The sequence below is a fragment of the Streptomyces sp. CNZ301 genome (genome assembly GCF_004217425.1).
Genome location: NZ_SHLG01000002.1, coordinates 56,299 through 113,969 on the forward strand (window position 1 = coordinate 56,299; position 57,671 = coordinate 113,969).

General features: G+C 71.0%; 47 protein-coding genes and 1 pseudogene (1 of these 48 running past the window's edge). 24 read left to right on the forward strand and 24 right to left on the reverse strand.

Annotated features, from left to right (window positions below; translation table 11 throughout):
- Window positions 1-127: 127 nt before the first annotated feature.
- On the forward strand, window positions 128-1,126 hold the full coding sequence (locus tag EV375_RS24450) for an aldo-keto reductase family protein (protein ID WP_486588786.1): 999 nt from the start codon (window positions 128-130) through the stop codon (window positions 1,124-1,126).
- 105 nt (window positions 1,127-1,231) lie between these two features.
- Here EV375_RS24450 and EV375_RS24455 read toward each other — a convergent pair whose 3' ends face one another.
- Together EV375_RS24455 and EV375_RS24460 are read right to left on the reverse strand one after the other, a co-directional pair.
- Window positions 1,232-2,017 (reverse strand): aldo/keto reductase, encoded by a 786-nt coding sequence (locus EV375_RS24455; protein WP_165434866.1) that lies wholly within the window; start codon window positions 2,015-2,017, stop codon window positions 1,232-1,234.
- 158 nt (window positions 2,018-2,175) lie between these two features.
- The gene (locus EV375_RS24460) at window positions 2,176-3,078 is read right to left on the reverse strand and encodes an LLM class F420-dependent oxidoreductase (protein ID WP_130302129.1); all 903 of its coding nucleotides are present in this window, start codon (window positions 3,076-3,078) and stop codon (window positions 2,176-2,178) included.
- Window positions 3,079-3,385: 307 nt separating this feature from the next.
- Between EV375_RS24460 and EV375_RS24465 the strand changes: the two genes are divergently transcribed.
- The gene (locus tag EV375_RS24465; RefSeq protein WP_130302130.1) at window positions 3,386-3,964 is read left to right on the forward strand and encodes a TetR/AcrR family transcriptional regulator; all 579 of its coding nucleotides are present in this window, start codon (window positions 3,386-3,388) and stop codon (window positions 3,962-3,964) included.
- A 322-nt stretch (window positions 3,965-4,286) separates the two neighbouring features.
- Window positions 4,287-6,176 (forward strand): propionyl-CoA synthetase, encoded by a 1,890-nt coding sequence (locus EV375_RS24470; RefSeq protein ID WP_130302131.1) that lies wholly within the window; start codon window positions 4,287-4,289, stop codon window positions 6,174-6,176.
- A 157-nt stretch (window positions 6,177-6,333) separates the two neighbouring features.
- Here the strand turns inward: EV375_RS24470 and EV375_RS24475 are convergent, their stop codons facing one another.
- Both EV375_RS24475 and EV375_RS24480 read right to left on the reverse strand, forming a co-directional pair.
- Window positions 6,334-7,167, reverse strand: a complete 834-nt coding sequence (locus tag EV375_RS24475) for an endonuclease/exonuclease/phosphatase family protein (protein ID WP_130302132.1) — start codon at window positions 7,165-7,167, stop codon at window positions 6,334-6,336.
- A 79-nt stretch (window positions 7,168-7,246) separates the two neighbouring features.
- On the reverse strand, window positions 7,247-9,163 hold the full coding sequence (locus tag EV375_RS24480) for an ABC transporter ATP-binding protein (protein WP_130302133.1): 1,917 nt from the start codon (window positions 9,161-9,163) through the stop codon (window positions 7,247-7,249).
- A 261-nt stretch (window positions 9,164-9,424) separates the two neighbouring features.
- On the opposite strand from EV375_RS24480, the gene EV375_RS24485 reads away from it, so the two are divergent.
- A complete protein-coding gene (locus tag EV375_RS24485; RefSeq protein ID WP_130302134.1) occupies window positions 9,425-12,388 on the forward strand; it encodes an FAD-binding and (Fe-S)-binding domain-containing protein in 2,964 nt (987 codons plus the stop codon).
- Between the two features lie 90 nt (window positions 12,389-12,478).
- Here the strand turns inward: EV375_RS24485 and EV375_RS24490 are convergent, their stop codons facing one another.
- The 3 genes from EV375_RS24490 to EV375_RS24505 all read right to left on the reverse strand — a co-directional run bounded on the left by EV375_RS24490 (window position 12,479) and on the right by EV375_RS24505 (window position 15,991).
- Window positions 12,479-13,447, reverse strand: coding sequence for an IS481 family transposase (locus EV375_RS24490; protein WP_130301119.1), 969 nt, complete (start codon window positions 13,445-13,447; stop codon window positions 12,479-12,481).
- A 103-nt stretch (window positions 13,448-13,550) separates the two neighbouring features.
- Window positions 13,551-14,918, reverse strand: a complete 1,368-nt coding sequence (locus EV375_RS24500; RefSeq protein WP_130302135.1) for an alpha-amylase — start codon at window positions 14,916-14,918, stop codon at window positions 13,551-13,553.
- Window positions 14,919-15,205: 287 nt separating this feature from the next.
- A complete protein-coding gene (locus EV375_RS24505) occupies window positions 15,206-15,991 on the reverse strand; it encodes a L,D-transpeptidase family protein (protein WP_486588787.1) in 786 nt (261 codons plus the stop codon).
- Between the two features lie 234 nt (window positions 15,992-16,225).
- Between EV375_RS24505 and EV375_RS24510 the strand changes: the two genes are divergently transcribed.
- Both EV375_RS24510 and EV375_RS24515 read left to right on the forward strand, forming a co-directional pair.
- Complete coding sequence (locus tag EV375_RS24510) at window positions 16,226-18,145, forward strand: ABC transporter ATP-binding protein (protein WP_130302136.1); 1,920 nt, start codon at window positions 16,226-16,228, stop codon at window positions 18,143-18,145.
- Window positions 18,142-19,995 carry an ABC transporter ATP-binding protein gene (locus tag EV375_RS24515; protein ID WP_130302137.1) on the forward strand — a complete coding sequence of 618 codons (1,854 nt, stop codon included), beginning with the start codon at window positions 18,142-18,144 and terminating at the stop codon, window positions 19,993-19,995. The genes EV375_RS24510 and EV375_RS24515 overlap by 4 nt, the downstream gene beginning before the upstream one ends.
- A gap of 71 nt (window positions 19,996-20,066) precedes the next feature.
- Here the strand turns inward: EV375_RS24515 and EV375_RS24520 are convergent, their stop codons facing one another.
- Window positions 20,067-20,861: a metal-dependent hydrolase gene (locus EV375_RS24520; protein ID WP_130302138.1), complete on the reverse strand. Its 795-nt coding sequence runs from the start codon at window positions 20,859-20,861 to the stop codon at window positions 20,067-20,069.
- A 181-nt stretch (window positions 20,862-21,042) separates the two neighbouring features.
- On the opposite strand from EV375_RS24520, the gene EV375_RS24525 reads away from it, so the two are divergent.
- Window positions 21,043-23,571: a DEAD/DEAH box helicase gene (locus EV375_RS24525; RefSeq protein WP_130302139.1), complete on the forward strand. Its 2,529-nt coding sequence runs from the start codon at window positions 21,043-21,045 to the stop codon at window positions 23,569-23,571.
- Between the two features lie 37 nt (window positions 23,572-23,608).
- On the forward strand, window positions 23,609-24,475 hold the full coding sequence (locus tag EV375_RS24530; RefSeq protein WP_130302140.1) for an acyl-CoA thioesterase: 867 nt from the start codon (window positions 23,609-23,611) through the stop codon (window positions 24,473-24,475).
- Between the two features lie 369 nt (window positions 24,476-24,844).
- Here the strand turns inward: EV375_RS24530 and EV375_RS29930 are convergent.
- Window positions 24,845-25,552, reverse strand: a pseudogene (locus EV375_RS29930) (DUF6397 family protein); the annotation flags it as partial.
- Window positions 25,553-25,724: 172 nt separating this feature from the next.
- Window positions 25,725-26,117 (reverse strand): roadblock/LC7 domain-containing protein, encoded by a 393-nt coding sequence (locus tag EV375_RS24535; RefSeq protein WP_055488642.1) that lies wholly within the window; start codon window positions 26,115-26,117, stop codon window positions 25,725-25,727.
- 128 nt (window positions 26,118-26,245) lie between these two features.
- On the opposite strand from EV375_RS24535, the gene EV375_RS24540 reads away from it, so the two are divergent.
- Both EV375_RS24540 and EV375_RS24545 read left to right on the forward strand, forming a co-directional pair.
- Window positions 26,246-26,674: a PPOX class F420-dependent oxidoreductase gene (locus tag EV375_RS24540; protein WP_130302141.1), complete on the forward strand. Its 429-nt coding sequence runs from the start codon at window positions 26,246-26,248 to the stop codon at window positions 26,672-26,674.
- 111 nt (window positions 26,675-26,785) lie between these two features.
- Window positions 26,786-27,394 (forward strand): class I SAM-dependent methyltransferase, encoded by a 609-nt coding sequence (locus tag EV375_RS24545; RefSeq protein ID WP_130302142.1) that lies wholly within the window; start codon window positions 26,786-26,788, stop codon window positions 27,392-27,394.
- 54 nt (window positions 27,395-27,448) lie between these two features.
- Here the strand turns inward: EV375_RS24545 and EV375_RS24550 are convergent, their stop codons facing one another.
- Window positions 27,449-28,351 (reverse strand): oxygenase MpaB family protein, encoded by a 903-nt coding sequence (locus EV375_RS24550; RefSeq protein WP_130302143.1) that lies wholly within the window; start codon window positions 28,349-28,351, stop codon window positions 27,449-27,451.
- Between the two features lie 90 nt (window positions 28,352-28,441).
- Between EV375_RS24550 and EV375_RS24555 the strand changes: the two genes are divergently transcribed.
- Window positions 28,442-29,227, forward strand: coding sequence for a hypothetical protein (locus tag EV375_RS24555; protein WP_130302144.1), 786 nt, complete (start codon window positions 28,442-28,444; stop codon window positions 29,225-29,227).
- 301 nt (window positions 29,228-29,528) lie between these two features.
- Here the strand turns inward: EV375_RS24555 and EV375_RS24560 are convergent, their stop codons facing one another.
- From EV375_RS24560 to EV375_RS24580, 5 genes are all read right to left on the reverse strand, one after another.
- Window positions 29,529-29,711 carry a hypothetical protein gene (locus EV375_RS24560; protein ID WP_028434468.1) on the reverse strand — a complete coding sequence of 61 codons (183 nt, stop codon included), beginning with the start codon at window positions 29,709-29,711 and terminating at the stop codon, window positions 29,529-29,531.
- A 258-nt stretch (window positions 29,712-29,969) separates the two neighbouring features.
- Window positions 29,970-30,770, reverse strand: a complete 801-nt coding sequence (locus EV375_RS24565) for an SGNH/GDSL hydrolase family protein (RefSeq protein WP_130302145.1) — start codon at window positions 30,768-30,770, stop codon at window positions 29,970-29,972.
- Window positions 30,771-31,267: 497 nt separating this feature from the next.
- Window positions 31,268-32,095: an SAM-dependent methyltransferase gene (locus tag EV375_RS24570; RefSeq protein ID WP_130302146.1), complete on the reverse strand. Its 828-nt coding sequence runs from the start codon at window positions 32,093-32,095 to the stop codon at window positions 31,268-31,270.
- 14 nt (window positions 32,096-32,109) lie between these two features.
- On the reverse strand, window positions 32,110-32,346 hold the full coding sequence (locus EV375_RS24575; RefSeq protein ID WP_037975153.1) for a DUF397 domain-containing protein: 237 nt from the start codon (window positions 32,344-32,346) through the stop codon (window positions 32,110-32,112).
- A gap of 3 nt (window positions 32,347-32,349) precedes the next feature.
- A complete protein-coding gene (locus EV375_RS24580) occupies window positions 32,350-33,219 on the reverse strand; it encodes a Scr1 family TA system antitoxin-like transcriptional regulator (protein WP_130302147.1) in 870 nt (289 codons plus the stop codon).
- Window positions 33,220-33,357: 138 nt separating this feature from the next.
- On the opposite strand from EV375_RS24580, the gene EV375_RS24585 reads away from it, so the two are divergent.
- On the forward strand, window positions 33,358-33,843 hold the full coding sequence (locus tag EV375_RS24585) for an ATP-binding protein (RefSeq protein WP_130302148.1): 486 nt from the start codon (window positions 33,358-33,360) through the stop codon (window positions 33,841-33,843).
- Between the two features lie 381 nt (window positions 33,844-34,224).
- Window positions 34,225-35,280, forward strand: coding sequence for an EamA family transporter (locus EV375_RS24590; RefSeq protein WP_130302149.1), 1,056 nt, complete (start codon window positions 34,225-34,227; stop codon window positions 35,278-35,280).
- A gap of 81 nt (window positions 35,281-35,361) precedes the next feature.
- On the opposite strand, the gene EV375_RS24595 is transcribed toward EV375_RS24590, so the two are convergent.
- On the reverse strand, window positions 35,362-36,852 hold the full coding sequence (locus EV375_RS24595) for an amino acid permease (RefSeq protein WP_130302150.1): 1,491 nt from the start codon (window positions 36,850-36,852) through the stop codon (window positions 35,362-35,364).
- A 353-nt stretch (window positions 36,853-37,205) separates the two neighbouring features.
- Here EV375_RS24595 and EV375_RS24600 point away from each other — a divergent pair, with 353 nt between their 5' ends.
- Both EV375_RS24600 and EV375_RS24605 read left to right on the forward strand, forming a co-directional pair.
- Window positions 37,206-37,472 carry an SGM_3592 family protein gene (locus tag EV375_RS24600; protein WP_130302151.1) on the forward strand — a complete coding sequence of 89 codons (267 nt, stop codon included), beginning with the start codon at window positions 37,206-37,208 and terminating at the stop codon, window positions 37,470-37,472.
- A 348-nt stretch (window positions 37,473-37,820) separates the two neighbouring features.
- Complete coding sequence (locus EV375_RS24605; RefSeq protein WP_130302152.1) at window positions 37,821-38,858, forward strand: sigma-70 family RNA polymerase sigma factor; 1,038 nt, start codon at window positions 37,821-37,823, stop codon at window positions 38,856-38,858.
- 48 nt (window positions 38,859-38,906) lie between these two features.
- On the opposite strand, the gene xylA is transcribed toward EV375_RS24605, so the two are convergent.
- Window positions 38,907-40,073 carry a xylose isomerase gene (gene xylA, locus EV375_RS24610; protein WP_130302153.1) on the reverse strand — a complete coding sequence of 389 codons (1,167 nt, stop codon included), beginning with the start codon at window positions 40,071-40,073 and terminating at the stop codon, window positions 38,907-38,909.
- A gap of 127 nt (window positions 40,074-40,200) precedes the next feature.
- Between xylA and xylB the strand changes: the two genes are divergently transcribed.
- The 5 genes from xylB (at window position 40,201) to EV375_RS24635 (ending at window position 46,294) form a co-directional block, all read left to right on the forward strand.
- Complete coding sequence (xylB, locus tag EV375_RS24615; protein WP_130302154.1) at window positions 40,201-41,640, forward strand: xylulokinase; 1,440 nt, start codon at window positions 40,201-40,203, stop codon at window positions 41,638-41,640.
- An 85-nt stretch (window positions 41,641-41,725) separates the two neighbouring features.
- On the forward strand, window positions 41,726-42,949 hold the full coding sequence (locus EV375_RS24620) for an ROK family protein (RefSeq protein WP_130302155.1): 1,224 nt from the start codon (window positions 41,726-41,728) through the stop codon (window positions 42,947-42,949).
- 182 nt (window positions 42,950-43,131) lie between these two features.
- On the forward strand, window positions 43,132-43,902 hold the full coding sequence (locus EV375_RS24625) for a hypothetical protein (protein ID WP_130302156.1): 771 nt from the start codon (window positions 43,132-43,134) through the stop codon (window positions 43,900-43,902).
- 78 nt (window positions 43,903-43,980) lie between these two features.
- Window positions 43,981-44,757, forward strand: coding sequence for a bestrophin-like domain (locus EV375_RS24630; protein ID WP_130302157.1), 777 nt, complete (start codon window positions 43,981-43,983; stop codon window positions 44,755-44,757).
- A 43-nt stretch (window positions 44,758-44,800) separates the two neighbouring features.
- Window positions 44,801-46,294, forward strand: a complete 1,494-nt coding sequence (locus EV375_RS24635) for an acyl-CoA synthetase (protein ID WP_165434840.1) — start codon at window positions 44,801-44,803, stop codon at window positions 46,292-46,294.
- 111 nt (window positions 46,295-46,405) lie between these two features.
- Here EV375_RS24635 and EV375_RS24640 read toward each other — a convergent pair whose 3' ends face one another.
- Window positions 46,406-47,410 (reverse strand): acetylxylan esterase, encoded by a 1,005-nt coding sequence (locus tag EV375_RS24640; RefSeq protein ID WP_130302159.1) that lies wholly within the window; start codon window positions 47,408-47,410, stop codon window positions 46,406-46,408.
- 137 nt (window positions 47,411-47,547) lie between these two features.
- On the opposite strand from EV375_RS24640, the gene EV375_RS24645 reads away from it, so the two are divergent.
- Both EV375_RS24645 and EV375_RS24650 read left to right on the forward strand, forming a co-directional pair.
- Entirely contained in the window at window positions 47,548-48,975 is a 1,428-nt protein-coding gene (locus EV375_RS24645; protein ID WP_130302160.1) for a lipase maturation factor family protein, read from the forward strand.
- Window positions 48,976-49,794: 819 nt separating this feature from the next.
- Window positions 49,795-51,282, forward strand: a complete 1,488-nt coding sequence (locus EV375_RS24650; protein ID WP_130302161.1) for a hypothetical protein — start codon at window positions 49,795-49,797, stop codon at window positions 51,280-51,282.
- Here the strand turns inward: EV375_RS24650 and EV375_RS24655 are convergent.
- The 3 genes from EV375_RS24655 to EV375_RS24665 all read right to left on the reverse strand — a co-directional run bounded on the left by EV375_RS24655 (window position 51,269) and on the right by EV375_RS24665 (window position 53,468).
- A complete protein-coding gene (locus EV375_RS24655) occupies window positions 51,269-51,988 on the reverse strand; it encodes a methyltransferase domain-containing protein (RefSeq protein WP_130302162.1) in 720 nt (239 codons plus the stop codon). The genes EV375_RS24650 and EV375_RS24655 overlap by 14 nt on opposite strands.
- Entirely contained in the window at window positions 51,985-52,599 is a 615-nt protein-coding gene (locus tag EV375_RS24660) for a TIGR04282 family arsenosugar biosynthesis glycosyltransferase (RefSeq protein WP_486588867.1), read from the reverse strand. Before EV375_RS24660 ends, EV375_RS24655 begins: the two co-directional genes overlap by 4 nt.
- Window positions 52,600-52,793: 194 nt before the next feature.
- Complete coding sequence (locus EV375_RS24665) at window positions 52,794-53,468, reverse strand: glycosyltransferase family 2 protein (protein ID WP_130302164.1); 675 nt, start codon at window positions 53,466-53,468, stop codon at window positions 52,794-52,796.
- A 124-nt stretch (window positions 53,469-53,592) separates the two neighbouring features.
- Between EV375_RS24665 and EV375_RS24670 the strand changes: the two genes are divergently transcribed.
- Window positions 53,593-54,372 carry a response regulator transcription factor gene (locus EV375_RS24670; protein ID WP_130302165.1) on the forward strand — a complete coding sequence of 260 codons (780 nt, stop codon included), beginning with the start codon at window positions 53,593-53,595 and terminating at the stop codon, window positions 54,370-54,372.
- Window positions 54,365-55,633 carry a sensor histidine kinase gene (locus EV375_RS29935; RefSeq protein WP_486588788.1) on the forward strand — a complete coding sequence of 423 codons (1,269 nt, stop codon included), beginning with the start codon at window positions 54,365-54,367 and terminating at the stop codon, window positions 55,631-55,633. Before EV375_RS24670 ends, EV375_RS29935 begins: the two co-directional genes overlap by 8 nt.
- Window positions 55,634-55,867: 234 nt before the next feature.
- On the opposite strand, the gene EV375_RS24680 is transcribed toward EV375_RS29935, so the two are convergent.
- Window positions 55,868-56,890, reverse strand: a complete 1,023-nt coding sequence (locus tag EV375_RS24680) for an NAD-dependent epimerase/dehydratase family protein (RefSeq protein ID WP_130302166.1) — start codon at window positions 56,888-56,890, stop codon at window positions 55,868-55,870.
- Between the two features lie 328 nt (window positions 56,891-57,218).
- Window positions 57,219-57,671, reverse strand: partial view of a glycosyltransferase family 2 protein gene (locus EV375_RS24685; RefSeq protein ID WP_130302167.1) — the 3' end only. The gene runs 615 nt beyond the window's last position; the window shows 453 of its 1,068 coding nt (coding positions 616-1,068); its start codon lies beyond the right edge, outside the window; it ends in the stop codon at window positions 57,219-57,221.

The window sequence follows — 57,671 nt, forward strand, 5'->3', positions numbered from 1 at the left end:
AGCCCGTGGCGGGCGAGGCTGGAGCGGTCCACCAAAGCGCGGCCCGTCCCGTCCCGTCCCGCCCCATCCCTTCCGGTCCGGTCCGGTCCCCTCCGACAACGCCACGCATCACCCGAGGAGAGACTCCGTGTACGCAGCCGACGACGGCCGTTACGAGACGATGCCCTACCGCCGCAGCGGCCGCAGCGGCCTTCGCCTCCCGGCGATATCGCTGGGCCTGTGGCACAACTTCGGCACCGACCGGCCGCTGGAGCGCCAGCAGGCCATCGTCCGCCGTGCCTTCGACCTGGGCGTCACCCACTTCGACCTGGCGAACAACTACGGCCCGCCGCCCGGTGCGGCGGAAACCGCCTTCGGCCGCATCTTCCACCAGGACCTGCGCCCCTACCGGGACGAGATCCTCGTCTCCACAAAGGCGGGGCACCTCATGTGGCCCGGTCCGTACGGGGAATGGGGTTCCCGCAAGAGCCTGCTGGCCTCCCTCGACCAGAGCCTCGGCCGGATGGGCCTGGAGTACGTCGACATCTTCTACTCGCACCGGCCCGACCCGGACACGCCGCTGGAGGAGACGATGGGGGCACTGCACAGCGCGGTGCGCCAGGGCAAGGCCCTCTATGCCGGGATCTCCAACTACTCCCCGGAGCAGACGCGCGAAGCCGCCCGCATCCTGCGGGAGTTGGGCACGCCCCTGCTGATACACCAGCCGCGCTACTCGATGCTCGACCGGGGGCCGGAGCAGGGCCTGCTGGAGACCCTGACGGACATCGGAGCCGGCTGCATCGTCTTCTCGCCGCTTGCGCAGGGCCTGCTCTCCAGCCGCTACCTCGAGGGGGTGCCGGAGGGGTCGCGTGCGGCCGGGGCGAGCCCCTTCCTCAGCGGTGAGCAGATCACCGCTGAGACGGTCGCGATGCTGCGCGGCCTGAACGAACTGGCCCGTGAGCGCGGGCAGTCGCTGGCGCAGATGGCGCTGGCATGGGTGCTGCGCGACAGCGTCACGTCGGCCCTCGTGGGCGCGAGCAGCCCGGAACAGCTCGCGGACAGCGTCGCGGCGAGCGAGAGCCTCGGCTTCGGGGAAGACGAACTGGCCCGCATCGAGGAGCTGTTGGCGCAGGGCCCGTCGCTCTGACGGAACTCCGACGGAACCGGGCGGCGGAACGCGCCGCCCGCACCTCGGACGGGCTTGCCTCGCGGACGCGATCCCGCCCCGGCGGCAAGCCCGTCCGGCGACCGGTCAGTTGAAGGTGTCGGGGTCCGGCCCGACGCGCGCGCCGGTCTCGAGGGTCTCCACGGCGGCGAGGTCCTCGTCGTCCAGTTCGAAGCCGAAGACGTCGATGTTCTCCCGGATACGCGCCGGCGTCGCCGACTTGGGGATGACGACGTTCCCCAGCTGGATGTGCCAGCGCAGCACCACCTGCGCCGGGCTCCTGCCGTGCTTTTCCGCGATTCCGGTCACCACCGGGTCCTCGAGCACGCCGTTGCCCCGGCCCAGCGGCGACCAGGCCTCGGTGGCGATGCCGAGGCCGGCGTCGAAGTCGCGCAACTCCCGCTGCTGGAGGCGCGGATGGAGCTCGATCTGGTTGACGGCGGGGACGATGTCGCTCTCCTCCGTGAGCCGGCGCAGGTGAGCGGGCTGGAAGTTGGAGACGCCGATCGCCTTGGCCCGCCCCTCGGCATGAATCTTCTCCAGGGCCCGCCACGTCTCGACGTACAGATCGCGCGCCGGGAGCGGCCAGTGGATGAGGTAGAGGTCGACGTGGTCCAGGCCCAGCTTCTCCAGCGACGTGTCGAAGGCCTTCAGGGCGGCGTCGTGGCCCTGGTCGGTGTTCCACAGCTTGGTGGTCACGAAGAGCTCTTCGCGCGGGATTCCCGACTCGGCGAGGGCGCGGCCGGTGCCGGCCTCGTTCCGGTAGAGGGCGGCGGTGTCGATGCTGCGGTAGCCCGCTTCCAGCGCGGAGGCCACCACGCTGTGCGTCTCGTCCTCCGGAACCTGGTAGACGCCGAAGCCCAGCTGCGGCATGCGGATTCCGTTGTTCAGGGTGACTTCGGGGATCGTGCTCACGTGGCGTACCTCGGCTCCTCGGTTCCGTGTGTCAGCGGATGTCGCGGACCCTTGCCCGAACCACTCTACGGAATGCCCCGTTCCGCTCAGCTGTCGTGCAGGCCACCGTGCCGGGCTCAGCTACGGAGGTGGCCGAGTACGTCTTCGGCGACGGTTTCCAGCAGCTCCTCGTCCTCCTTCTGCGGCCGCATCGAAGCCGGTTCACCACGGTAGGTGTCGAAGAGGACGTGCGTGGCGCCCAGCTCGGCGAGCCCGTCCAGGTCGCTCCTGACCTGACTCAGGGTGCCCTGCCCGGCCAGGCGCGTCTCCTCCGGCAGCTGCGAGTCCGTCAGCCTCAGGGGCAGCCGCGGCGCGAACTGCGGTACGGGCCTGCCTTCCTCCTCGGCGATGCGGCGCAACGCGGGGAGCCCCGCGTCCCGGTAGAAGCGCATGCTCTGGTTGAGCGGATGCCATGCGTCCCCGTGGCGGACGGCGCGGCGCATGGCGGCCCTGGTGCCGCCTCCCACCCACACCGGCGGTATGCGCACCGGCAGCGGGCCCGTGGCGACGTCGTCGAAGGAGACGAACTCACCGTGGTGGGAGATCTTCTCGTGCCGCCAGGCCTTGGCGAGGACCTCCAGATACTCGTCGGTGATCGCTCCGCGCCGGCGGTAATCCACCCCGAGCGAGCGGTACTCGCTCTCGCTCCAGCTCACCCCGACACCGAGGATGAGGCGTCCGCCGCTGAACCTGTCGATGTTCGCAGCCGCGCGGGCGGTCAGCAGGGGATGCCGGAAGGGCAGCACGGTCACCGTGGTGCCCAGTTCGATGCGCTCGGTCTGCCCGGCGAGCCAGGCCAGAGTCGTGAACGGGTCGTAGAACGGAGCCTCGTACTGCTCGGCGACCTCGGGCGTGACCGCCACGTGGTCCGAGATCATCGCGAAGTGGAAGCCTCGTTCCTCGGCGTACCGGGCCCAGCGGAGCAGGGTGTCCGGGCCCGTGCCCGTGCCGAAGTTGAGGATGTTGACGCCGTATCGCACCGCACTCTTCCTTCCGCCGGGCCCTGCCTGCGCGGCGAACGCACCGCAGCGCGCCCGCAGTCGGCCTGGCAAACAGCCCGCGCACCGCTCCGCGCGCCCCCTCCATGCCCCGCATGGTGCGGGAGAGCGCGGAGCGGTGCACCCCCCGCCTGCCGAGGGTGAGCCGTCCGTCCAGGCGGCCCCCCAAGCAGCCGACCGGACATTCGACCGGTGCGGCCCGCCTGGCCGAACAGCTAGAGAACGACCGTTCTCGCCCGCGCAGAGTACAGTGCGCGAGGATGGTTCTTCAAGTGTCGAAGAGGCGGCCATGGATACCGAAGTCCCAACAAGCACAAGGGTGTTGGATGCTGCGGACGCCCTCTTCTACGCGCACGGCGTGCAGGCCGTCGGCATCGACCGCATACGCGACTCCTCCGGGGTCTCCCTCAAGCGCCTGTACCAGTGCTTCCCGTCCAAGGGCGCCATCGTGGAGGCCTATCTGCGACGCCGCGACAAGATCGCACGAGGCGCCATCGAGGAGCACATCGCCGGGTACGACACCCCCCGGGAGCAGCTTCTCGCCCTGTTCGAGTGGCTTCATGCCTGGTTCCAGCAACCCGGTTTCCGTGGCTGCGCGTTCAACAACGCCTTCGGTGAACTCGGCGGCGGCTCCGAGTCCGTCACCCGGGTCGTCAGGGAGCACAAGGCGGCCCTGCGCGCCATCTTCCGCCGCCTGGTCGACGGAACCGGAGTCCCCGACCCCGAGCGCGTGACAAGCCAGATCATCGTGCTGTTCGACGGAGCGATCACCGTGGGAACCGTCAGCGGATCGCCCGAGGCTGCGCTGGAGGCCCGTGACGCAGTGAGCGTCCTTCTCGACACCTGGATTCCCGCCTCCGGCAACTGACCGGCGGGCCGAGTCACAGGCCGGCCACAGCACGGGAGCGAGCCCCAGCCGTCCGCCGCGCACCGGCAGACGCCCGGCCCGTCCCCTCCCTCGGGCCCGGCTCGCCCCTGCCGACACGGCAACCGAACAGGACACAGGCGTCGGCGAGGCTGACCGCCGCACCCCGCGGCCGTATCGTCCCCGTATCCGCGAGCGGTGAGCGGCGGCCGCACACCCCCGGCTGCGGCAGCGGCCATGGTTCCGTCCCGGCGGGGCACGCTCACCGTCGGACGACAACGCGCAAGCGGGCGGCGCCGCAGGACCGCCCGGAAGGAGGGCCACGGTGGGCGACTACGAGGAGATCTTCCGTGCGAGCGTCGCGGACCGGGAGAGGTTCTGGCTGGATGCGGCCGGCGCGCTGGACTGGGACAGGGCGCCGTCGCGGGCGCTGGACGACTCAACGCCGCCCTTCTACCGCTGGTTCCCCGACGGGGAGTTGAACGTCTGCCACAACGCTCTCGACCGCCACTGCGAGGCCGGTCACGGAGGCCGGGCGGCGCTGATCCACGACTCGCCCGTCACGGGCACGAAGACCACCTACACCTACGAACGGCTCCGCGACGAGGTCGCCGTCTTCGCGGGCGTACTGCGGGATGCCGGCGTCTCCGCGGGCGACCGGGTCGTGATCTACATGCCGATGGTCCCCGAGGCCGCCATCGCGATGCTGGCCTGCGCACGTCTGGGCGCGGTGCACTCCGTCGTCTTCGGCGGGTTCGCCGCGAAGGAACTCGCGGTGCGGATCGACGACGCCTCCCCCACCGTCGTGGTCTCGGCGTCCTGCGGCATCGAGGGGTCCCGCGTCATCGAGTACAAGCCCCTGCTGGACCAGGCGATCGAGATGGCCTCGCACAGGCCGGCGCGCCAGGTGATCCTGCAACGCCCCCAGGCCGAGGCCGTGTTGGGCGCGACGGACGTGGACTGGGTGCAGGCCTGCGCGGCGGCCTCGCCGGCGGACCCGGTGACCGTACGCTCCACCGACCCGCTCTACGTCCTCTACACCTCCGGGACCACAGGCAGGCCCAAGGGCGTCGTGCGCGACAGCGGCGGATACGCCACGGCACTGGCCTGGAGCATGACCAACGTCTACGACGTGGGGCCGGGGCAGACACTGTTCACCGCCTCCGACGTCGGCTGGGTCGTCGGGCACTCCTACATCGTCTACGCGCCGCTGCTGGCGGGAGCGACGACGGTGCTCTACGAGGGCAAGCCGGTCGGCACCCCGGACGCGGGCCAGTTCTGGCGCGTGGCCTCCGAGTACGGCGTGCGCTCGATGTTCACCGCGCCGACGGCCTTCCGGGCGCTGAAGAAGGAGGACCCGGACGGCGAACTGGCCCGCCGGTACGACCTGTCGTGGCTGAAGTACCTGTTCCTTGCGGGTGAACGGCTCGACCCGGAGACCTACCGCTGGGCCTCGGAGCTGCTGGACATCCCCGTGATCGACCACTGGTGGCAGACGGAGACGGGCTGGCCGATCGTCGCCAACCCCGCAGGGATCGAACTGCTGCCGGTCAAACCGGGATCGCCGACGAAGCCGCTGCCCGGATGGGACATCCAGGTGCTCGACGGGGAGGGCAAGCAGGTTCCGCCGGGCACCAACGGTGCCATCGTCGCGAAGCTGCCCATGCCGCCGGGCGCGCTGCCGACGCTGTGGAACGACGACGAACGGTTCGTGCAGTCCTACATGTCGGCCTTCGACGGGTACTACCTCACGGGCGACGGCGGATACCTCGACGAGGACGGCTATCTGTTCGTGATGGGACGCACGGACGACGTCATCAACGTTGCCGGCCACCGCCTGTCCGCCGGCGGCATGGAAGAGGCACTCGCCGGCCATCCGGACGTCGCGGAGTGCGCCGTCATCGGAGTCGCCGACGAGATGAAGGGGCAGGTGCCGCGCGGTTTCGTGGTGCTCAAGTCCGGTGTCGACGCCACCGGCGAGGGCTACGAGGAACAACTCCGCCACGAGCTGGTGCAGTTGGTGCGGGACCAGGTCGGGGCCGTGGCCTCGCTCAAGGACGTCGCCGTGGTGCCCGCCCTGCCGAAGACCAGGTCTGGGAAGATCCTGCGCAAGTCCATGCGGAGCATCGCCGACGGGACCGACGAGCCCGTGCCCAGCACGATCGACGACCCGGATGTGCTCGAAGCGCTGCGGCCGACGCTGCGCAAGCAGTGACCTGACGGCTCCCGGCCCCCGGAGTGGGATCCGGAGGCCGGGAACCGCATTGCCGGATTCCCGGACACGCCTTCGCGCATGCCGCCGACGGGCCCTTGCGTGGACCGTCCGCATGTGGCACTCGGGCCGTGTTCCCCGACGCGGACGAAGGCCTCCCTCAGGCGCCGCCGAGGTCGAGCGTCGCCACGACCGGGAAGTGGTCGCTGGGGTACCGGCCCTCGTGGGTGAAGGTGCTGATCCGGGCGGAGGCCGTGCGGACACCGGGTGTGGTGAGGATCCAGTCGATGCGCGATCCGCTCGCCGACATGCCCGAGTAGTCGTGCCACGTGTGGTGGTCCTCGCCGCGCCGCCCGGACGGCGCGGCGGTGAAGGAGTCGGTCAACCCGCCGTCCTTCACGAGGACTTCATGGACACCCCCGTCGCCAAGCACGGGAGGAACGTTGAAGTCGCCCGTCACGACGCACGGCAGGCCGGGCTCGAACGGCGGCAGCGGGGCCGCCGGGCCGCGCATCTGCTGGAGCAGCAGCCGGGCACCCGCGAGCCGGGCCTCCTCGCTCACGTTGTCCAGGTGAGTGTTGAGGGCGTAGAACTCCCCGCCGCCCTCCCGGTCGCGGAACCGCACCCAGGTGACCATGCGCGGCGAGCCGGCACCGGGCCACTTGTGCCCGACCGCGTACGGGTCCGGGGCGATCCAGAAGTGCTCGTACTCCACGGGGTACAAGCGGCCGGCGTCGTAGAAGACCGCCATGAACTCGCCCCGGCTGCCGCCCTCCCGGCCCAGGCCGATCCAGTCGTAGCTCCTGCCGGAATGCTGCAAGTCCTCGTGGATGTCCCGCAGTTGACGGTGCAGTCCCTCCTGGGTGCCGACGAGGTGGGGTGCCTCCTCCCGCAACAGCGCCGCCACCGCGGGGCGGCGCAGCTGCCAGGAATGCGGGGCGGCCGGGTCGTAGTCGGCGAAGCGCAGGTTGAACGTCATCACGCGAAGCTCCATGCGACATGCGTACCACCGCCTCCCACCGGGCCTGTATCCGGCAGGCGCCCGGCCCCGCCGCACTCCTGACCGGCGGCGTTCAGTGCACGGGCGCGTCGGCCGGGGAGCCGTCCTGCGCGGGCTCCGGCGCGGAACCGGACGGCGGCCCGGACCGGGTGGTGTGAGCCGGACCGGCCCGGCCGGGTGCCGCCGCGGCGACGCGGGCGTCCCGCCGCACCAGGGCCGCGTACCGCCCGTCGGCGGCGAGCAGTTCGGCGTGAGTGCCGCGCTCGGCGATGCGTCCCGCCTCTAGCACGACGATCTGGTCGGCGTCCCTGACGGTGGAGAGCCGGTGGGCGATGGTGAGGGTGGTGCGGCCCGCGGAAAGGGCGTCGACGGCCTGCTGCACGGCGCGCTCGGTGCGGGTGTCCAGTGCGCTCGTCGCCTCGTCCAGGATGAGCACGGGCGGGTCGCGCAGGATCGTGCGGGCCAGTGCGAGGCGCTGTTTCTCACCGCCGGAGAAGCGGTGGCCCCGCTCGCCGACGAGGGTGTCGTAGCCGTCGGGCAGCGCCTCGATGTGGTCGTGGATCTGGGCGGCCCGGGCAGCGGCGTGCAGCTCCTCCGGGGTCGCATCCGGCTTGGCGAAGCGCAGGTTGTCGGCGACGGAGGCGTGGAAGAGGTAGGTCTCCTGGGAGACGACGCCGACAGCCCGGGCGAGGGTGTCGAAATCGAGGTCGCGTACGTCGACGCCGTCGAGCGTGACGCGGCCACCTGTGACGTCGTACAGGCGCGGCACGAGATGGCCGAGCGTGGTCTTGCCCGAACCGGTGACGCCGACGAGGGCGACGGAGGTGCCCTCGGGCACGGCGAGGTCGATGCCGTGCAGGGTGGCGGGAGCGCCCTTCCCTCCGTACGCGAAGTCGACCTCCTCGAAACGGACTTCGCCCCGCACGCGCTCCAGCCTGACGGGCGAGGCGGGCTCCTCGATGTCGACGTGCAGATCGAGGTATTCGAAGATGCGCTGGAAGAGAGCGAGCGAGGTCTGCATCTCGACGCCCGTCGACAGCAGGGAGACGGTCGGGCGCAGCAGCCCCTGCTGGAGGGTGACGAAGGCGACGAGTGTGCCGATGGACAGGCCGGGCCCGCCGAAGTGGACGAGCAGCCCGGCCGTCCAGTACAGCAGCGCCGGGATGGCTCCCATGACGATGCCGATGACCGACATCCGCCAGCGGCCCGCCATGTGGGAGCGGACCTCCAGTCCGAGCAGCCGCTCCGACTCGCCGGCGAAGTGACGGGTGAGGGAGTCCGCGCGGCCCATCGTCCGCCCGAGCAGAATGCCGCTGACGGACAGCGACTCCGTGACGAGGGCGGACATCGCGGCCATCTGTGCCTGCCGCTGCGTGGTGATGCGCTTGCGCTCCCGGCCGACGCGGCGGCTGATCCACACGAAGAACGGCAGGAGCACCAGTGAGGCGGCCGTCAGCCGCCAGTCCAGGGCGAGCATGGCGGCGACGGTGGCGACGACGCCGGTGAGGTTGGAGACGAGGGAGGTCGCGGTGGAGGTGACGGTCGCCTGCATGCCGCCGATGTCGTTGGCGATGCGGGACTGCACCTCGCCGGTGCGGGTGCGGGTGAAGAACGCCAGCGGCATCCGCTGGAGCTTGGCGTAGACGTCGGTGCGCAGGTCGTGCATGACGCGCTGCCCGACGGTGGTCGACAGATACGTCTGCAGCACGTTGAAGACGCTGCCGACGACCGCGATGAGGATCAGTCCGAGCGCGAGCAGGCTGAGCAGTCCGGTGCGCCGGCCGGGGATGGCGACGTCGAGGATCTCCCGGAGCAGGAACGGGGAGGCCACGGAGACCAGCGAGGAGGCCCCGACCAGTAGTCCGACGACGGCCAGCCGCCCCCTGTAGGGGCGGAAGAGGCGCAGGATGCGCCTCAGTTGCCGGGGCTGCTGCCCGGCGGCGTCGCCGTCCTTCTGCGGTGGGGTCCACCCGGTGGTGTCGTGGTGCAACGGGCTCCTCGGAGTTCGCGTTTCGGGGCTGCGGCCGATGCGGACGGCCGGATTCGGGGCCGCCGACCGGAGTTCCCGGTCCCCGTCGGGTGTTTCCGTCCGCGGCTTCCAGGACGAGGCCGGAGGCCGGATCTGCAACGGTCATTCGAGACTACGCGCCCTCAGCGGAGCCGCCGAACGCGGAATCCGGCCGGAACAGGCCCCGGTGTCTGCCCCTAGCATGGGCCGCACACCCGTCCGTGCGCCCTCCCAGGAGAGATCATGCCGCTGCTCGACCCAGGACACGGCGCCCTGCGGCCCCGTACGGGCGCAGGCCACGTGCCCGCACACGACCGGGTCCCGGAGGGTCTTGCGGGCGGCACGCCGCAGCCGCTCCGTGACGACCTGGTCCGGCTGCTGGGCGCGCAGAAGGTGCTGTGGAAGGTCTCCGACCTGGTGCGGTACGCCTCGGACGCCAGCCCGTACCGCTTCGTGCCGCAGGTCGTCGTGGTCGCCGAGGACACCGAGGACGTCTCGGCCGTGCTCTCCTACGCCCGGGAGAACGGACGTCAGGTGGTCTTCCGCGCCGCCGGCACGTCCCTGAACGGGCAGGCGCAGGGCGAGGACATCCTGGTCGACGTGCGCCGTCACTGGGTGGGGGTCGAGGTCCTCGACGAGGACGGTGCCCGTGCCCGCATCGGCCCCGGCACGACCGTGGTGCGGGCCAACGCCTCGCTGATGCCCTACGGCCGGCGGCTGGGCCCGGACCCGGCGAGTGCGATCGCCTGCACCGTCGGCGGCGTCGTCGCCAACAACGCCTCGGGCATGACCGCCGGCACGGACGGCAACTCCTACCGCACCCTCGCCTCGCTCACCTTCGTCCTGCCATCCGGCACGGTCGTCGACACCGCCGCGCCGGACGCCGACGAAGCCCTCGCGCTGGCCGAGCCCGCCCTGTGTGAGGGCCTCATGGCGCTCAAGGCCGACATCGAGGCCGACGCGGAGCTCACCTCCCGCATCCGCGCCAAGTACGAGCTGAAGAACACCAACGGCTACCGTCTCGACGCCTTCCTCGACGGCGAGACACCCGTGAGCATCCTGCGCGGTCTCGCGGTGGGCTCCGAGGGCACGCTCGGTTTCATCTCCGAGGTCGTCTTCGACACGCTGCCGCTGAACCGGCACACCTCGACGGGTCTGCTGTTCTTCCCCTCGCTGGCCGCGGCCGCCGCCGCGGTGCCCCGCTTCAACGAGGCGGGTGCCATGGCCGTGGAGCTGATGGACGGCAACACCCTGCGCGCTTCGGTCAGCGTGGCGGGCGTGCCGGCCGACTGGGCCGGCCTGCCGAAGGGGACGGCCGCGCTGCTCGTTGAGTTCCGGGAACCGGACGAGGCGGCGCAGCGGGAGCGCGAGCGTGAGGCGTCCGCGGTGATGGCGGACCTCGAACTGGTCGCGCCCGTACCGTCGGTGACCAACACCTTCACCCGTGACGCGAAGACCATCGGCTTCTACTGGAAGGCGCGCAAGGCCTTCGTCTCGGCGGTCGGCGGTTCCCGACCGTCCGGCACGACGCTGATCACTGAGGACTTCGCCGTGCCGCCCTCGCGCCTCGCCGAGGCGTGCGAGGCGCTGCTGGCCCTGCAGGAGCGGCACGGCTTCGACGCCGCCGTCGCCGGGCACGCCGCTCACGGCAACCTGCACTTCCTGCTCGCGTTCGACGCCGCCGACGAGGACGACGTGGCGCGCTACGCGGCGTTCATGGACGAGTTCTGCCGGCTGACGGTCGAGCGCTTCGACGGCTCGCTCAAGGCCGAGCACGCCACCGGGCGCAACATCGCGCCCTTCCTCCAACTGGAGTGGGGCGAGCGGGCCACCGAGCTGATGTGGCGCATCAAGCGGACCGTCGACCCGGCGGGCGTGCTCGCGCCGCGAGTGCTGCTGGACCGCGACCCGAAGGCTCATCTTCGGGGGCTGAAGTCGATCCCGAAGGTCGAGGCCGTGGGCGACCCGTGCATCGAGTGCGGCTTCTGCGAACCGGCCTGCCCCAGCGGGGATTTGACGACGACGCCCCGTCAACGCATCGTGCTGCGCCGGGAGATGCTGCGCCAGCCAGCAGGGTCCGCCGTGAACGAGAGCCTTCTGGAGAGCTACGGCTACGACGCGGTCGACACCTGCGCGGGGGATTCGACGTGTGCCCTCGCCTGTCCGGTCGGCATCGACACCGGCGCGATGATGAAGGACTTCCGGCGCCTGCGGCACTCGCCACGCGCGGAGCGCAACGCGGAGCGGGCCGCCCGGCGCTTCCGAGTCGTGGAGAGGTCGGCCCGGCTGGCGGTGGCCGCGGCGGACACGCTGCGCCGCAGGGTGCTGCCGCGTCGGGGCGACCGGCTCCTCGCATCGCTGACGGGTGCCGCCCGCAAGGCCGGAGGCCCCGACCTCGTCCCCGAGTGGCTGCCGCAGATCCCCTCGGCGGCGGCCAGGCGGCTGCCCGCCACGGACCGCAACGGCGCCGCGGCCGTCTACTACCCGGCGTGCGTCAACCGCATCTTCGGCGAACCGGACGGGTACGAAGGCCCGTCGCTTCCGCAGTCCGTGGTGATCGTCTCCGCGCGGGCCGGGCGGCCCGTATGGATTCCCGAGGACGTGGTGGGCACCTGCTGCGCGACGATCTGGCACTCCAAGGGCTACGCGGCGGGGAACGCGCTGATGGCGAACCGGATCGTGGAGGCCGCCTGGCGCTGGACGGGCGGCGGTCAGCTCCCGCTGGTGGTCGACGCCTCGTCCTGCACGCTGGGCATCGGGGAGGAGGTCGTGCCCTATCTGAGCCCCGCCAACCGCAAGCTGCACGAGCGTCTGACGGTGATCGACTCCGTGGCGTGGGCGGCGCAGGAGCTGCTGCCGCGGCTCACCGTGGAGCGGCGGCAGGGGTCCGCGGTGCTCCATCCGGCCTGTTCCACGCAACACCTCGGCGGGACCGAGCAGTTGCGCACGGTCGCGGAGGCGTGCGCCGAGGAGGTCGTCGTCCCCGTGGACGCGCGCTGCTGCGGTTTCGCGGGCGACCGGGGCATGCTGCACAAGGAACTCACCGCTTCCGCGACGGCGCGCGAGGCAGCCGAGGTGACGGCCCGGGACTTCGACGCGCACCTGTCGTCGAACCGGATGTGCGAGGTGGGCATGGACCATGCGACGGGCGGCCGCGGCTACCGTTCGGTGCTGCTGGAGCTGGAGCGGGCCACCCGGCCCGACTGAACTCCAGGACCGCGCCCGGCGGGGGCCCGGGAGCGGCCCTGGAAGGTCAGATCAGCGTGCGGCCCATCGGGGCGATCGGCAGTGTGCGCGCTAGGTGTATTGACCTGATGCGTTGTTCACACGGCTGATCGGTGGCTTGCCTTCGAGTGCGGTGTGGCAGCGATGGTGGTTGTAGCTGTGGAGGAAGTCTGTCAGCGCTGTGGCGCGTTGGTCGTTGGTGGCGTAGGGCCGCAGGTAGGCCCATTCATCGAGCAAGGTGCGGTTGAAGCGCTCCACTTTCCCGTTGGTCTGCGGCCGGTAGATGCGGGTGCGCTTGCCGACCGCGCCGAGATCGGTCAGGGCTTGCTTCCACAGGTCGCTCTTGCGGTAGGACCAGGCGTTGTCGGTCAGCACCCGTTCGATGCGGTCGATGCCCAGCGTGGCGAAGTGGGCTGCCGCCCTGCGCAGGAAGGCAGCGCACGTGGTGGCCTTCTCATCGGGATGGATCTCGCTGTAGGCGAGGCGGGTGTGGTCATCGACGGCGGAGTGAATGTAGTCGTAGCCGGTGCGGCGACGGCTTTGCGGCCGGGCCGCCCGGGCCGCCTCCCGGCCGTGGATGCGCCAGCCACCGCCGTCGGGGATGCGCCCGAGCTTCTTCACATCGACGTGGACAAGTTCGCCGGGCCGGCTGCGTTCGTAGCGGCGGATGAGCCGGCCGGTGGGCCGGTCCAGCCAGGACAGACGGTGCAGGCCATGGCGGGTCAGGACCCGGTGGACGGTGGAGGGCGGCATACCCAGGATCGGGCCGATGCGAGCAGGCCCGAGTTTGCGCTCGGCCCGCAAGGCGCAGATGCGGGCCTCAACGCCCGGCGGTGTGCGGTTCGGCAGGTGGTGCGGGCGGCTGGAGCGGTCGGCCAGGCCGGTATCGCCCTCTGCAGCGAACCGGCGTATCCACTTGTGCGCGGTGGTGCGCGAGACGCCCATCTGGGCAGCCACATGCGCTACCGGAAACCCCGAGCGGACACGTTCGACCAGCAACCGCCTGCCGTGCACGGTCAGCCGGGCATTACGGTGGGACACGAAGACCTCCGTTGTGCGGTGAAGCCTAGACACCTCCACCACACCGGAGGTCTTCGCCATGATCAAGACCTGCGGGCGTCAACAACGCTCATGATCAATACAGCTAGGACTTGGCGCCTGCGTGCAGTGCCAGCACGCCCTTCGCCGGGACGGAGGTCTCCGCCTTCCCGTCGTCGCCGACGGTGACGGTGTTTCCGCCGCAGTCGTCAGGTGAGGCCTTCGCGACGTTGCAGTAGGTGCCGGCAGGCAGCGGTGTCTGGAACGTCCGCTTGAGTTCCGCGTCGCCCGCGTTGAGGGCGACGAAGCCCTTTCCGGCACGTCCGAAGGACAGGGCGGCGCCCTCCGACCACCAGTCGGTCAGTTCCGCTTCGCCGACGGCGTTGCGGAAGCCGACCATGCCGGTGATCTCCCGCTGCGCGTGCATGTCCGTCCAGCCTCCGTCGCCGCTGGGCGGGCCCGCGTCCTTCTCGGACCACTCGTAGCCGGAGAAGACGTTCGGCGCGCCGTAGGGGTGGGCCAGCATGAAGGCGTTGGCGAGTTTGTGGAGGTCGCCGTCCTTGTAGGTGAGCGTCGAACCGTTGCGCTCGGTGTCCCAGTTGTCGACGAACGTACGGGCCTTGTCGGCGGTCAGCTTGCCCTCGGCGATGTTCTTCAGGCCGCCGACGTCGCCGCCCTGGAAGGCGCTCTTGAGGTGCGTGCCGTAGCGGAACTCGTCCACGTCGCCCAGGCCGGTGTACTCCTCGGGCTGAACGGCCTCTCCGTCCCCGTGGATCACCTCGGAGACCCAGAAGCCGGGATCGGACATCTTGCCCTTGATGGCCTCGACGTCCTCCGCGGACATGTGCTTCGCGGCGTCGATGCGGAACCCGTCGACGCCCATGTCCCTCAGCCCGTCGAGGTAACCGGCGATCGTGGAGCGCACTTTGTCGCTGCCGGTGTCGAGGTCGGACAGGCTGACGAGTTCGCAGGTCTGCACGTCCTCCCGGTTCTTGTAGTCGGAGATGTCCTTGCGGCAGCCGTGGAAGTCGGAGTCGCCGTAGGTGCCGGGGTAGTCGTACTTGCTGTACTGCGTGCCGCCGGTGCCGGTGCCCGAGCCGGCGGCCATGTGGTTGATGACCGCGTCGGCGATCACCTTCACTCCCGCCTCGTGGCATGCCGCCACCATGCCCTTGAACGCGTCGGCGTCACCGAGCCGCCCGGCGATCTTGTAGCTGACGGGCTGGTACGACGTCCACCACTGGTCGCCCTTGATGTGTTCACTCGCGGGCGAGACCTCGACATAGCCGTAGCCGGCCGGACCGAGGATTTCCTTGCACTCCTTGCCCACGTCGGCGAACGGCTTCTCGAACAGCGTTGCCGTGACGGTCTTTTCACCGGGTGGTGCAGCCTGGGACGGCCACGCGTTGAGCGCCGTGACACCGCCCGCTGCCAGGACCGCGGCCGTGCTCGCGCAGATCAGACGCTTTCTCATCGTGTGCGGCTCCTTCGTCGTCGGACACACAGGTGCCGAGGAAGGCAGCCACGCGCCAGGCCGCCGTGGGGGGTTCGGGAGGGAGCCTGCCGTCGCCCGCGTGAGCACGTCAAGATGTGGAGCAAGTCTTTCCAGTCACTTTCTGAAAATTCTTGCTTCCAGTAGGTGGCAACTCCACTGCGCCGCGAGGCCAGTTGGGACAGGCACTGGACAGGAGCACAGGAAGTAAGCGCTCGCGTGCAGCACTTGGACGTTGCGGAAGCCAAGTGCCGCACGTGCAAGCCGGCTCAGCGGGCGAGAGCGGCTCTGTCTCCCATGACCACCGCCGGGTGCTCGTCCGGGTCAAGCGTCCGCAGCAGATACTCCATGCCGACGCGGGAGATGCTCACGCAGCCGGACGTGCCGCTGCCGTGGTCCAGGTGCAGCCAGATGCTGCCGCCCTTGGCCTTCCCCTCGGGCCGCACCGGGTCGAGCGGGGACGTTCCCTTGTTGCGGTTGTAGTCGACGGCGATGACGTGATCGAAGTCGTGCCGGGTCTTCTTCGGCCAGTACGGCGGCGGGGTGAAGGCGGCGCTCGCCGTGTAGGGCAGCTTCGCGCCCGGCGCGGGACGCACACCGCCGGCGTCAGTGAGGGTGAAGACGCCGACCGGGCTGCGCTTGTCCCCCTCACGGTGGTTCCGGGTCCAGCCCTTGCGTCCGTTGTGGCCCCGCCAGCTGCGCTCGACGGTCCAATTCTCACCCTTCTTGGTGAACAGCCGCACCGTCGCCGAGGGCGAGTCCTTGCCTTTGCCGTAAACGGCCACCACCTGGCGGGACTTGCCGGGAAGCCGCTCGTGCAGCGCATCGCTCACACCGGGGATACGGGTGGGGTCGGCCTTACGCGCGGCGTCGCCGCCGCGCTTCCCGCTGCTCGCTTCCTTCGCGGCGCCCGCGTCACCGCCGCACGCCCCCAACGTCACCGTGAGAGCTGCCGCCACGGCACCCGTGAGGGCCGTCCTCGCCGTCCGAACCGCCGCCTTCCGGCTCTCGGCTGCCCGAGCGTTCCGCACCCGCTCCACCCCGGTCCTGCGCATGCCCACCATGGTCGCACTCCCCCGCACCACGCGGCGGGCCCGGCATCCACGAACCTTTCGGAACCGGTCACTTCCGCAGGTCCGGGAGTGCGGCGGGGTCGGGCCGGCCGGCGCGCGGCACCGGAAAACCCGTTGCGCGACGGCACCGCCACGGTGAGAGGCTACGAAAGCGGACACCCCCTCATCGAGCCGCACACACCGGGTCACCATTCGCACCGACCGCTCTGGGACGTCATGCACATTCGCGATCTTCCTCACTCCGACCCCGGCGTGCCCGATGTGCGGTCCGGTCCGCGCTTCCTGCTGTGGCTGGGGCGCGAGCAGCTGGGAGGCCAGGGCAAGGCGCTGGGCTGGGGCACCCTGCACATGGCCTCCGTCGCCCTCGTTCCGGCCGTGGTCGGGCTGGCCCTGCAGGCCGTTGTGGCCGGTTCGGGTGAGGGCCTGGCCGAAGCCGGTGCGCTGCTCGCCGTCATCGCCGTATCGGTCACGGTCGGCGACACGATGCTCCACCGCACGGCGATCACCAACTGGATCACGGCAGCGGCCCGTGTGCAGCAGCTGCTGGCTCGCCGGACGGCGGCCCTGGGCGCGACGCTCACTCAGCGGGTCGCGGCGGGAGAGGTGGTGGCCGTCTCCACCGGCGACATCGAGAAGATCGGCTGGTGTGTGGAGTCCGCGTCGCGCTTCAGCGCGGCGCTGCTGACCACCGTCGGCGTCTGCGCCGGCCTGGTCGTCTACGAGCCCCAGCTGGGACTGCTCGTATCCGCGGGGATGCTGGTGCTGGCCGTCACGGTCCTTCCCCTGCTTCCCCGCGCCACGCGCCGAGCTGACCTGCAGCGTGAGAAGGCGGGACGGGCCACCGAGCTGGCAGCGGACACGGTGGCGGGGCTGCGCGTGCTGCGCGGTATCGGCGGCGAGGAGCTCTTCCTCGACCGCTACCGGCTCGCGTCCCAGGAGGTCCGCCGTGCGGCCGTGCGCACCGCACGGATGTGGGCACTGATCGAAGCGGTTCAGATCGCGCTCCCGGGCCTGCTTCTCGTGGGCGTCGTATGGCGCGGCGCGGGCCTCGCCCTCGACGGACGCATCGGCGTCGGCGAACTCGTCACCGTGTACGGGGCGGTGACCTTTCTGCTGTTCCCGCTGCGCCTGTTCCAGGAGTTCGCCATGGCCTACTCCTTCTCACGGCCGTCGGCGCAGCGGGCCGTCCGCGTCCTGTCCCTGCGCAGGGGCGGTGGCCAGAGTGACGACGGCTCCGGGAGGGCCGCCCCCGGACCGGAAGAGGAGCCGGCGGGGGCCGGCCGGGGCGGGACGGAACCGGAGGCCGAGGAGGCTCCGGGCGGCGATCTCTACGACCCCGTCACCGGACTTCTCGCGCCCGCCGGGCAGTTGACCGCCGTGGTGTGCGGCGACCCGGAGGCGGCGGGCAAGCTGGCGGACCGGCTCGGCGGCCATGCACCGGAAGGCGACGGCTGCGCATCGGTCCTCCTCGGAGGGGTGCCGCTGGACGACGTGCCGCTCTCGAGCGCCCGTTCAGCCGTACTCGTCCAGGACAAGGACCCCGTGCTGCTGTCGGGGTCGCTGCGCGAACTGCTCGACGTACCCAACTCCGGTGCGGTGCCGCAGCATCGCGCGCTGGAGGCGGCGCAGTGCGGCGACGTGCTGGACGCGCTGATGCAGGGCGCCGCCTCTCCCGGTGGCGATCCGCTCGACGCGTCCGTCACCGAACGCGGGCGGTCGCTCTCGGGCGGGCAGCGGCAGCGGCTCGCGCTCGCGCGCTCGCTGGTCACCGACCCCCAGGTGCTGGTGCTGGACGAACCGACGTCGGCGGTGGACGCCCACACCGAGGCCCGTATCGCACAGTCCCTCCGCCGGGTGCGGGCGGACCGTACGACGGTCGTCTTCACCTCGAGCCCGCTGATGCTGGACCAGGCGCAACGGGTCGTCCTCGTACGCGGCACAGAGGTGCTCGCGGCGGGGCCGCACCGCGAGCTGCTGCGCACGCACGCCGGGTACCGCGCCGTCGTCACGCGCGAACCGGAGGACGGTGAGCGGCCCGGTGCGGATGCCGCCGCAGGTGCCCCCTCTTCCGCCGCGCCCTCCCCCGTATCCGACGGTCCGCGCTTCGCACAGGCTGAAGGAGCAGAGCACGCATGACCGCCCCGACCACTCCGACGGGTGCCTCCGCCCAGGCCGGCTCCACCACTCCGGCCGGCTCCACCGTCCGCATCGGCGTCGCACCGCCCGAATACGACCCCGCATCGGCGGAGAACGCGACCACACTGCCCGTCGGCGGAACAGCCACCGTCCGCAGCTATGTGCGTGAGCTGCTGGAGCGCCACAGACGTGCCTTCATCACGCTCATCCTCGTCAACACCGTCGCGGTACTCGCGTCGATGGCGGGCCCCTACCTGCTGGGCGGGCTCGTCGAGGATCTCACCTCGGGCGGCCGGGACCTGCAGATCAGCCGCGTTGTCGGCCTGTTCCTGCTGGCCCTCGTCGTTCAGAGCCTCTTCGTGCGGGAGGTGCGGCTGCGCGGGGCGATGCTCGGCGAGCGGATGCTCGCGGACCTGCGTGAGGACTTCCTCGTCCGTTCGGTCCGGCTGCCGCCGGGGGTCCTGGAGCGGGCCGGCACCGGGGATCTGCTCTCCAGGATCACCACGGACATCGACCGCCTGGCCAACGCGATGCGTGAGGCCGTACCGCAGCTGTCCATCGGCGTCGTGTGGGCGGCGCTGCTACTCGGGGGCCTCACGGCCACCGCGCCACCACTGGCGCTGGCGGTGCTCGTCGCGCTGCCGGTGCTGCTGGTCGGCTGCCGCTGGTACTACCGCCGGGCGCCCCGCGCGTACCGTTCCGAGGCCGCCGGGTACGCCGCCGTGGCGGGCGCCCTGGCGGAGACCGTCGACGCGGGCCGCACGGTGGAGGCCCACCGGCTGGGCGCCCGCCGCGTCGCGCTGTCCGAGCAGCGGATCTCGCAGTGGACGGCCTGGGAGCGCTACACGCTCTGGCTGCGCTCCGTTCTCTTCCCCGTCGTCAACGTCACCAACCTGCTGCTCGTGGCAGGGGTGCTGATCCTCGGCGGCACGTTCGTGCTGTGGGGCTGGATCGGCGTGGGACAGCTGACGACGGGCGCACTGCTGGTGCAGATGCTCTTCGAACCGGTCGGGCTCATTCTGCGCTGGTACGACGAACTCCAGGTCGCCCAGGTCTCGTTGGGGCGGCTCGTCGGCGTCCGGGAGATCGAGCCCGACTCCGGCGACAGGCTGCTGGCTCCGCAGGGCCGCGAACTGCGCGCGGACGACGTGCGGTTCGGTTACCGCACCGGCACGGACGTGCTGCACGGCGTCACGATGCGAGTGCCGCCCGGCACCCGGGTCGCGCTCGTGGGGCCCTCCGGGGCGGGCAAGTCCACACTGGGCCGTCTGCTGGCCGGCATCTACGGACCACGCACCGGTCAAGTCACCCTCGGCAAGGCCGAGTTGTCGCGGATGCCGGCGGATCGGGTCCGGCGACACGTGGCACTCGTCAACCAGGAGCATCACGTCTTCGTCGGTTCGCTCCGCGACAACCTGCTGCTTGCCCGCACGGGCGCGAGCGACGCCGAACTGTGGGCGGCGCTCGCAGCGGTGGACGCGGACGGATGGGCGCGCTCGCTCCCGGAGGGCCTGGACAGCGAGGTCGGCTCCGGGGGGATCTTCGTCGCACCGGCGCACGCACAGCAGATCGCGCTGGCGCGGCTGGTACTGGCCGACCCGCACACGCTGGTGCTGGACGAAGCGACCTCGCTGCTGGACCCCCGCGCGGCCCGGCACCTGGAGCGCTCGCTGGCCCAGGTGCTCCACGGGCGCACCGTCGTAGCCATCGCACACCGGCTGCACACCGCTCACGACGCGGACGCCATCGCTGTCGTGGAGGACGGGCGGATCAGCGAACTGGGCAGCCACGACACCCTGGTCGAAGAGGACGGCGCCTACGCGGCCCTCTGGCGTTCCTGGCACGGCTGAGAACATCCCGGTCACGAGCAGGCGGCACGGCGCCGGCGTCCGCCCGGGCGCCGGCCGCCCCCGGGCGCGCCTCAGCCGAGCACGCCGAGCGCGAAGAGCGCTCCCGCACCCCCGAGCACCATGAACAGGGGCATCAGCAGCCGTGTCTCGACCCACGCTCCGGCGCGGAAACGCATGAACTCCGGCGTGCCCAGCGGATACCAGCGTTTCCCGCTTATCTTGACGGGCCACAGGATCGGGCAGCCCGAGATGGTGATCGCGTCGCCGATGTTGTGCACCAGTGCCCCGAGCACGATCGGAAGCCCGAGCCACAGGTACTCCATGCCCTGCCCGCCGAAGAGCCAGTCGGCGCCGTTGCCCGGCCGGTCGAGCTCGCCTGCGAGACTCCAGGCGCTCGTCGCGCCGAGCAGCCACACCAGGATGTCGCTGGAGACGCGGGCCGCGCGCCACAGCAGGCCCTCCACCGCGAGCACCATATGGATGAAGAGGATCACCAGCACCGCCCACCGGCCACCGAAGACGGCCGCCGCCGAGAATCCCGCACCCAGGAAAAGCGCCCAGGGCCAGGTGTGCGTGAGGGTGCGGTGCCCCCCGGAGCGGCGCCGCTCGCCCTGCCCGCGCGTGGAGTTGTAGACGGCCTCGGAGAGTTTGTCGATCACTCCGCACAGGCCGCGGGAGAAAGGACCGAAGGCCCGGGAGATGGTGGCGGCCTTGTGATCGAGATCCGGGGCGAGGGCAGCGCCCGAGCTGATCAGGGCGCCGCCCAGGAGCACCGGCCAGGGCATCGGGTGGTCCAGCGCGGCTGCCGCGGCGCCCACTCCCAGCCATGCCGCCGCGCCCGACAGCGAATGCGCCGGTCCCATCATGTCCGTCCCCACCCCTGTAACTGCTCGTAAAGACCCCGGGGCAGCGGGCTGCCTCGGCCCAACTGGCCGCAGTGAGCGTACTGATCGCCCGCAGCGCTGACGCCCTGTCGGCGGGACAGCGTATCGGCAGATGATCACGGGAAGAACACCGGTTCCCGGTAGCGGGCGCAAGGAAGGCAGTATGGGGTGCGTGACAGCCACCCTCATCGATCAGATGCCGAGCGAAGCCGACCCCGACGCCCTCTACGAAGCCTTCTCCGGCTGGGCGCAGGAGAGGGGCATCTCGCTCTATCCCGCGCAGGAGGAAGCGCTGATCGAGGTGGTCTCGGGCGCGAACGTGATCCTCTCCACCCCGACCGGCTCCGGCAAGAGCCTGGTCGCGGCGGGGGCCCACTTCGCGGCCCTCGCGCGGGACGAGGTGACCTTCTACACCGCTCCGATCAAGGCCCTGGTCTCGGAGAAGTTCTTCGACCTGTGCAAGATCTTCGGCACGGAGAACGTCGGCATGCTCACCGGCGACGCTTCCGTCAACGCCGACGCCCCCGTCATCTGCTGCACGGCCGAGGTGCTGGCCTCGATCGCCCTGCGGGACGGCTCCGGGGCCGACGTCGGCCAGGTGGTGATGGACGAGTTCCACTTCTACGCCGAGCCGGACCGCGGCTGGGCGTGGCAGATCCCGCTGCTGGAGCTTCCGCAGGCGCAGTTCGTGCTGATGTCGGCGACCCTCGGGGACGTCACCCGGTTCGAGGAGGACCTCACGCGCCGCACGGGGCGCGACACCGCCGTCGTGCGCTCGGCCAGCCGTCCCGTGCCGCTGTCGTACGAGTACCGCACCACCAGCCTCACCGAGACCGTGACGGAGCTTCTGGAGACCCATCAAGCGCCGGTCTACATCGTCCACTTCACGCAGGCGCAGGCGGTGGAGCGGGCGCAGGCACTGATGAGCATCAACATGTGCACCCGCGCGGAGAAGGACGAGATCGCCAAGATCATCGGCAATTTCCGTTTCACCACCCGCTTCGGGCGCAACCTGTCGCGGTACGTGCGGCACGGCGTCGGCGTGCACCACGCGGGCATGCTGCCCAAGTACCGCCGGCTCGTGGAGCGGCTCGCACAGGCGGGGCTGCTGAAGGTCATCTGCGGTACCGACACCCTCGGCGTCGGTGTCAACGTGCCCATCCGGACAGTGCTGTTCACGGCGCTCACCAAGTACGACGGCAGCCGCGTGCGCACACTGCGTGCCCGGGAGTTCCACCAGATCGCGGGACGCGCGGGCCGGGCGGGCTTCGACACCTCCGGTTTCGTCGTCGCCCAGGCCCCGGAGCACGTCGTCGAGAACGAGAAGGCCCTCGCCAAGGCCGGGGACGACCCGAAGAAGCGGCGCAAGGTCGTGCGCAAGAAGGCGCCGGAAGGCTTCGTCAACTGGGGGCAGCAGACCTTCGAGAAGCTGATCGCCTCCGACCCGGAGCCGCTCACCTCGAGGTTCCGCGTGACCCACGCGATGCTCTTGTCCGTCATCGCCCGGCCCGGAGACGCCTTCGCGCAGATGCGCAAGCTTCTGGAGGACAACCACGAGGACCGCCGCTCCCAGCTGCGGCACATCCGCCGGGCGATCGCCATCTACCGCTCGCTGCTGGACGGCGGCGTCGTCGAGCAGATGGACGAGCCGGACGCGCAGGGCCGCACCGTGCGCCTGACGGTCGACCTCCAGCACAACTTCGCGCTCAACCAGCCCCTGTCCACCTTCGCGCTGGCCGCCTTCGACGTGCTCGACCCCGAATCCCCCTCCTACGCGCTGGACATGGTCTCCGTCGTCGAGTCCACGCTCGACGATCCGCGGCAGATCCTGGCCGCACAGACCAACAAGGCCAAGGGCGAAGCCGTCGCGCAGATGAAGGCGGACGGCATCGAGTACGAGGAGCGGATGGAACGGCTGATGGACATCAGCCACCCGCAGCCGCTGGAGGAGCTGCTCTTCCATGCCTACGGGCTCTACCGCAAGTCCCACCCGTGGGTCGGAGACCACCCCCTCTCCCCCAAGTCGGTCATCCGTGATATGTACGAACGGGCCATGACCTTCGCGGAGTTCGTCTCCTTCTACGAACTGGCCCGCACCGAGGGCATCGTGCTGCGCTACCTCGCCAGCGCGTACAAGGCCCTGGAGCACACCGTCCCCGACGAGAAGAAGTCCGAGGACTTCCAGGACATCATCGAGTGGCTCGGCGAGATGGTCCGTCAGGTCGACTCCAGCCTGCTCGACGAGTGGGAACAGCTCGCCAACCCGGAGGAGGAGAGCGCCGAGGAGGCGCAGGAGCGCGCCGACCATGTCCGGCCCGTCACCGCCAACTCGCGCGCCTTCCGGGTACTGGTGCGCAACGCCATGTTCCGGCGGGTGGAGCTGGCGGCACTGGACAAGGTCGAGGTACTGGGCGAGATGGACGCCGATTCCGGCTGGGACGAGGACGCCTGGGCCGAGGCCATGGACGGCTACTGGGACGAGTACGACGACCTGGGCACCGGCCCCGACGCCCGCGGCCCCGGCCTGCTCAGCATCGAGGAGGTCCCGGAGGAGGCTCTGTGGCGCGTCCGGCAGACCTTCGCAGACCCCGACGACGACCACGACTGGGGCATCTCCGCGGAGGTCGACCTCACGGCCTCCGACGAGGAGGGCCGGGCCGTGATCAAGGTGACCGACGTGGGCCGGCTGTGAAGAGTCGCCCGCGCCACGTGAAAGAGGAGCACGTCCCATGACCAGCCCCGCAGAGCAGCTGGCCGCCCTGCTCGACCTGGAGCAGATCGAGATCAACATCTTCCGCGGACGCAGCCCCCGGGAGAATCTCCAGCGCGTCTTCGGCGGCCAGGTCGCCGGGCAGGCCCTCGTCGCCGCCGGACGCACCACCGACGGGCACCGCCCGGTGCATTCGCTGCATGCGTACTTCCTGCGGCCGGGAGTGCCCGGGGTCCCCATCGTGTACCAGGTCGAACGGGTGCGGGACGGACGCTCGTTCACCACGCGGCGCGTCGTGGCCGTGCAGCAGGGCCGGACGATCTTCAATCTCACCGCCTCCTTTCATCAGCCGGAACTCGGCATCGACCACCAGGTCCCGATGCCCGACGTGCCGGACCCGGAGAGCCTGCCGAAGCTTGCCGAGGAGATCCGAGGCCACCTCGGCGAACTTCCCGAATCCCTCGAGCGCATGGAACGCCGCATGGCGTTCGACATCCGCTATGTCGAGCGGCTGCGCTGGGAGGCGGGCGAACTGCAGGAGGCCGAACCGCGCAGCGGAGTGTGGATGCGGGCCATCGGCTCCCTCGGTGACGATCCGCTCGTGCACACCTGCGCCCTCACCTACGCCAGCGACATGACTCTCCTCGACGCCGTACGCATCCCCGTGGAGCCGCTGTGGGGACCGCGGGGCTTCGACATGGCCTCACTGGATCACGCGATGTGGTTCCACAGGCCGTTCCGCGCGGACGAGTGGTTCCTCTACCAGCAGGAGTCCCCCATCGCGACGGGCGGCCGGGGACTGGCCCGCGGACTGATCTTCGACTGTGAGGGCCGGCTGATCGTCTCGGTGGTGCAGGAGGGACTGTTCAGAAAGCTGGGCGGCTGAGCCTCCTCGGCGTGCCCCACCTTTCCAGCGGGACAGCCGCTGACGCGGCGCCCGCAGCGTGTTCAGCATCCGGGCCCTCTGCTCGGCCGGCCGCACCCTCCCGGGGCTTCCGTCTCCGCCCGTGCGTGCTGCACTGCCCAGGCCGGGCTTCGCGCGTGCGGAGCTGCGCCGAGCACACGCCTGAACTCGCCCGGCCCGGCAACCGGCGTTGCCGCTCCGGGAGTTGGCCGCACCGGCGCCCTCGGCGGCGGAACCGGCGGGAACAGCGGCACCGGTGAAAGGGCCGGGAGGGGCGGTCTCCTCGGGAGCGACGGCCTGCGAGGCGCGTGCGCTCTCCAAGTCGGCCGCGAGCATGAGGCGTTGCCAGAAGATCTCGTCCTCGGCTGCTGCCGTGCACAGCTCCTCCGTCACCGTGCGCACGAAGGGTGATCTGCCCCGGAGGGGCACCAACTCCGGCCGCAGGGCATACAGGCGGGCCCGCTCCTCCGCGTCCGGCACGGACTCCCGCAGGACGTCGTCACCGAGCACCGCGGCCCGGGCGGCGGCCGCTTCCCACGGCCCCTCCGCATCCCTGCACAGCTGCCCGACGCGGCGCCCGCGCCAGTGCCCTGCCCTCAGATCCACCCCTTCGGCCAGCAACATCCGCAGCCCGCGCGGAAGGTTCCCCGACAGCAGCTCCGGCCGGGACTCCGCGAAAGAAGTCAACTCCTGCGCCAGATACAGCCACACCACCGTCCCGTACCGGTTCACGTAGAAGCGAACCGGACTGAAGCAGCCGCCGCGTGCCAGTCGCGCGAAACGCGGCGGCGTGATGCCGAGCAGCTGGGCTCCGCCGCCCGCGTCGACGACACCCAGCCGCGCCCGGAGCCCCTCCGGGAAGTCCTCCGCTGCGCGCAGCCTGGCCAGTTCGGCGCGGGGCACCCTGCGCCGTACCGGCTCGCCGCCCGTACGCACCGTGGCCGGCGCTGGTGCGGCGCGCACCGTGCGTACGTGGCCAAGCTGCGCCGCCAGCGTCATCTCGCCCCGTGCCAGGCCCAGTTCCTTCGCGGCCGTGCTCATCGCGACGTCTTCGTGCATGGTCTCCCCCGTCGTTCCTGTCGTCTCCAGCTACGGTCCAGCTGGGCTTCCAAGAGCCGCCGCCCAGCTACTGACAGTGACGACGTTAGACGGTCGAGGGGCACCCCGCACGGCCTGTGGATAACTCCCCGCACGGTCAGGTTCGGGGTGTCCGCAGGCCCGCGGCGGACCTCTACATGCTGTTGCGCGTCGGCAGGCCGAGGTGCTCGCCGACGCGGTTGACCAGCAACGTCATCTCATAGGCGACGGCTCCGACGTCCGTATCGGCTCCTGTAAGCACGCACAGGCAGCTTCCCTCGCCCGCGGAGGTCACAAAGAGCAGGCCCTCGTCGAACTCGATCATCGTCTGCCGTACTTCTCCCGTGCCGAATTGCGTCCCCGACCCCTTCGCCAGGGACTGCAGACCGGATGCCACTGCGGCGAGATGCTCGGCGTCGGCCTTCTCCAGGGTCTGACTGTTCGCGGTGACCAGCCCGTCGGTCGAGAGAACCATCGCGTGCTGCACGGACGGCATACGGTCGGTCAGGTCGTCGAGCAGCCAGTCGAGCCCTGTGTTCAGCGCCATCTCGGCGTTCCCCCTTCTCCTCAGCTGCTGCCGTGCCACCCTTACCCACCACAACGCGCTGAGCAACCACACGCTCACCTGCCGCACGTAGCGCCACGAATCGTGTACGCCTCGCGCAGTATGGGCCCATGGCAGAGAAGATGACGGAAGACGAGTGGCGTGCCTTCATCTCCGAAGGCACACGTACGGGGAAAGTCTCGACGGTCCGCGCCGACGGAAGTCCCCACGCGGCGCCTGTGTGGTTCGTGCTCGACGGTGACGATGTGCTCTTCAACACAGGTGAGGACACGGTCAAGGGGCGCAACCTGGCCCGCGACGGCCGTGTCTCCATCTGCGTGGACGACGAGCGGCCCCCGTTCGCCTTCGTGGTCCTCAGCGGCCGGGCCGAGTTGAGCCGCGACATGGACACGATGCTGCACTGGGCCACCCGCATCGGCGCCCGTTACATGGGCGAGGAGGCCGGGGCGCGATTCGGCGCGCGCAACGCCGTTCCGGGCGAACTTCTCGTACGGGTGCGCATCTCGAAGGTGGTGGCGCTCTCCGGCCTCACCGACTGAACCGCCGCCAGGGCCCGGCCGCGCCGGCCGGGCTTCCGGCAGGGACAGGGTTCCGCCAGGGCCGCTTGTCCGCAGCGGTGCCCTGCCCCGGCGTACGCCATCATGAGGACCATGCAGCACGAGACGAGTGACGGGGCCGCCCGGGTGCGCGAGTTCTTCTCCGTCCGCGCGGCCCGCTGGGACGCACGCTTCCCCGACGACGGCCCTGCGTACGAGGCGGCGCTCGGCGAACTCGGTCTGCGCGAGGGCGACGCGGTACTCGACGCCGGCTGCGGAACGGGGCGTGCGCTTCCCCCGCTCCGCGCCGCGGTCGGCAGCGACGGCACCGTCCTCGGAGCCGATCTCACACCGGAGATGCTCCGTGAGGCCGTGCGTGCGGAAAGGCACACTTGCGCGCATCTCCTGCTGGCGGATGTCTGCCGGCTTCCGCTGCGAGACGGCTGCCTCGACGCCGTCTTCGCGGCAGGGCTGATCTCCCATCTAGCGGGGCCGGACTCCGGGCTGACAGAGCTGGCCCGGGTGGTCCGCCCAGGCGGCACTCTCGCCCTCTTCCATCCGGTCGGCCGCGCCGCGCTCGCCGCACGACACGGCCGCTCGCTGACCCCGGACGACATCCGCGCCGAACCCAACCTCCGTACGCTGCTTGCTGATTCGGGCTGGCAGCTGACCTCGTACGCCGACGAGGACGACCGCTATCTGGCGCTGGCTGCACGGACTTAGAGCCAGTCGGGCAGTCGGGCAGTCGGGCAGTCGAATCAGCGGAACCGGGAGACGTTAGACCTTGCCGTGCGGCACGGGGCATCCGCCGACGCCGCGTTGCGCCTGCCGGGGGAAGGTGCCCAGATCCTCCAGGCGGTAGCCGACCGGATAGCCCGGGTACCCCTTGATCTCCCAGTTCTGCCGGGCGTAGTGCGGGGTGCGCCGTGGCGGCATCAGCCGTACGGCGCGCGCCCGCGTGCGCAGGGCGCCATGCACGAGTCTGCGGACGGCCGGCCGCGGCGGGTCGTAACGGAAGGTGTGCAACAGGGAGTTGTCGAGCAGCGCTTTGCTCGCGCCGCGCACCGCCGGGGCGAGCGGGGACGGATACCAGGAAGCCATCAGCTCCAGCGTCGCGTCGGATACGCGACGCGAGTCGGGGTCCCAGCCGAAGTGGGCGGCCTCGTACTCGTCGAGATACGTCTCGAAATCGTCGAAGCTCCCCGGGATTTCGGTGATCCCGAGATGCCTGCCCAGCACGCGGTAGTAGACGGCGGACGCGTGCTGCTCGTGGCGCGAGAGGCGCCGCCACCCGTACTCGTCGAGCCACCGCTTCGGCATCACGACGAATGTGCACAGCACGTAGCGCATGTCGCCGTCGGAGATGTCGTAGCTGCGGTGCATCTGGTTTATGCGGCGTATCGCGGTGCGGCCCTTGTCGGACTTGTGGCCGTGCTCCATCACGGCGTCCAGGAGCAGCGCGGTGTCGTCGTAGCGCTTCTGCGTGCGGTCGGTGAGCTCCGCGGTCTGCGCCAGCAACCGCCCTATGCTGGGCACCGCGTAGGTGCGGTACAGAGCGAGCTCCAGGGCACGGGCGAAGTCCCAGGGGAACTCGTATGTCGCCGATAACCGGTAGATCTCCTCGAAGTCCTCTTCCGGGTCGAGTCGCAGGATGTGCTTGAGCCGGTCGTATCGCCCCACGTCGTCGCGTCCCTCCGTCAGTGGCCCTGCTCTGTAAACGGACTGACTCTAGAGTTAAGGTTCCCCAGAACTTACGGAAGGGGAGGGCCCGTGGCCGCCGAGGACGATGACGCGCTGTTTGTGCTGACGGCTGTACTCCTGACTCCCGCCCAGTTTCCGAGCGTTCTGGGCGACGACTACCCGGAGGCCTGCGCGCGACTCGGCCTCGAACCGTACGCCGAAGGCTACGGGTTGGTTCTCGGCCAGGACGGCTCCGGCGCCCGCTGGACCGTGGCGACCGACGACGTGACCCTTGTGGCCTGTGCCATCGCCGCGTGGGACTGCGGCATGGAGTACGACCTCTCCCCCTCGGACCGCTCCGTGGCCGCGGCGCTGCCGGGCTGGCCGCTGAACGTGGCGGTCTCGGCCCCCGGCGTTCCGGCGCCGCACGACCCGGCACCGGACCCGGAGGTGGACGGCGGGCGCGCCGCACTCGTACCGCCGGACACGGAGCAGTGGGGCCCGGCCCAACGCCGGCTCGGCGCGGACGAGATCGCGCTGCAGTGGGCGGTGTGGCGCGAACAGGTCGACGACGACGTCGAGTTCGTCGAGGCGGGCGAGAACCCCAACGCGTCCGTCAAGCGCGTCCTGGAGGAGGTGCGGGAGTACGTGCACACTCCGCCGCCCCCCGGCCGGGTCCGTTCGGCCTTCGCTTCCGGAGAGGCACGCACACTGCGTGCGGACGGCCCCGGCTGGAGCATGGTCGCCCGCACCGACGACATCGCCTTCCTGCTTCTGGACGACGAGCCGGGCGAAGTCCTCCCGGTGGGACGCGGGGCCGAACTGCCCGGTCTGCTGGAGGCGTTGGACGAGATGGCGGTCCGCCCGGCTGCGTGAGGCGTTCGCGGCGCGGCCGGTGCCCGGTTTCGGCCTCAGCCGGGCGGAACCGGCACCCGCACTTCGCCGGGCAGTCCGTGCCACGAGACGGCGATGGTGGCGGGAAGCGGCTGCCCGCGCTCGGCCGCCATCAGGAACTCGGTGGTCTCCCCCGGCCGTACGACAGCGTCCTCGGGGACACCGCGGGCCGACGACGGGAGACCGGCCCGGCCGACCCGGACGCCGGTGAGCGTCCTGGTGCCGGTGTTGCGCAGGGCGAAGCTGTGCCGTCCGAACCGTTCAAGGCCCTCCGCGCTCCCGGTCAGCGGTTCAGCTCCTTGCGGCTCACCCGGCGCAGCCGGCGGCGCTGCGAGGGGTCCAGCACGAGGTAGGCGATCGCGGGTACGCCGACGATCACCGCGAGAGCGATCCAGAACGACGTCAGCCACCACAGGAGAAGCCCTACGGCCACGCCGCCGACGGCGATCTTGCCTCTGTTGGTCATGTCGTCCTCCTTCAGGACAGGTCTGCCCGCCCGTCTCTATCCATTAGAACTCCGATTCGCCCTGCGGGGTTCCTTCCGCTTTCCGTTGCGCCCGTAAGAGGGGTCCCGGCCTCCTCGGAGCTCCTGTTCAAATTTGACGAGCGAGCGAGTACCCGCCCGTCCCCGTCTCACAACCGGCCCGGCCGGGACGAGAGGACCTGAGCCCTGCTCGTCCCGGCCGGGGAGAGCGCCTTCCGCGGGAAAGCGGTGCCGCGACGGTTATGCGTTCTGGTTCATGACCGGCAGGTAGCCGCTGGTCTGGCCGGACGCCGTGGGGTGGTAGGACTCCCCGATCGGGAAGGTGACGCTGTGCAGCCACGAGTCGCCGGAGCAGATCTCGTGTCCGGTGAAGGAGCCGCGTACGTCGCCGAAGGTGAAGCCGTGGTCGGCCGCCCTCTTGGCGATCGTGTCGTTGAGGACGTCGGACGCGGAGTTGATCGCCGCGCGCGACGTCTCGCTGATCCCGACGGAGCATTCTCCGTCGAGCTTGTATATGCGGGGGTAGCCCATCACCACGACCTTGGCGGAGGGCGCCCTGTCGCTGATGGCGTTGTAGACGGAGTCGAGCTCACCGGGCAGCGTGCCCGCGATGTAGCTCTTCGCCTCCTCGATCTTCTCCAGGCACACACTCTCGCCCTGCAGAACACACGCCTGCATGGTGTCGGCGAAGCCCGCGTCGTTTCCTCCGATGCTGATGCTCACCAGACCGGTCGAGGAGTTGAGCGGCCCCAGTTGGCCTTGGAGCACATCGCCCGTGCGGGCGCCGGAACATGCCGTGAAGTCGAACGAGGCCGGCGAGTTGGCCGCGGCCCACTGCTGGGAGTACGCCTTCGAACTCCGCTTGCAGTCGCCGCTGTCGCCGTAGTCACCCGCTCCGAGGCCGGAGGAGTAGGAGTCGCCCAGGGCGACATACGCCGGGGCCGCGTCCTGCGCGGAGGCGGGCACGGCCCCGGTGAGGGTGATGACTCCGAGGGACGACGCCACGGCGGCACCCGTGGTCGTCCATCTGCGTGGCTTCATGGAACCTCTCATGGTGGGGGGAGCATGGAGGGTGCGTTTGTCATGTACAGAAGTACCAGTCACCGGCCTCCACTGGAAGTGCTCATGTCAAGAAAGCTGTGGAAAGTGTGACTGGCATGGATCGCAAGGGTGTTGATGAAGTCCGGGAAAGGAACGCCGTCTTCACAGCCCGGCGGCCTGTACTCCGGTCCGGCCGTGGCGCGGTACCGGAAGGTAGCTTCCACCGGGCGAAGATCCCTACACGCGACGGGAGTTGACAGTTACGCGCGTAGGTACGGATCGGCGGCGGCCGGGAGATGACGCCCGGGGGCCGGACCGCCGGACGGGAAGCGGAGCGTCACGAAGCCTGTCGTCCCGGACGGCTCGGAGCACGACTCGGAGACGCTGTACGCAGACACGCCGCCGGGCAGGGACCGCACCCCCACGTAACGGCGGCCCTGCCCGGGGCTGGCTCTGTGCGACTGTGTGCCGTACGGCGCTTCGCGCTGATTCCTCGGCTACGCGCCGCCCTTGAACCCGACTCCCGCGTAACCACGGTGGTCGAGGAGTTCGCGCTCCCCCGGAACCGGGCCGTCCGGGCGCCACAGCGGCGGCTTCACCAGTCCCGGTTCGATGAGCTCGAAGCCGTTGAAGAACGGGAGGAGTTCGTCGTAGCTGCGCATGACGAGCTGCGCGGTGGTGTTCTTGTAGACCTCAGCGGCCTGCGCCCCCTCGTCGCCCTCGTCGAAGTCGGCGGTGATATGCGACAGGATCAGGCAACTGCCCTTCGGCAGGCGGCTGGTGAGCGCAGAGACGATCTCGCCGGGCTTCTCGTCGTCGCGGATGAAGTGCATCACCGCGACGAGCATCAGGGCGACCGGCTGGTCGAAGTCGATCAGATTCCGCGTGGTGGGGTGATCGAGGATCGCCTCGGGTTCCCGGAGGTCGGCCAGGACGAAGCTCGCGTTGCCCGAGTTGGTCAGCTTGGCTCCGGCGTACGTCGCCACGATGGGGTCGTTGTCGACGTATGCCACACGCGTCTCCGGCGCGATGGCCCGTGCCACCTCGTGCGTGTTGGGCGAGGTGGGGATACCCGTGCCGATGTCGATGATCTGCCGGATGCCGCTCTCCACGACCGTACGCACCGCGCGGTGGTGGAAGTCCCTGTTCCCCTGGGCGGTCGGACGGATGAACGGTGCGTGCCCGATTACACGCTCGGCGGCCGCCCTGTCGACCTCGTAGTTGTCCAGACCGCCCAGGTAGTAGTCGTACATACGGGCCGGGTGCGGCGTGGTGGTGTCGATCTGCTCAGGGCTGAAGCCCGTCTCCGACACGTCGTCCTCCATGTTGGTCCTGCCGGTCAGGCGAGCAGAAAGTCGGCATCGCCGGCCTGAACGCCCTGAATGAACTTCTTGATCTCGTGGGGGGTGTAGATGAGGGCGGGCCCGTCGGGGTCCGTGGACTGACGCAGGGCGACCCGTCCGTCATCCAGTTTCAGAGCCTCCACACAGCTGCCGCCGTTCCCGCCGCTCCAGGGCTTGTGCCAGCCCTCGGTACCGAGGTTCTTGGCGGGCATGCCGTTGTAGATACGACCCATGGTTCAGATCTCCTTGCGCATTGCACTGAGCATCGCCTCCGTTCGCGACACGGGTGCCGCCTGGGCACACATCCGGTCCAGTGCCTCCAGGAAGGTCGTCACGTCGTCGCGCTGGTCGAAGTAGACGGCTCCGACCAGGCTCTCCGCGCATGCGACGTCCGGCAGTTCGTCGATGGGGAAACGGAAGAGGTGGAACGGTCCGTACATCGCCGGATGCGGGCCGGCGCTGAACGGCATGATCTGCAGCCGGACGTGCTGCCGCCGGCTCGCCTCGATGAGCACGTCGATCTGCTCACGCATCACCTCCGGACCGCCGAGGGAGCGCCGCAGCACCGTCTCGTCGATCACCACCCACAGCAAGGGCGGTTCGTCACGGTCGAGAACGGACTGACGCTCCATCCGCAGCGCGACCTGGCGTCGGACCTCCTCCTCAGGAGCATGGGGCATTCCCGAACGCAGCACTGCCCTCGCATATGCCTCCGTCTGCAACAGCCCCGGCACGTAGTGCGGTTCGTACGCGCGGATGCTGTGCGACTCACTCTCCAGACTGACGAACGCGCTGAACCACTCGGGCAGCACGTCGCGGTAGCGATGCCACCAGCCGGGTTGGTTGGCCTGGCGCACCAGGGCGAGGAACTGGTCGAGCTCCGTCGGGTCGGTGACGCCGTAGGTTTGCAGAAGCTTCTCGACGTAGAGGACTTTCAGGCCGACCTCGGCCTTCTCCATCCGCCGGACCGTGGCGTGGGTGACGTCGAGCGCCTGTCCCGCTTCTTCGTACGACAGGCCGCACTTCTCCCGCAGATGTTGCAGGCGCCTTCCCAGAACCACCCGCAGAACGGTGGGGGCGCCACCGCTCGTCCGCGAGTCCACCACTATCGCTCGCCTCCAACTCCCGTCATGAGCAAGCAGTTTGGCATGGACGTCCTGTGAGACGACAGCCTGCTTCGAACGATTCTGTAATTTGCAGACTGATCCTTGCCAGGTGTGACCGAACAAGCTCATAGTGGATCCGTGGCTTCCCCCCATGACGCCCTCTCTTTAGAAGATCGGCCCTCAGCTGTGTCGGTACGCCCGCTCCGGGACGCGTTCCGCCTGCCCGCGCTCAACTCGTCGGTCGGGTGGGCGCGAAGACGAGTTGTCGACCGCCTGCACGAATGGCGAGTCGATCAACAGGCATGCGAGGACGCGCAGTTGCTCGTGTCCGAGCTGTTCACCAACGCCGTGCGTCACACCGCCAGTGACAAGGTCAGCTGTGAACTCTGGCTCGTGGGCCTGCGGTTGTGTCTCGAAGTGACCGACCAGGGCGGAGGTCCCGATCCGCTCCGGCCGCCTCCGGGCGATCCGGTGGACGCCGATGGGGAGAGCGGCCGCGGCCTGTTGCTGGTCAGCGTCCTCGCGGACGACTGGGGCATCCGCCGCAGCCTCGACGGCGGCCCGGACAGCGGCCACGCGGTGTGGGCGGAACTGACGTGTTCCCTCACCCCCGGTGACGACTGAGGGCGTCACTGCCACGCGGCCCGCTCCGCCGCGGGCCGGCGCCGCCACAGCGCAGCGCCACCGCCCCGCACGGGGGGCGGTGGCGCTGTGCTGTGCACCGGGTGGACCCCCGGTGCACACGCCCCTGCCCTTCGGCTACGCTCACAGGCATGGACAGGATCTACTGGCACGCGGTCACGCCGCCTCCCGCGTCCCGCTGAGGGCGCACTGATCCGCGGGCGGCGTTCCAACGTCCCGCCCGCTCCCCGGCAGTCCGGGCTCTTCCCGGCGGCCCGCTCCACGCGGCGCCGCCACTGAGGTCTTCCCGCCCGCTGCCAGAGGCGGCTGCGCCCTTCCGATGACCGTGATCACCGGCCTTCAACGGATCAGGACGCAAACCGCATGTCATCCTTCTCTGCCAGTCCGTCCTCGCACGCGCACCCGCATGCAGACTCACCCGCCCCGCAGGCGCCGTCGTCCAAGAGCTCGCCCTCCTCCGGCCGCGGCAGGCGCGGCGGGGCAGGGCCCCTGCTCGTTCTCGCCGCGGCGACGCTGTGGGGCACCACCGGCACGGCCGCGAGCTTCGCCCCCGCCTCCGCGTCACCGCTGTCAACAGGGGCCGCCACCATGGGCGTCGGCGGTCTTCTCACCTTCTTGCTCGCGGGACGTTCGGCGCTCCGCGTGCTGCGCGCAGGCCGCCCCGTTGCGCTTTGGGCGCTCCTGGGAGGCGTCGCTGTCGCCGTCTACCCCCTGGCCTTCTACTCGTCGATGGACCGAGCGGGCGTCGCCACCGGCACGGTGGTCACGATCGGCTGCTCGCCCGTCTTCGCCGCCCTGCTGGAGAGGCTGCTGGTCGGCGTGCGGCTGACGCTGCGCTGGCTCGCCGCGACCCTCTGCGCCGCTACGGGGTGCGCGCTGCTGGCGCTGACCGCCGGGGACGGTCCGGAAGGCGCTCACGACGTGCCGGGCGGCGTCGCGCTGGGGCTCCTCTCCGGCGCCGCTTACGCCGTCTTCGCCTGTTACGGGGCGCGCATCATCCGCGCGGGGCACACCTCTCGTGCGGCGATGGGCAGCCTCTTCGGGCTGGGGGCGCTCGTACTGCTCCCGGTGCTCGCCCTCACGGGCGGACCGTTGCTGAGCGCACCGCGCGGCGTGCTGGTCGCCGCATATCTGGCAGTGGTGCCGATGTGCGTGGCATATGTGCTCTTCGGCGCCGGTCTGGCCCGTGTCACAGCGGGCACGGCGACGACGCTGTCACTCTTCGAACCCGTGGTCGCCGCCGCTCTCGGGGTGGCCGTCGTCGGTGAGCGCCTCGGCGGCTGGGCGTGGACGGGGACGGGCCTCGTCCTGCTCGGGCTCGTCGTTCTCACGGTTCCGGTCCGGAAGCCGGGCCCGCGGCGAAGCGCGCGCGGGCAGGTGCCGGGGCGGGCCGCCTCATCGCCGGCGGCAGATCGCTGATCACGCACGGCCGGGCGGCCGGCGGGGTCCCGGGTCCTCCGGTGGCCCCGCCGCCCGCCCGCAACGGACGCTTCCGTGCCGCTACTTCTCCACGGCCGGGGAAGCGTGCTCCCGGGCCTTCCCGGACGTTCCGCCGGAGGCCTGGCGGGCGTGCCTGCGCTGAAGGACGATCCCCAGGACGAGCACGACGCCCGCCACCGCAACGGACATGATCATCTGCTCCCGGCCCTCGGAGTCGTAGAACATGTAGCCGATGACGAAGAGCATCAGCGCGATCGTCGCGTACGTCAGATACGGGAACAGCCACATGCGCACCGTGTGCCGCTCCGGCATGTCCCGCTCGATCACGCGCCGCATCCGCAGCTGCGAGAAGCAGATGACGAGCCAGACGAAGAGCGCCACCGCTCCCGAAGAGTTGAGCAGGAACTGGAAGACGGTGTCCGGAGAGGTGTAGTTGAAGATGACGGCGACGAACCCGAAGGCCACGGAGGACCAGATGGCCGTCGCCGGCACACCACGCTTGTTCACCGTCGAGAAGGACTTGGGCGCGTCTCCGCGGCGGCCGAGCGAGAAGGCCATCCGCGAGGCCGTGTAGAGGCCGGAGTTGAGGCATGAGAGCACGGCTGTCACGACGATGACGTCCATGATCGTGCCCGCGTGCGGGATGCCCATCTGGTCGAGGGTCGCCACGTAGGGGCCCTTCTCCACCACGGCCTTGGAGTTCCACGGAACCAGCATCACCACGAGGACGATCGAGCCCAGGTAGAAGGTGCCGATACGCCAGATCACGCTGTTGGTCGCGCGGCGCACCATCTTCTCCGGGTGGGCCGACTCGCCCGCGGCGAGCGTGACGATCTCGCTGCCCATGAAGGAGAAGACGACGAGCAGCATCCCGGAGAGGATCGCCCCCGGGCCGTTCGGCAGGAACCCGCCGTGTGCCGTGAGGTTCGACGCCCCGGAGGTCCCGGAGCCGGGCAGCAGTCCCAGGACGGCGATGCCGGCGAGGACGATGAAGGCGATGATCGCGACGACCTTGATCCCGGCGAACCAGAACTCGAACTCGCCGTAGGACCCCACGGAGGCGAGGTTGGTCGCGGTCAGCAGCACCATGACGATCAGGGCCCAGGTCCACTGCGGCACGGCGGGCACCCAGCTGGTGAGGATGGTCGCCGCCGCGGTGGCCTCCACGGCGAGCACGACGACCCAGAACCACCAGTAGAGCCATCCGATGGTGAAGCCGGCCCACCGTCCGAGCGCACGGTCGGCGTAGGTGGAGAAGGAGCCCGAGGAGGGGTCTGCCGCCGCCATCTCGCCCAGCATCCGCATCACCAGGACGACGAGAAGCCCTGCGACGACGTAGGAGACGATGATGCCCGGGCCGGCTTTGGCGATCCCCGCTCCGGAACCCACGAACAGACCCGCACCGATGATCCCGCCGATCGCGATCATCGACAGATGCCGGTTCTTGAGGCCGGCCCGCAGGGAGTCCTGCTCTGCGGGCCCATCGGTGGAAGCGTGCCCGGAGTCCTTGCCGTCCGTACTCTCGGTCACGTTCGGCGGTCGCATGCCCATTTGCTGGTTCCTTTATTTCCCTTGGCAATTCCTTGAACCGATAGGCCATTCAAAGGTTCTGCAAAGGAATTCTCTGCGGACTGAGTCAGTGGGCCACTGAACAGCCAGGAAGACCGGAAGGTCAATGTGATCCGCGTCACCGCTACAGAGGGTGAATACACGCACTCCCAGTGACGCAGAGAATCAAGGAGTTATCACCCGGTGCGGCACATTCCGCCTCGGGGATTCTCGCGCCCGCGTCCGCATTCCGGCGGCGGCACCCCGGCAGCCGGTGGCGTGGAACACGGCTGCCCGCCGAGGCGTTGAAACTACAGATGTCGACGAGACGGACAAACGGGACGGAGGCATGGCCCATGGGCAGCGAGCCACGGGGCCGCAGTGGTGACGGGGGCGAAGAGGAGAGCGGGCAGAACTGGGACGAAGGGCTCGACTTCGACGAGAACTTCATCCGTGGCGCCGAAGTGAAGGAGCCGGCCGCGCGGACGCGGATGCTGCGTGAACGCTGGCGGCAGAGTCCGCCCGAACCGCAGCCCTGGCGGGCCGACGCTCCTCCCGCCGGATGGTTCTTCAGCAAGAGCCGCCGCAGGGCGCGCAAGCGGCGCCGCGGCAAGGACGACTGAGAGAACACACAACGGCGTGTGCCTCCTGGTCCGGCGCCCTGCGCGGCCAGGAGGTCAGAGGTTGCGTGCGCATGTCCGCCACCCGCACCGCACGCGCGCCCGTCTTCACCGCACCGGCCCCGACTCCCCGGAGCGGTGCGCTCCACGGCGACGAATTCCCTCACGCGACTCTTCTTTACCGGCCGGACCATTCCGGTCAGAGGACTGATGGGCGGAGAATGTCCGTATCAATAGCAGTATGAACCGAGACATCTCTCCGTACGGCTCCCAAGATTCGCACAGCCTTGCGATACTTTGCGGGCCGGTTCACCACCCGCCACCGCAGTCGAAAGGCGAAAGGCCCGTTCCATGACAGACAGCACCCTCGGCGACTCCGTCACCGCGCCGTCCGCCGATGTCCCTCTCAGCCGTGATGATCTGCTGGACCGGGCCCAGCCCTACCGCCGCGAACTGCTGGCGCACTGTTACCGGATGATGGGGTCCGTCCACGACGCCGAAGACCTCGTGCAGGACACCTACCTGCGGGCATGGCGGGCCGCCGACCGCTTCGAGGGGCGCTCGTCGCTGCGTACGTGGCTGTACAGGATCGCGACCAACGCGTGCCTGACCGCCATCGAGAGCCGTGGCCGCCGGCCCATGCCCTCCGGGATCGGCGCGCCCAGCGACGACCCGGAGCGCCCCGTGGTGGAGGCGCCGGAGGTGCCGTGGCTGGAGCCGGTTCCCGACGCGATGTTCCGCGGTGAGCAGCCCTCGGACCCGGCAGCGGTCGTCGTCTCGCGCTCCAGCATGCGGCTCGCGCTCGTCGCCGCCCTGCAGCATCTGCCCCCGAGGCAGCGCGCCGTCCTGCTGCTGCGCGAGGTCCTCAAGTGGCGGGCCGCAGAGGTCGCCGAGCTGCTCGAGACCTCGACGGCGAGCGTGAACAGCGCCCTCCAGCGCGCACGTGCCCAGCTTCAGCAGGCGGCGCTCACGGAGGACGAGCTGTCCGAGCCGACCGACCCCGCCCAGCGCGAGCTTCTCGACCGCTACGCCAAGGCGTTCGAGAACTCCGACGTCACGGCGATCGTGCAGCTCTTCAAGGAGGACGCGGTCTGGGAGATGCCTCCGTTCCCCGAGTGGTTCCGCGGACGCGATGCCATAGCGCGGCTCATCGGCGCGCAGTGCCCTATAGGCCCCGGCGAGGGTCTGATGATCCCGACCGCTGCCAACGGCCAGCCCGCCTTCGCGCTGTACAGCCGGCATGAGGGCGGTGACTACAAGCCCTTCCAGTTGCAGGTGCTCGAAATCGAGGACGGCCACGTGGCACACGTGGGCGCCTTCTTCGGCGACGGTCTCTTCCGTCTGTTCGGGCTGCCGGAGTCCGTGCCCGCGGACGCGGCCGGACGCTGAGCGACCGCCGTCCTCCGCGGGCACGGTGCAGATGCAAGCGGCAGGAGCTCAGGCACCGAGCAGATGGTCCATGGCGAGCTGGTCGAGGCGTTCGAAAGCCATGCCCCGCTCGGCCGCCGCGTCCGCGTCGAAGTCCTCGAAGGCGGAGCGGTCCGCGAGGAGCCGTCCCGGCGTCTCGCCCGGTTCCAGGGTGGGCAGGGCGAGCTGGTCGAGCCGCGAGTCGCGCAGCGCCTCCTTCACCGCCGGGTCGGCGCGGAACGCCGCCGCACGCTCGCGCAGGATCAGGTAGTTGCGCATGCAGCCCGCCGCCGACGCCCACACCCCGTTGTAGTCCTCGGTGCGGGGCGGCTTGAAGTCGAAGTGACGCGGGCCCTCGTAGCCACCGCCCTCCAGCAGGTCCACCGTCCAGAAGGCGGCCCGCAGATCTCCGGCACCGAAGCGCAGATCCTGGTCGTACTTGATGCCGGACTGACCGTTGAGGTCCAGGTGGATGAGCTTCCCCGACCACATGGCCTGTGCGATGCCGTGCGGGTAGTTCAGGCCCGCCATCTGTTCGTGCCCGACCTCGGGGTTGACGCCGAAGAGCTCCGGCCGCTCCAGCCGGTCGATGAACGCCAGTGCGTGCCCGACGGTGGGCAGCAGGATGTCGCCGCGGGGTTCGTTCGGCTTGGGCTCGATGGCGAAGCGGAGGTCGTAGCCCTGTTCCGTGACGTACTCGGCGAGCAGGTCGAACGCCTCCTTCATGCGGTCCAGCGCCGCGCGGATGTCCTTGGCCGCGCCGGACTCCGCACCCTCGCGGCCGCCCCATGCCACGTACGTCCTGGCCCCCAGTCCGGCCGCGAGGTCGATGTTGCGCATCGTCTTGCGCAGGGCGTAGCGGCGCACGTCGCGGTCGTTGGCGGTGAAGGCGCCGTCCTTGAAGACCGGGTGGGAGAAGAGGTTGGTCGTCGCCATGGGGACGGTCATACCGGTGGTCTCCAGGGCCCGCCGGAACCTCTTGACGTGGGCCTCCCGTTCGGCGGACGGGGTGCCGTAGGGGATGAGGTCGTCGTCGTGGAAGGTGATGCCCCAGGCGCCGAGTTCCGCGAGCCGGTGCACGGCCTCGACCGGGTCGAGCGGCGCGCGGGTCGCTTCACCGAAGGGGTCGCGTCCCAGCCAGCCCACCGTCCACAGACCGAAGCTGAACCTGTCCTCCGGCGTCGGCTCGTAGTTCATTCCGCCGCCCTCTCCCCGTGGCACTTCCTCGCGCACACGGCTATTAGTCATGTCCGTTGACAAATTAGTATGCGCCCAGCGACGGCAGCGTGGGAAGAGGCCGCGAAGAAGGAGGCTGAGGGGATTCATGTCCGCACCAGAGGGACCGTTCGTCATCGGCGTGGACAGCTCCACGCAGTCCACCAAGGCACTCGTCGTCGACACCGCCACCGGCGAGGTCGTCGCACGCGGCCAGGCGCCGCACACCGTCACGCCGGGACCGGGCCACGAGAGCGACCCGGAGGAGTGGTGGCAGGCGCTCGGAACCGCTCTCGAACAGTGCGGCCGTGCGGCGCAGGAGGCCTCGGCCGTGTCCGTCGGCGGGCAGCAGCACGGGCTCGTCACACTCGACGCGGGCGGCAGGCCCGTGCGCCCCGCGATGCTGTGGAACGACGTGCGCTCGGCACCGCAGAGCGACCGGCTCATCGAGCAGCTGGGCGGTCCGGACGCCTGGGCGGACCGGTTCGGCAGCGTCCCCGCACCCGCCTTCACCGTCACCAAATGGGCGTGGCTGTGCGAGAACGAGCCGGCGTCCGCCGCCGCCACTGCAGCGGTCAGGCTGCCGCACGACTACCTGACGGGCCGGCTCACCGGCGACGGGACGACCGACAGGGGCGACGCCTCCGGCACCGGCTGGTGGGCGAGCTCCACCGGCGCCTACGACGAGGAGATGCTCGAACTCATCGGCCTCTCACCGCAGTTGCTGCCACGCGTGACGACTCCGGGCGAGGCGGCGGGCACCGTGCGGTCCGGTCTGCCGGTGCCGGCGGGCGCGCTGGTCGCGGCCGGCACCGGCGACAACATGGCCGCCGCGCTCGGGCTGGGCCTTCGCCCGGGACAGCCCGTGCTGAGCCTCGGCACGTCGGGCACGGTGTATGCCGTCTCCTCGCGCCGGCCCACCGATCCGACCGGCACCGTGGCGGGCTTCGCCGACGCCCGCGGCGACTGGCTTCCGCTGGCCTGCACCCTCAACTGCACGCTGGCCGTCGACCGCGTCGCCGCGCTGCTCTCCCTGGACCGCGAGGCTGTCGAAGCCGGCGGCGAGGTGGCACTCCTGCCGTTCCTCGACGGCGAGCGCACCCCCAACCTTCCGTACGCTTCAGGGCTGTTGAGCGGCCTGCGCCACGGCACCACCGCCGGCCAGATCCTTCAGGCCTCCTACGACGGGGCGGTCTTCGCCCTGCTGCGGGCGCTGGACAAGGTGCTGGACGGGGAGAGCGGGGAGGATGCCGGCGAGAACGCCCCACTGCTGCTGATCGGCGGCGGCGCGAAGGGAACCGCCTGGCGTGAGACGGTCCGGCGCCTGTCGGGCAGGCCGGTACAGGTGCCGCGCGCCGAGGAGCTCGTGGCGCTGGGCGCCGCGGCCCAGGCGGCGGGGCTGCTGCTGGAAGAGGACCCGGCGGCCGTGGCCCGCCGCTGGGGCACCGCGAACGGTCCTTCCTACGAGGCGATCCCGCGGGACGAGGCCACCCTGACCCGTGTCGCGGACACGCTCGCGGGGGCGGATACGCTGCTGCGGCAGCGCTGACACCCCTGCCGGCGACCCGGCCGGACCAGCACGCCCCGCCGGGCGGGCGGGTTCAACTCACAGCGGAGCAACGGACGTTAGGTTCATGGCAGTCCCACCCAACTCGCAACAGGAGATGCGTCAGCGCAATCTCTCGCGTGTGCTGTACGCGGTCGCCGGCGCCGCTCCTGTCTCGCGTGCCTCCATCGCGGCGAGGATCGGGCTGACCCGCGCCTCCGTCTCCACCCTCGTCGAAGAGCTGCTGCGCGCGGGGTTCCTCGTCGAGCTGGGCCCGGGCCGTTCCGGCGGGGTGGGCAGGCCCGGCAATGCGCTGGCGCTCACGGGCCTGGGCCCGTGCGGCATCGGTGCGGAGATCGGCGTGGACCATCTGACGGTGTGCGCCGTCGACCTCGAAGGCCGGGTCCGCGTGCGCGCCGGGGACGAAAGACCCAACGCCGAGGCCGGGGCGGAATGCGTGCTGCGGCGCCTGAGTTCGCTCCTCGACCGCGTCGTCACGGAGGCGGGCGCCGCGGGCCTGCGCCCGGCGGGCCTGGCCGTCGCCGTACCCGGGCTCGTCACGCGTTCGTCGACGACCGTGGTACGCGCACCGAACCTCGGCTGGTACGACACGGACCTGGCGGCGCACCTCGCCACGGCGGGTCCCTCCCTGCCGCTGACGGTGGAGAACGAGGCCAACTTCGGTGCGCTGGCGGAGCTGTGGCTCGCCGGGGGGAACGGTGAGAACGGGAAGAAGTCGGCACGGCGCGACTTCATCCACGTCTCGGCCGAGGTCGGCATCGGCGCCGGAGTCGTCCTCGACGGTGAACTCCTGCGCGGCACCAGGGGGTTCGCCGGGGAGCTGGGCCACGTGCCGGTGCAGCCGGACGGCCCGCTCTGCGCCTGCGGCGGCTCGGGATGCCTCGAACAGTACGCCGGCGAGGCGGCCTTGCTCCGAGCCGCGGGCATCCCGGTGCGCGGCTCCGGCGGGCGCACCGCGGCGCTGGCGAGGCTGAAGTCCCGCGCCGAGGACGGCGACGAGGCTTCTCTGCGGGCTCTGCGCCGTGCCGGCAGAGCCCTGGGCATCGCGCTCACCGGAGCCGTCAACCTTCTCGATCCACGGGCGGTTCTCCTCGGCGGCGCCCTCGCCGGGCTGGCGCCCTGGCTTCTCCCCCCGCTGGAGCGGGAGTTGCGGCGGCGCACGGCGGCTGAGGACACCGTGCCGGAGGTGGCGGTCTCGGCGATCGGCAGCGACGGCCCGTCGCTGGGTGCCGCGTACTCGGTCGTACGCTCGGTGCTCGACGACCCGCTGCCGTACGCCGTCGCCCCCTGACGGGCTGAGCACCCCGCACGGCGGGCGGCCGGCGGCACGGGGCAGAACCCGGGCCGTCACCGGCAGCGATCCGGCCCGCCCGGCACCCCGGCTCGTCAACTGCGCTGCCTACTTCAGCACTTCGGGCGAATACCGGGGGGATGCCGTGCCGTGTCCAGGCGGCGCCCCACATGCTCGGTCACGTGACACGACGCCACAGATGGCACCGCGCCGCCTCAACCACCGTGGCCGGTGCGGCACTTGCTCTCACCTGCGCCGCACCCGCGGCGGCCTGGTCCCCGCCGCCGGCCGGAACGGACGACGGCACGCGACGCATACCCGCACCCCGCATCGACGACGACCCGGACCGCCTTCCCGACGGTGGCGGTCTCGGCCTCGCCCTCGAAGCGGCCGGTGTCCGGCTCCGGCTCGCCGCCCGGGACGGCACGTGCCACGCCGTGTCACTCACCGTCATCGCCGACCGACTCCGGCTCGCACTGGCCGCACAGCACTGTTCCTGGGAGTGCGTCTGCGAACCGGAAACGCCGCCCCCGCCCGTCCCGACGCCCACACCTACCGCGCCGCCGTCCCCCGGCCCGCCCCGGCCGACGCCGCCTTCCGCCACTCCGACTCCGCAGCCGGCGCCCAGTGACGAACCCCGGGCCCAGGCCCCGGTCGTGCACCGCCATCCGCAGCCCGCACACGTGCCGCCTCCCAAGGGGCGGCCCAGCCCGCCCGAGGCGGTCCCCTCCCCCGCGCCCACCCACTCCCGTCCGGCTGCACCCGCTCGCCTCGAACCGGTCCCCCGCACCGACAGCGGCCGGCTGCCGCTCTCCGGGCGGCTTCTGCTGCTGGTGGCTCCCGCCGTGCTCGCCGCCGCCGCGCTGCGAGCCCGCAGCGGCCGCTCCGGCAACTCGCAGCGCGGCGGCACCGGTTCGGGCCCGCCTCCGTCGTCGTCCCCCTTCGGCCGTTGAACAGGGCGGGTGCCGTTCGGCGCCTTCGCCCCCGCCGCCTCCGCCGAACGCCCCCGCCGATCACAAGGGAGTGCACCCGTGCCCGAATGGATGCTCCTCGTCCTCGCGACCCTCACCGCCTGCGCCGCCGTGACCGTGGCCGTCGTGCTCCGGCAGCGGCGTGCGGCCTCCGACGACCCCTCCGAAACCCCCGACGTGATCGAGTACATGACGATGATGACCGGGGTGGTGTACGCGATCGTGCTCGGCCTGGCCATCGCCGGTGTGTGGGAGGCACGCAACGTCGCCGACGACGTGGCCACCGACGAGGCGCAGGCTCTCCACGAGGTCCACGAGCGAGCCCAGGCCGCCCCCGCCGCCCCCCGCGAGCGGATCAGGGCGGACGTCGCCGCCTACGTCCACCACACCGTCGTCAAGGAGTGGCCGTACATGGTGGAGCACGGCAGTCTCACCCCTCGCGGCGGCCGACTCCTCGCACAGCTGCGCAAGGACGTACTGGCCTGGGAGCCGAGCACGTCACGTGAGGAGCAGACATACGCGGCGCTGGCGGACCGTGTCGCGGCGGTCGACGCCGCACGCACCAGCCGTGCGGGCAGCGCGGAGCCGACGCTGCCGGGCGTCGTCTGGCTGGGGCTGTTCGCCGGCGCGGTGGTGTCGGTCGGGATGCTCTTCGCGTTGCAGATCCAGCGGTCGACGAGGGAGCTGCTGCTGGCCGGTATCTTCACCGCGCTCATCGCGTTCCTGCTCTTCCTCGTCCGGCATTTCGACGAGCCGTTCGCCCGCGGACTGACCGATCCGGCGGGGGCGTTCACAGCGCTCTTCCCCCAGGCAGGCAGCAACGTCACAGGCGGATGAGATGCTGACGGTTCCACGGTCGGGATCGTCTGAGGAGAACCGGGTGTCACTGCTCCTGCCCGCGCTGCACACCGAGTCCAGCCGCACTGCCCTCCGCTTCGGTGAGCGCGCACTCAGCTACCGGCAGCTCGCGGCAGCGGCGGGCGAGATGGCCACCCGCATCGGCGACGCCGGGCGGATCGCGGTGTGGGCCACCCCCACCCTGGAGACCGCCGTCGCCGTGGTGGCCGCCCTGCTCGCCGGTGTTCCCGTGGTGCCGGTGAACCCGCGCAGCGGCGAACGCGAACTGGCGCACGTGGTCGCCGACAGCGCACCCTCCATGGTTCTGGCCGAGCCGGACGCCGAGCTGCCCGAGGCGCTGAGCGGGGTCCCCCGCAAGGACATCGCGGTCACCGGGGAGGCCGACGCCACCACGTGGGCGCTCGTGCCCGAGCCCAACGCCGAGTCGCCGGCACTCATCGTCTACACCTCCGGCACCACCGGGCCGCCCAAGGGCGTCGTCCTCTCCCGTCGTGCGGTCGCCGTGACGCTCGACGCGCTGGAGGACGCCTGGCAGTGGACGGGGGACGACCTCGTCGTGCACGCGCTGCCGCTGTTCCATGTGCACGGCCTGATCCTGGGCGTCCTCGGCCCGCTGCGCCGCGGCGGAGGCCTCCACCACCTCGGGCGATTCTCGACACAGGCAGTGGCGGACGCCCTCGCCGGAGGCGGCACCATGCTCTTCGGCGTGCCGACCATGTACCACCGGCTGGCGGAGGCGCTGGATTCCGAGCCGCGGCTTGTCGAGGCGCTCGCCGGTGCGCGGCTGCTCGTCTCCGGCTCCGCTCCGTTGCCGCTGGACGACCACCGGCGCATCACCGAAGCGACGGGGCGCCACGTCATCGAGCGCTACGGAATGACGGAGACGCTGATGAACACCAGCGTCCGCGCCGACGGGGAACCCCGGCCCGGCACCGTCGGCGTGCCCCTGCGAGATGTGGACCTGCGCCTCGTCGACGACGCGGGCAGACGGATCGGCTCCGAGGGCGGGGCAGAACCTGACGGCACAGACGTGGTCGGGGAGGTGCAGGTGCGCGGTCCCAATCTCTTCACCGAGTACCTCAACCGCCCCGACGCCACGGCCGGGGCCTTCGACGGCGGCTGGTTCCGCACGGGCGACATGGCCACGCGGGACGCGGACGGCTACGTGCGGCTGGTGGGGCGGAAGGCCACCGACCTCATCAAGAGCGGCGGTTACAAGATCGGTGCCGGCGAGATCGAGAACGTGCTGCTGTCGCATCCCGGCGTCTCCGAGGCCGCGGTCACTGCCGCACCGGACCCGGATCTCGGCGAACACGTCGTCGCCTGGATCGTGCCCGCCGAGCCGGCTTCACCACCGCGAGGCGAGGAACTGGCGGACTTCGTCGCGGCGCAGCTCGCCCCGCACAAGCGGCCCCGCACCGTGCACTTCCGGGACGCCCTGCCGCGCAACGACATGGGCAAGATCCTCAAGCGGGAGCTGGTCGGCCCGCCAGAGGCGGCACAGCCCACGGAGTGAACCGCGCGAGCCGGGCGTGACCCCGGGCCACGCCGCTCGTGCTGGGCCCGCGGTCTGCGGCGCTTCGCAGAAGGCGGCACGGCCGGTGCGGTGAAGCGGGCAGCCGCCGGGTCAGGCTCCCTGCCGCTCGCCGTCCGGCGCCAGTCCGCGGTCGGCGAGCCAGCGCAGCTGATGCAGCGTCTGCGAGCCGCGCCCACCGCCGTGGTCGCCGAACTGCCAGACCACCACGTCCTTGTCGTCGTGCGCGTAGTGGTTGTACGCGGCGAAGCCGGTGGACGGCGGGCAGACCGGGTCCATGAGGGCGACGCTGAAGAGTGCGGGCACCGCCGCACGCCGGGCGAAGTGCAGCCCGTCGAAGTACTCGAGCGTGGAGAAGACGCTCTCGGGGTCGTCTCGCGTGTGGACTCCGAGATAGTGCGCGATCTCCGGGTACGGACCGGCCACGGCGAGTTCGGCGCCGCGCCGGATGTGGCACAGGAACGGCACGTCCACGAGGGCCGCCGCGACGTCCGTCCCGGCCAGGGCGGCGACTGCCAGGGCCAGGCCGCCTCCCTGGCTGTGCCCGGTGACGATGACGCGCGCGGGGTCGACCGCGGGATGGCTGCGCACGGTCTCGGCGGCGCGCACCGCGTCGGTGATCAGCCGGCGGTAGTAGTGGTGTTCGGGGCCGTCGATACCGCGGGTCATGAAGCCGCCCACGTAGTGTGGCCCCGGCGCCGGGTCCGGGTCGGGGGTGGCATGGCCCTGGCCGCGGCTGTCGACGACGAGGTGGGCGTAGCCGGCGGCACTCCACAGCAGATGCTCGGTGTGGAGCCCCCTTCCGCCGCCGTAGCCGATGTAGTTGACGACCGTGGGCAGCGGTACGTCGGCGCCGCGCGGCAGCAGCAGCCACGCCGCCACGGGCTGCCCGTCCCAGCCGGGGAAGCGCACGTCGTGGACGTCCACCGTGCGCAGCGGAGAGTCCTCGATCCGCGGGAATGTCACCGGCGGTGCCGTGCCTGCCGCTTCCCGGGCCGCGGAGAGGGTGCCCGCCCAGAAGTCCTCGAAGTCGTCCGGCGCTGCGGTCTCGGGCCGGTAGCCACGAAGTTGCTCCAGCGGCATGTCGGTCAGCGGCATGTGTCTCCTCGGCGAACGCTCCGGCCCTCCATGTGCCCGGCGGAGGCCCAGCATGGCACGGGCAGCGGTACCCGCCCCGCCGCGCCCTTCGCCCCCTCACCACCCATGACGGACCACGACGGTGGTATCCGTGCCACATGGACTGGTTCGCGGCATCCGACTACTGGCTGACCCGGCTCGTGCTCCAGAGGGCGCTGGCCGGCATCTACCTGGTCGCTTTCGTCTCGGGAGCGCTGCAGTTCCGGGCACTGATCGGTGAGCACGGCCTCACCCCGGTGAGACGGTTCGTGCGGCGCGTTCCCTTCCGGGCCTTTCCGAGTCTCTTTCAGTGGCGCTGCTCCGACCGGCTGTTCGCATCGGTCTGCTGGGCCGGCGCGGCGCTGTCGGCGGCAATCGCGGCGGGCGCCGCGGACGCCGTTCCGCTGTGGGCGTCGATGCTGATGTGGGCGCTGCTGTGGCTCGCGTACCTCTCGATCGTCAACGTGGGACAGGTCTGGTACAGCTTCGGCTGGGAGTCGCTGCTGCTGGAGGCCGGCTTCCTGGGGATCTTCCTCGGCAACGACGAGACGGCTCCGCCTGTGCTCGTGCTCTGGCTGCTGCGCTGGCTGGCCTTCCGGCTGGAGTTCGGCGCGGGGCTGATCAAGTGGCGCGGTGACCGCTGCTGGCGCGAGCTGACATGCCTTGACCACCACCACGAGACGCAGCCGATGCCCGGCCCCCTGAGCTGGTTCTTCCACCGGCTGCCCAAGCCGCTGCACCGCGTGGAGACGGCGGCCAACCACGTGGCTCAACTCGTCGTGCCTTTCGGGCTGCTGATGCCGCAGCCGGTGGCCACCTTCGCGGCCGCGATCGTCATCGTCACCCAGCTGTGGCTGGTGCTGTCCGGCAACTTCTCGTGGCTGAACTGGCTGACGATCGTCATCGCCCTCGCAGCCGTGGACAGTTCGGCCTTCTCCGGGGCGCCGTCCTTCGCCCCGCCGCCGCTGTGGTACGTCGTGGTGGTCTGTGCCGTGACGACCGTTGTGCTGGTGCTGAGCTACTGGCCCGTGCGCAACATGGTGAGCCGGGGCCAGCAGATGAACGCCTCCTTCAACTCGCTTCATCTGGTGAACACTTACGGTGCCTTCGGCAGCGTCACCCGGGTGCGGCACGAGATCGTCATCGAGGGCACGGACGAGGAGCTGCCCGGCGAGGAGACGGTCTGGCGGGAATACGGCTTCAAGGGCAAGCCCGGCGATGTGAGCCGTCTGCCGCGCCAGTTCGCCCCGTACCATCTGCGCCTGGACTGGCAGATGTGGTTCGCCGCCCTCTCCCCCGCCTATGCGGCCGGCTGGTTCGAACCGTTCGTTGCCCGTCTGCTGGAGGGCGACCGCGACACGCTGCGGCTACTGCGGTTCAATCCCTTTCCCGACCAACCGCCCACGCACGTACGGGCACTGCTGTACCGGTACCGGTTCACGACCCGCGCGGAGCGGCGGGAGACAGGCCACTGGTGGCACCGCACGCTGGTGCGGGAGTTCCTCCCGCCCGTCCGGGCGACGAGGGACGCGGACCGGGCACGCTAGTGCTGGGGCCGGCTGCCGCCCGGGCGGTGCGGGAGCGGTCCTTCGGCCTGGTCGCATCCTTCCGGGGACCCACCGGGCCGCCGAAAGCAACGGCCGGTGAGGCCCCTTCTCCGGTGCGGGGGACGTCGGGGAGGACCGGGCCACACCTGATGGCTGGAATCGTGCGCCTTGGCTGGTTTGCCGTCAACGTCGGCGTCGCAACTTTCACAAGCCGGTGCCTGGCCACCGTCACAGCCGCATTCAAGCTCACCCGAGAAGGGGCGCCGGGTGCCGCAACCGTCCACGAAAGGCGAGGCCCCGCCTGCTCCCCCCACAGGAACAGACGGGGCGACCCCATCCACCACCCCCCACAGGGGCGAACGGGAGTCCAGGGCCGACGCCGAGCCCTGCCGGCCACTGATGCCGAGACTGCGCTCGCATGTCCCAATTGCGCAAGATGCCAGACGGTCACATTTCCGCCACGGGGTGATTCGGCGGCCATGCGGCCGACCAGGCACCCGGTGCACAGGGGGCGAAGTGAGCGAAGTCCGCGTCCGCAGAGGGCAGACCCGCCCACGGATGACGGGCGGGGCGCGGGCGGCGGACCGCTGCCACGGCCCAGCTCGATTCATGCCACGCTCCCCTGCTCCCGGCGGCAGAACGAAGCCCCCCGTGCTCCGGGGCAATCGCCCGAGGGCCACGCCGCCGACCCCGCCGCTTGACACCCCCGCTTGACACCCCCGGTCTGACATCGCCGGTCCGACATCCCCGATCTGACGACCCGGTGACATCTGCCCCGGAGAGCCGCTGCGCCCCTGGTCACCGCCCTACGGTGAGGAGGTGACCACCTCCACACGAACTGACGGTCCGGACAGCGGAACCGGCCCGGGCAGCGGGACCAGCCGCCGATCGGGGGCGGGCGGCACCGTCCGGGGACCCCGTTCCGTCCGCCGCCGCACAGTGCTCGACCTCTGCGCAGTGGCCGCGGCAGCACTGCTCTTCACGGCGGCGGCGGTGGCGGGCCGGAGTTACGCGGACAGCCCCGGCACGCTGCGGCTGCGCTGGCCGCCCCTCTACGCGTACTGGATGCCGCACGCCGGGCCGGGCACCGTCCTGGCGCCTGCCGTGGCCGTACTCCTGATCGCCTACGGGCCGCGCCTCGCCGGGACCCTGCCCTGGCGTGCGCTCCTGCCCGCGGCGTGGGCGGCCGGGATGGCGTGGAGCTGGTCGCTGACGCTCGTCGACGGCTGGCACCGGGGCGTCGCCACGCGGCTGACGACAGGTTATGAGTATCTGCAGTCCGTCGGCGACGTCGAGGACATCGGTGCGACACTGCGCGGCTTCACATCACGCATCCTCATGGACGCGCCGGACAACTGGCCCCCGCATGTCGCCGGCCATCCGCCGGCGGCGCTGCTGACCTTCGTCGGGCTCGACCGGGTCGGACTCGGAGGCGGCGTCTGGGCCACCGTCTTCGTCATCACCGCCGGATCCTCGGCAGTGGCGGCCGTGCTGGTGACGGTCCGCTCGCTGGTCTCCGAGAGGGCGGCCCGCACGTGCGCCCCCTACGTGGTGCTCACACCCGCCGTCGTGTGGACCGGTGTCTCGGCCGACGGCTACTTCACGGCGGTGAACGCGTGGGCGCTGGCGCTGCTTGCCCTTGCGGCGACCCGCAGCGTACGGGCTCCCGCGTGGGCCGCAGTGGGCTCAGGACTTCTGTTCGGACTGGCCTGCTATCTGTCGTACGGGCTGATTCTGACGGGGTTCCTCGCTCTGGCGGTGCTGGCCGCGGCCCGTGCGGTGCGCCCCGTTCCCCTCGTACTGCTGGGCATGGCGCCGTGGTTCGTCCTCTTCACGGCCGCAGGGTTCTGGTGGTTCGAGGGCTGGTCGACCCTCGTCGAGCGCTACTACCAGGGGGCAGCGCGGGTCCGCCCCTACGGCTATTTCGTGTGGGCGAACCTGGCGGCGCAGACTGCTGTGGCAGGGCCTGCCGTCGTCGCGTCCCTGCGCAGGGCGGGCGCCGCCGCCACCGCCTTCTTCCGGGCCCGCCGGACCCGCCGAAGAGGCGGGGAAGCCGACGCCGAGCGGGCGGAGTCGACGAGGCGGCGCGCAGCGCTGCTGCTGCTCGTCGCGGGCGGTGTGTGCTGCGTGCTGACCGCGGACCTGTCGGGGATGAGCAAGGGCGAGACGGAACGCATCTGGCTGCCGTTCACGCAGTGGCTGCTGCCGGCGACGGCGCTGCTGCCGCGCCGCGGCCGCCGTTGGTGGCTCGCGGCGCAGGCGGCCACCGCGCTGACGGTCAACCACCTGCTGATCACTGGCTGGTGAGTACGGCCGACAGGCCCGGACCGTTCCCCGGCCTCCAGGACGGGCCCGGAGGGCGGGCGCGTCCGAGGGCCATGAACGGCCGCTCACCGCACCGCCATTCCTCAACGACCCGCCAGCCGGCCTCCGCGGCACGCTCCCTGAGCGCTTCCCGGCCCAGCCTCGCCCACAGGAAGGCCGGGCCCTGAGCGTCCGTGCCGTCGTACAGCCGCACCTCGCTCCGCTCCTCCACCTCCGCGGACGAGGCCTCGGCGAACAACAGCCCGTCGGGCGTGAGGAGTTCCTGTATGCGGTCCAGCAGCCTCGGCGGATCGCCCCCGATTCCGATGTTGCCGTCCAGAAGCAGTGCGCTCTGCCAGCGTCCCTCGCCCGGAAGCGGGTCGAACACGGAACGCTGCAGCGCCGTGCCACCCGCGCCGCGCGTACGGGCGATCGCGGCCGGGGAGGTGTCGACGCCCAGCGCGGGCACGCCCAGCCCGGACAGCGCCGCCACCAGCCGCCCGGGGCCGCAGCCGACGTCGAGGACGGCGCCCGAGCAGCGGCGCAGGACGCTCATGTCCGCCCGGTCGGCCTGCGCACACCACCGCTCCACCTCCAGCGGCAGCAGCCAGCCGTCGCGGCGCTGCAGGAACAGCGGTCCGCGGCCGGCGCGCAGCGCGTCCGCGTACGGGTCCTGCTCCGTACACCACGCCGGCGCGGGTGCACTCACTGCGCCACCGCCCGGGCGAGATCCGCGTGCACGGAGGCGAAGCGTCCCGAGGAGAGCGCGGCGACCCGGGCTGCGTCGGCAGCGGTGTCCACATCGCGCAGCAGCGGCAGGTCCCGTACGGACAGTCCCGCCTCGACGAGCCGGTGACGCTGCCGTGCGCCCGTGTCCGTCCTGGACATCGGCACGCCCAGCACGAGGCCGGGCTGCGGGCGTGCCATGCCGAGAGCCCAGAAGCCGCCGTCCGCCGCGGGGCCGAACCAGGCGTCGCGCTCGTCCCACGGGCCGGAGTCCGTGGCGAGGGCGAGCAGTTCGGTTGTGATCTGCGGGGTGTCCATGCCGATGAGCAGCGCCGGCCCGTCGCACAGTCCGAACGCGGCCGCGATCCGTGCGTCGAGGCCGCCGCCGCACTGCGGCACCACTTCGAACCCGCCGGGCAGCCAGGGCCCCGGCCGTCCGTCTAGTACCAGTACGCGTCGGCGCACGTGCATTCGCGCGACCGTCTCCAGGGTGTCCGCGAGCGACGCCTCGGCGAGCCGGGCCGCGTCCCCGGGACGGTAGGGGGGCGTCAGACGTGTCTTGACCCGGCCCGGGACCGGCTCTTTGGCGATCACGAGAAGGGTCGTCGGTGCGGGTACGGGTGCTTCGGCGGAGACGGGTTGGGGTGCGTAGGCGGGTGCGGGCCGACGGACGAGGCCCGCCGCGGAGTCAGGTGCCGCGGCGGGCAGCGGCAGCCGGACGCCGGGTGCGGTCGGGGTGGGGCCCACGGCGCCGCCGTCCCCAGTCCGGTGGCCGTCCCCGGTGCCGCTCATCGCAGGACCGCCTGCATGTCGCGCACCGCGTGCCAGGTGCCGAGCCATGTGCCGGTCACCTTCGACTTGCCCGAACGGGGCAGGTAGTCGACCTCCGTCTCGTGGATGCGCCAGCCCGCGTCGGCGGCGCGCACCACCATCTGCAGCGGGTAGCCGCTGCGGCGGTCCGTCAGCCCCAGTCCGAGCAGCGCCTCGCGACGGGCTGCGCGCAGCGGTCCCAGGTCGTGCAGCCGCACGCCGGTACGGCGCCGCACCATGCGCGAGAGAGCGCGGTTCCCGAGCCGGGCGTGCAGCGGCCACGCTCCGCGCCGCGTCGGGCGGCGCCGTGCCAGTACGAGGTCCGCGGTGCCCTCGCGGACGGGGGCCGAGACGCGCGGCAGGATGCCCGGGTCCAGGGTGGCGTCGCAGTCGCAGAACGCGACGAACTCCGCCTCGGCCGCGAGCAGCCCCGCGTGGCAGGCGGCTCCGAACCCGCGGCGCTCCTCGCGCACCACTGTGGCGCCGTAGTCACGTGCGATCTCCGCGGAACCGTCGGTCGAACCGTTGTCGACGACGAGGGCACGCCATCCGGCCGGAATCCGCTCCAGCACCCACGGCAGCGCCTCGGCCTCGTTCAGGCAGGGAAGCACCAGGTCGCCTTGCCAGGACTGCGAGTTGGTGGTCATCTCCATCTGCCTCACCCTACGAACCCATACCGGACATATGGGATCGACGCACCTTACGGAAGGCTGACATCCGCACCCCGGCCACACCTCGGCCGGGTCTCTGCCGCCGGTCCGGTGCCAGACTCGCCGTATGCGAACACAGCCTTCGGCCGCGGCCCGCAGGGTCCTTGTCGTGGACGACGACCCGACCGTCACGGAAGTGGTGGCCGGCTATCTCGACCGCTCCGGTTTCGTCGTCGACCGCGCGGCCGACGGCGTCGACGCGTTGTCCAGGGCGCAGGCCGCGCCGCCCGACCTGGTCGTGCTGGATCTGATGCTGCCGGGGCTGGACGGCCTCCAGGTGTGCAGGCAGCTGCGCCGGCAGGGGCCGGTGCCCGTCGTCATGCTGACGGCACGAGGCGACGAGGAGGACCGCATCCTCGGCCTCGAGGTCGGGGCGGACGACTACGTCACCAAGCCGTTCTCCCCGCGCGAACTGGTACTGCGTATCGAGTCGGTGCTGCGCCGAGCGGGAGCACCGTCGCCGGAGGGCCAGTTGCTCACGGGTGGCGGCATCACCCTTGATCCGGCTGCCCGTTCGGTCTTCGACGCACGCGGGCCCCTGTCGCTGACGCTCCGTGAGTTCGACCTGCTCGCGCATTTCCTGCGCCATCCGGGACGGGCCTTCAGCCGGGAGCAGCTCATGGCAGACGTGTGGGGCTGGGACTTCGGCGACCTGTCGACAGTGACCGTGCACGTGCGGCGCCTGCGGCACAAGGTCGAGGCCGATCCCGCGCACCCCCGGCTGATCACGACGGTGTGGGGCGTCGGCTACCGCTTCGACGACGGCGGCGGGGCCGCCGCTGACGTTGGCGGGCGCCGGGACGCCGGCGGAGGGGGCGTCGGCGACGGCGGAGGCCGCGATGCGTGACCTGCTGCTGATCGCGCTCTACGCGGCGCTGGGAGCCGCGGGCGTCGGACTGGCCGGACTGCTCGCACTGCGCGCGCTGCGGCGCCGGTCGGTGGCCGTGTCGCTCGCCGTACTCACCGCCGTGGCCGTGGGTTCGGTGCTCGCCGGGACCTTGTCGGTGGCGTGGGCGATGTTTCTCAACAAGCACGACCTGGGCGTGATCACGACGGTGTGCGTGATGGCGGGCGTGACCGCGACGGCCACCGCCCTGCTGCTCGGCCGGTGGGTGATCGGAGGGCACCGTGCGCTGGAGCAGGCGGCGCGCGCGCTGGGCGAGGCGGGCGGAGCCGGAGACGGCGGAAGCACCGGCGGATTCGCCGCGGTCGGTGAATCCGGCCGGGCAACCTGGGCGGGCGCGCCGCCCGGTGGCGGGAGCGGCAGTCGGTCCGAGGCCGAGGGCACCACCGGGGCCGGGGAGGACGGGGCCGGTCCCGGCGTCGGCGGATTCGTGCAGCCCGCCACACCGATGCCGGCAGAACTCGCCTCGCTGTCCCGGCAGTTGGCGGACTCCAGCGCAAGGCTGGCACGCTCCCGCGAACGCGAGCGCGCCCTGGAGGCCTCACGGCGGGAACTGGTCGCGTGGATCTCGCACGACCTGCGGTCGCCCCTGGCCGGGCTGCGTGCGATGGCCGAGGCTCTGGAGGACGGAATCGCCGCGGACCCGGCCCGCTATCACCGGCAGATACGCGGGGAGGTCGAGAGGCTCTCCGGCATGGTCGGCGACCTCTTCGAACTCTCCCGCATCCAGGCCGGTTCGCTCACACTGTCGCCGACTCGCATCTCCGCGTACGACCTCGTCAGCGACGCCCTCGCCGGAGCCGACGCGCTCGCCGGTGAACTGGGGGTGCGGCTGGCCGCGGCCGGCGTCGAGCAGGTCCCGATGGAGGTGGACGGCAAGGAGATGTCCCGCGTGCTGGCCAACCTCCTCGTCAACGCCATCCGGCGCACTCCCGCCGACGGCACGGTTGCCGTGACCGCGAGACAGGTCGAGGACTCGGTGGTGCTGTCGGTCACCGACGGCTGCGGCGGGATCCCCCCGGAAGACCTTCCGCGTGTCTTCGACACCGGCTGGCGCGGCACCGACGCCCGTACGCCGCCGGGCGGCGCGGGCCTCGGGCTGGCCATCGTCCGCGGCATCGTCGAGGCCCACGAGGGGCGCGCCGCTGTACGCAATGTGCCGGGCGGCTGCCGCTTCGACGTCATGCTCCCGGCCGCTCGCTGACGTGCCCGGAGGGGACGCCGGCTCAGCCGGTCCCTCTGGCCCGGCAGTGACCGGAGAGGGCCCGCGACGGCAGGCGCGTCCCGTTAACCGCGGCGGCAGCTTGGCACGCCAGGGCGGGCCGTGGTGACAGGCCCGCCCTGGCGCGACAGACCCGCCGCATGTGAGAGGAGCAAGCGCGTCGCGGCGGCTGCCGTTCACGTCACGGGTGCCGCCGCCCTTGCAGGAGCCCGCGGGCTAGGGGCGAACGGGAGCGGCCAGTTCGTCCTTCGCGAACCGGGCCATTCCCTCCGCAAAGGGCACGCGCGCACTCCAGCCCAGCTCACGGCGGAAGCGTTCGGAGGACGCAGTGATGTGCCGTACGTCGCCCAGACGGTACTCCCCCGTCACCTCCGGCTTCGGCCCGCCGAACGCCTCTGCCAGGGCGTGGGCCATCTCCCCCACGGTGTGGGGCCGGCCGCTTCCGGTGTTGTACGCGCGCAGCCCCCCGCCCGGCAGGCCCTCGAGGGCCTCGAGCGCGACAACGTTCGCCGCCGCCACATCATCGACGTGGACGAAGTCGCGACGCTGCGCGCCGTCTTCGTACACCTGTGGGGCCTCGCCCCGTTCCAATGCCGAGCGGAAGAACGAGGCCACCCCCGCGTAGGGAGTGTCACGCGGCATCCCGTCTCCGTAGACGTTGTGGTAGCGCAGGCTGATGACACGGCCGCCGGTGGCACGTGCCCACGCGGCCGCCAGGTGCTCCTGCGCCAGCTTCGTCGTGGCGTACACGTTGCGCGGGTCTGCCGGCGCGTCCTCCTCGACGAGTTCGGGGTCGAGCGCGGCGCCGCACAGCGGGCAGGGAGGCTCGAACCGCCCGCTGTCCAGGTCCGCTACGGACCGGGGACCGGGCCGCACCACCCCGTGGACGGAGCAGCTGTACCTCCCCTCCCCGTACACCACCATCGACCCGGCCAGGGCCAGCCTGTGCACCCCGGCATCGGCCATCTGTTCAAGGAGCACGGCGGTACCGAGGTCGTTGGAGCTCACGTACGCGGATGCATCAGCGAAGCCCTTGCCCAGTCCCACCATCGCGGACTGGTGACACACCGCGTCGGCTCCTCTCAGAGCCTCCCTGACGGCCGCCGGGTCCCGTACGTCTGCTCGGATCCCGGCTGCCGCCGCCCTGTCGAAGACCACTGGCTCATGGCCCGCGGCCTCGAGCACGGTCACGATGTGGGACCCGATGAACCCTGAACCGCCTGTCACCAGTACGCGCATGGGACCACGCTACGGCGGCAAGATCCCTGACCGGCCGAACCGCGACGCATGTCAGCATTCCGTAAGGTCCGCTCAGACACCTACGCCGCTGAGGCGATCAACGCACATGCATCTTGTACGTCGAGGCGGCACTCTGTTCACCGCACCCGCCGGGCCCCTCAGCCACTCGGTCCCACCGACGAGTACCGTTCCACCTTGGGCCGCGCCTCTCCCTTCGAGGGGTTGGCGCATCGCCACGGCCCCCGGGCGCCGTGGCGACGGTGCGGGCTCTCCGGTGAGACCACCGCCGGAATCCGGACCCCATAGTCGACGGATGAAGCGCACCGGCTCACACGACCGCAGGCCCCCTCCCCTTCTCGTAGACGGTCAAACCGCGCGAGAGCCTCAGTGGAACGAGCACGAGTTCCACCGCGACGGCCTTCCACGCGTAGAGCAGGTTCACGATCTTGGCCGGATAGACACAGGGAATGTTCAACAGCACACGCCCCAGCGGGAGTTGGCGTCTTCGTGCCGCGTAGACCAGAGGCGGCAGCGTGAAGACCAGCTCCGCGCCCAGCCACCACAGCACGGTGGGCAGAGCAGGACGTCCCATGCCCAGCGTCAGAACGAACGGCGCACTCCACCAGAGGGGCGCGGTGAGGATCTCCAGTATGGCCAGCAGCACCCACACAGCGAGTATCGGTTTCCTGCGCAGCAACTGCCCGGTATGCAGGCGCACGTTCTGGCAGAAGCCCGCCATCCACCGCCACACCTGCTTGCGCAAGTAGAGTAGGGTCTCCGG

Bases quoted from the DNA above. Each gene is read 5' to 3' on its own strand.
- EV375_RS24540 (WP_130302141.1), top strand. From the start codon at position 26,246: ATGGCAGAGAAGATGACGGAAGACGAGTGGCGTGCCTTCATCTCCGAA.
- EV375_RS24645 (WP_130302160.1), top strand. From the start codon at position 47,548: ATGGACTGGTTCGCGGCATCCGACTACTGGCTGACCCGGCTCGTGCTC.
- EV375_RS24535 (WP_055488642.1), bottom strand. From the start codon at position 26,117: ATGGCGCTGAACACAGGGCTCGACTGGCTGCTCGACGACCTGACCGAC.
- EV375_RS24670 (WP_130302165.1), top strand. From the start codon at position 53,593: ATGCGAACACAGCCTTCGGCCGCGGCCCGCAGGGTCCTTGTCGTGGAC.
- EV375_RS24475 (WP_130302132.1), bottom strand. From the start codon at position 7,167: ATGGAGCTTCGCGTGATGACGTTCAACCTGCGCTTCGCCGACTACGAC.
- EV375_RS24600 (WP_130302151.1), top strand. From the start codon at position 37,206: ATGGGCAGCGAGCCACGGGGCCGCAGTGGTGACGGGGGCGAAGAGGAG.
- EV375_RS24500 (WP_130302135.1), bottom strand. From the start codon at position 14,918: ATGAGAAAGCGTCTGATCTGCGCGAGCACGGCCGCGGTCCTGGCAGCG.
- EV375_RS24595 (WP_130302150.1), bottom strand. From the start codon at position 36,852: ATGGGCATGCGACCGCCGAACGTGACCGAGAGTACGGACGGCAAGGAC.
- EV375_RS24640 (WP_130302159.1), bottom strand. From the start codon at position 47,410: ATGCCGCTGACCGACATGCCGCTGGAGCAACTTCGTGGCTACCGGCCC.
- EV375_RS24570 (WP_130302146.1), bottom strand. From the start codon at position 32,095: ATGGAGGACGACGTGTCGGAGACGGGCTTCAGCCCTGAGCAGATCGAC.
- EV375_RS24620 (WP_130302155.1), top strand. From the start codon at position 41,726: ATGGCAGTCCCACCCAACTCGCAACAGGAGATGCGTCAGCGCAATCTC.
- EV375_RS29935 (WP_486588788.1), top strand. From the start codon at position 54,365: ATGCGTGACCTGCTGCTGATCGCGCTCTACGCGGCGCTGGGAGCCGCG.
- EV375_RS24590 (WP_130302149.1), top strand. From the start codon at position 34,225: ATGTCATCCTTCTCTGCCAGTCCGTCCTCGCACGCGCACCCGCATGCA.
- EV375_RS24520 (WP_130302138.1), bottom strand. From the start codon at position 20,861: ATGATGGGACCGGCGCATTCGCTGTCGGGCGCGGCGGCATGGCTGGGA.
- EV375_RS24525 (WP_130302139.1), top strand. From the start codon at position 21,043: ATGGGGTGCGTGACAGCCACCCTCATCGATCAGATGCCGAGCGAAGCC.
- EV375_RS24510 (WP_130302136.1), top strand. From the start codon at position 16,226: ATGCACATTCGCGATCTTCCTCACTCCGACCCCGGCGTGCCCGATGTG.
- EV375_RS24455 (WP_165434866.1), bottom strand. From the start codon at position 2,017: ATGCCGCAGCTGGGCTTCGGCGTCTACCAGGTTCCGGAGGACGAGACG.
- EV375_RS24665 (WP_130302164.1), bottom strand. From the start codon at position 53,468: ATGGAGATGACCACCAACTCGCAGTCCTGGCAAGGCGACCTGGTGCTT.
- EV375_RS24515 (WP_130302137.1), top strand. From the start codon at position 18,142: ATGACCGCCCCGACCACTCCGACGGGTGCCTCCGCCCAGGCCGGCTCC.
- EV375_RS24545 (WP_130302142.1), top strand. From the start codon at position 26,786: ATGCAGCACGAGACGAGTGACGGGGCCGCCCGGGTGCGCGAGTTCTTC.
- EV375_RS24485 (WP_130302134.1), top strand. From the start codon at position 9,425: ATGCCGCTGCTCGACCCAGGACACGGCGCCCTGCGGCCCCGTACGGGC.
- xylB (WP_130302154.1), top strand. From the start codon at position 40,201: ATGTCCGCACCAGAGGGACCGTTCGTCATCGGCGTGGACAGCTCCACG.
- xylA (WP_130302153.1), bottom strand. From the start codon at position 40,073: ATGAACTACGAGCCGACGCCGGAGGACAGGTTCAGCTTCGGTCTGTGG.
- EV375_RS24505 (WP_486588787.1), bottom strand. From the start codon at position 15,991: ATGCGCAGGACCGGGGTGGAGCGGGTGCGGAACGCTCGGGCAGCCGAG.
- EV375_RS24465 (WP_130302130.1), top strand. From the start codon at position 3,386: ATGGATACCGAAGTCCCAACAAGCACAAGGGTGTTGGATGCTGCGGAC.
- EV375_RS24680 (WP_130302166.1), bottom strand. From the start codon at position 56,890: ATGCGCGTACTGGTGACAGGCGGTTCAGGGTTCATCGGGTCCCACATC.
- EV375_RS24575 (WP_037975153.1), bottom strand. From the start codon at position 32,346: ATGGGTCGTATCTACAACGGCATGCCCGCCAAGAACCTCGGTACCGAG.
- EV375_RS24565 (WP_130302145.1), bottom strand. From the start codon at position 30,770: ATGAAGCCACGCAGATGGACGACCACGGGTGCCGCCGTGGCGTCGTCC.
- EV375_RS24530 (WP_130302140.1), top strand. From the start codon at position 23,609: ATGACCAGCCCCGCAGAGCAGCTGGCCGCCCTGCTCGACCTGGAGCAG.
- EV375_RS24560 (WP_028434468.1), bottom strand. From the start codon at position 29,711: ATGACCAACAGAGGCAAGATCGCCGTCGGCGGCGTGGCCGTAGGGCTT.
- EV375_RS24605 (WP_130302152.1), top strand. From the start codon at position 37,821: ATGACAGACAGCACCCTCGGCGACTCCGTCACCGCGCCGTCCGCCGAT.